Annotated in this window: 57 protein-coding genes (1 of these 57 running past the window's edge); 41 read left to right on the forward strand and 16 right to left on the reverse strand. The window is 70.1% G+C overall.

What is annotated here, in order from left to right:
* Positions 1–130: 130 nt before the first annotated feature.
* Positions 131–1,012: an ABC transporter ATP-binding protein gene (locus tag ACIHFB_RS31320; RefSeq protein ID WP_400128726.1), complete on the reverse strand. Its 882-nt coding sequence runs from the start codon at positions 1,010–1,012 to the stop codon at positions 131–133.
* Positions 1,009–1,437, reverse strand: a complete 429-nt coding sequence (locus tag ACIHFB_RS31325; protein ID WP_400128727.1) for a GntR family transcriptional regulator — start codon at positions 1,435–1,437, stop codon at positions 1,009–1,011. The genes ACIHFB_RS31320 and ACIHFB_RS31325 overlap by 4 nt, the downstream gene beginning before the upstream one ends.
* Positions 1,438–1,560: 123 nt before the next feature.
* Here ACIHFB_RS31325 and ACIHFB_RS31330 point away from each other — a divergent pair, with 123 nt between their 5' ends.
* Genes ACIHFB_RS31330 through ACIHFB_RS31350 form a run of 5 tightly spaced genes read left to right on the forward strand, consistent with a single transcriptional unit; the run spans position 1,561 to position 5,966 of the window.
* Entirely contained in the window at positions 1,561–2,103 is a 543-nt protein-coding gene (locus ACIHFB_RS31330) for an RNA polymerase sigma factor (RefSeq protein WP_365275179.1), read from the forward strand.
* Between the two features lie 23 nt (positions 2,104–2,126).
* On the forward strand, positions 2,127–2,954 hold the full coding sequence (locus ACIHFB_RS31335; protein WP_400128963.1) for a zf-HC2 domain-containing protein: 828 nt from the start codon (positions 2,127–2,129) through the stop codon (positions 2,952–2,954).
* A complete protein-coding gene (locus tag ACIHFB_RS31340; RefSeq protein WP_365275182.1) occupies positions 2,951–3,811 on the forward strand; it encodes an ABC transporter ATP-binding protein in 861 nt (286 codons plus the stop codon). Before ACIHFB_RS31335 ends, ACIHFB_RS31340 begins: the two co-directional genes overlap by 4 nt.
* The gene (locus tag ACIHFB_RS31345; protein WP_400128728.1) at positions 3,808–5,316 is read left to right on the forward strand and encodes an ABC transporter permease; all 1,509 of its coding nucleotides are present in this window, start codon (positions 3,808–3,810) and stop codon (positions 5,314–5,316) included. The genes ACIHFB_RS31340 and ACIHFB_RS31345 overlap by 4 nt, the downstream gene beginning before the upstream one ends.
* Positions 5,304–5,966: an ABC transporter gene (locus ACIHFB_RS31350; protein WP_365275188.1), complete on the forward strand. Its 663-nt coding sequence runs from the start codon at positions 5,304–5,306 to the stop codon at positions 5,964–5,966. Before ACIHFB_RS31345 ends, ACIHFB_RS31350 begins: the two co-directional genes overlap by 13 nt.
* Before the next feature lie 191 nt (positions 5,967–6,157).
* Here ACIHFB_RS31350 and mshD read toward each other — a convergent pair whose 3' ends face one another.
* The gene (gene mshD, locus ACIHFB_RS31355; RefSeq protein WP_400128729.1) at positions 6,158–7,084 is read right to left on the reverse strand and encodes a mycothiol synthase; all 927 of its coding nucleotides are present in this window, start codon (positions 7,082–7,084) and stop codon (positions 6,158–6,160) included.
* Positions 7,085–7,275: 191 nt separating this feature from the next.
* Between mshD and ACIHFB_RS31360 the strand changes: the two genes are divergently transcribed.
* From ACIHFB_RS31360 to ACIHFB_RS31395, 8 genes are all read left to right on the forward strand, one after another.
* Entirely contained in the window at positions 7,276–9,081 is a 1,806-nt protein-coding gene (locus ACIHFB_RS31360; protein ID WP_400128730.1) for a bifunctional metallophosphatase/5'-nucleotidase, read from the forward strand.
* Positions 9,082–9,139: 58 nt separating this feature from the next.
* The gene (locus ACIHFB_RS31365) at positions 9,140–10,402 is read left to right on the forward strand and encodes a DUF2993 domain-containing protein (protein WP_365275197.1); all 1,263 of its coding nucleotides are present in this window, start codon (positions 9,140–9,142) and stop codon (positions 10,400–10,402) included.
* A 382-nt stretch (positions 10,403–10,784) separates the two neighbouring features.
* Complete coding sequence (locus ACIHFB_RS31370; protein WP_400128731.1) at positions 10,785–12,566, forward strand: ABC transporter ATP-binding protein; 1,782 nt, start codon at positions 10,785–10,787, stop codon at positions 12,564–12,566.
* Between the two features lie 153 nt (positions 12,567–12,719).
* Complete coding sequence (locus ACIHFB_RS31375) at positions 12,720–13,217, forward strand: hypothetical protein (protein ID WP_365275203.1); 498 nt, start codon at positions 12,720–12,722, stop codon at positions 13,215–13,217.
* A 267-nt stretch (positions 13,218–13,484) separates the two neighbouring features.
* The gene (locus ACIHFB_RS31380) at positions 13,485–15,035 is read left to right on the forward strand and encodes a hypothetical protein (RefSeq protein WP_400128732.1); all 1,551 of its coding nucleotides are present in this window, start codon (positions 13,485–13,487) and stop codon (positions 15,033–15,035) included.
* An 11-nt stretch (positions 15,036–15,046) separates the two neighbouring features.
* Positions 15,047–15,775, forward strand: a complete 729-nt coding sequence (locus tag ACIHFB_RS31385) for an ABC transporter ATP-binding protein (protein WP_365276741.1) — start codon at positions 15,047–15,049, stop codon at positions 15,773–15,775.
* On the forward strand, positions 15,772–16,989 hold the full coding sequence (locus ACIHFB_RS31390; protein WP_400128733.1) for an ABC transporter permease: 1,218 nt from the start codon (positions 15,772–15,774) through the stop codon (positions 16,987–16,989). Before ACIHFB_RS31385 ends, ACIHFB_RS31390 begins: the two co-directional genes overlap by 4 nt.
* A 10-nt stretch (positions 16,990–16,999) precedes the next feature.
* On the forward strand, positions 17,000–18,034 hold the full coding sequence (locus ACIHFB_RS31395; RefSeq protein ID WP_400128734.1) for a hypothetical protein: 1,035 nt from the start codon (positions 17,000–17,002) through the stop codon (positions 18,032–18,034).
* Here the strand turns inward: ACIHFB_RS31395 and ACIHFB_RS31400 are convergent.
* Positions 17,967–18,725, reverse strand: a complete 759-nt coding sequence (locus tag ACIHFB_RS31400; RefSeq protein ID WP_365275215.1) for a response regulator transcription factor — start codon at positions 18,723–18,725, stop codon at positions 17,967–17,969. The two genes, ACIHFB_RS31395 and ACIHFB_RS31400, sit on opposite strands and share 68 nt — an antisense overlap.
* A 146-nt stretch (positions 18,726–18,871) precedes the next feature.
* Here ACIHFB_RS31400 and ACIHFB_RS31405 point away from each other — a divergent pair, with 146 nt between their 5' ends.
* Positions 18,872–22,228 carry a tetratricopeptide repeat protein gene (locus ACIHFB_RS31405; protein ID WP_365275218.1) on the forward strand — a complete coding sequence of 1,119 codons (3,357 nt, stop codon included), beginning with the start codon at positions 18,872–18,874 and terminating at the stop codon, positions 22,226–22,228.
* A gap of 18 nt (positions 22,229–22,246) precedes the next feature.
* On the opposite strand, the gene ACIHFB_RS31410 is transcribed toward ACIHFB_RS31405, so the two are convergent.
* The 8 genes from ACIHFB_RS31410 to ACIHFB_RS31445 form a co-directional block, all read right to left on the reverse strand.
* Positions 22,247–24,295 (reverse strand): pectinesterase family protein, encoded by a 2,049-nt coding sequence (locus ACIHFB_RS31410; RefSeq protein ID WP_365275221.1) that lies wholly within the window; start codon positions 24,293–24,295, stop codon positions 22,247–22,249.
* Between the two features lie 157 nt (positions 24,296–24,452).
* The gene (locus ACIHFB_RS31415) at positions 24,453–25,007 is read right to left on the reverse strand and encodes a hypothetical protein (protein ID WP_365275224.1); all 555 of its coding nucleotides are present in this window, start codon (positions 25,005–25,007) and stop codon (positions 24,453–24,455) included.
* Positions 25,008–25,102: 95 nt separating this feature from the next.
* The gene (locus tag ACIHFB_RS31420; RefSeq protein WP_365275226.1) at positions 25,103–26,515 is read right to left on the reverse strand and encodes a HAMP domain-containing sensor histidine kinase; all 1,413 of its coding nucleotides are present in this window, start codon (positions 26,513–26,515) and stop codon (positions 25,103–25,105) included.
* Positions 26,512–27,249 carry a response regulator transcription factor gene (locus ACIHFB_RS31425; RefSeq protein ID WP_400128735.1) on the reverse strand — a complete coding sequence of 246 codons (738 nt, stop codon included), beginning with the start codon at positions 27,247–27,249 and terminating at the stop codon, positions 26,512–26,514. The genes ACIHFB_RS31420 and ACIHFB_RS31425 overlap by 4 nt, the downstream gene beginning before the upstream one ends.
* A gap of 67 nt (positions 27,250–27,316) precedes the next feature.
* A complete protein-coding gene (locus tag ACIHFB_RS31430; RefSeq protein WP_400128736.1) occupies positions 27,317–27,505 on the reverse strand; it encodes a hypothetical protein in 189 nt (62 codons plus the stop codon).
* Between the two features lie 41 nt (positions 27,506–27,546).
* A complete protein-coding gene (locus ACIHFB_RS31435; RefSeq protein WP_365275232.1) occupies positions 27,547–28,743 on the reverse strand; it encodes a trypsin-like peptidase domain-containing protein in 1,197 nt (398 codons plus the stop codon).
* Between the two features lie 142 nt (positions 28,744–28,885).
* On the reverse strand, positions 28,886–29,908 hold the full coding sequence (locus ACIHFB_RS31440; RefSeq protein ID WP_365275235.1) for a LacI family DNA-binding transcriptional regulator: 1,023 nt from the start codon (positions 29,906–29,908) through the stop codon (positions 28,886–28,888).
* A gap of 95 nt (positions 29,909–30,003) precedes the next feature.
* Positions 30,004–30,792 (reverse strand): response regulator transcription factor, encoded by a 789-nt coding sequence (locus ACIHFB_RS31445; protein WP_400128737.1) that lies wholly within the window; start codon positions 30,790–30,792, stop codon positions 30,004–30,006.
* A gap of 182 nt (positions 30,793–30,974) precedes the next feature.
* On the opposite strand from ACIHFB_RS31445, the gene ACIHFB_RS31450 reads away from it, so the two are divergent.
* From ACIHFB_RS31450 to ACIHFB_RS31485, 8 genes are all read left to right on the forward strand, one after another.
* Complete coding sequence (locus ACIHFB_RS31450; RefSeq protein WP_400128738.1) at positions 30,975–31,859, forward strand: alpha/beta hydrolase family protein; 885 nt, start codon at positions 30,975–30,977, stop codon at positions 31,857–31,859.
* Positions 31,860–31,903: 44 nt separating this feature from the next.
* Positions 31,904–32,158 (forward strand): MoaD/ThiS family protein, encoded by a 255-nt coding sequence (locus tag ACIHFB_RS31455; protein WP_365275244.1) that lies wholly within the window; start codon positions 31,904–31,906, stop codon positions 32,156–32,158.
* A 1-nt stretch (position 32,159) separates the two neighbouring features.
* Entirely contained in the window at positions 32,160–33,263 is a 1,104-nt protein-coding gene (locus ACIHFB_RS31460) for a hypothetical protein (RefSeq protein ID WP_365275247.1), read from the forward strand.
* Positions 33,264–33,398: 135 nt separating this feature from the next.
* Entirely contained in the window at positions 33,399–34,139 is a 741-nt protein-coding gene (locus ACIHFB_RS31465) for a DUF2993 domain-containing protein (protein ID WP_365275249.1), read from the forward strand.
* Between the two features lie 198 nt (positions 34,140–34,337).
* Positions 34,338–34,418 (forward strand): putative leader peptide, encoded by an 81-nt coding sequence (locus ACIHFB_RS31470; protein ID WP_350310325.1) that lies wholly within the window; start codon positions 34,338–34,340, stop codon positions 34,416–34,418.
* Positions 34,419–34,544: 126 nt separating this feature from the next.
* The gene (locus ACIHFB_RS31475) at positions 34,545–35,384 is read left to right on the forward strand and encodes a sulfurtransferase (protein WP_365275252.1); all 840 of its coding nucleotides are present in this window, start codon (positions 34,545–34,547) and stop codon (positions 35,382–35,384) included.
* A 25-nt stretch (positions 35,385–35,409) separates the two neighbouring features.
* Positions 35,410–35,700 (forward strand): DUF1416 domain-containing protein, encoded by a 291-nt coding sequence (locus ACIHFB_RS31480; RefSeq protein ID WP_365275255.1) that lies wholly within the window; start codon positions 35,410–35,412, stop codon positions 35,698–35,700.
* A 93-nt stretch (positions 35,701–35,793) separates the two neighbouring features.
* Positions 35,794–36,054, forward strand: coding sequence for a DUF3099 domain-containing protein (locus ACIHFB_RS31485; RefSeq protein WP_365275258.1), 261 nt, complete (start codon positions 35,794–35,796; stop codon positions 36,052–36,054).
* Positions 36,055–36,069: 15 nt separating this feature from the next.
* Here the strand turns inward: ACIHFB_RS31485 and ACIHFB_RS31490 are convergent, their stop codons facing one another.
* Positions 36,070–36,432 carry a DsrE family protein gene (locus tag ACIHFB_RS31490; RefSeq protein ID WP_365275261.1) on the reverse strand — a complete coding sequence of 121 codons (363 nt, stop codon included), beginning with the start codon at positions 36,430–36,432 and terminating at the stop codon, positions 36,070–36,072.
* A gap of 224 nt (positions 36,433–36,656) precedes the next feature.
* Between ACIHFB_RS31490 and ACIHFB_RS31495 the strand changes: the two genes are divergently transcribed.
* The 7 genes from ACIHFB_RS31495 (at position 36,657) to ACIHFB_RS31525 (ending at position 42,603) form a co-directional block, all read left to right on the forward strand.
* Positions 36,657–37,331, forward strand: a complete 675-nt coding sequence (locus tag ACIHFB_RS31495) for a hypothetical protein (protein ID WP_400128739.1) — start codon at positions 36,657–36,659, stop codon at positions 37,329–37,331.
* Positions 37,328–38,077 (forward strand): hypothetical protein, encoded by a 750-nt coding sequence (locus ACIHFB_RS31500; protein WP_400128740.1) that lies wholly within the window; start codon positions 37,328–37,330, stop codon positions 38,075–38,077. The genes ACIHFB_RS31495 and ACIHFB_RS31500 overlap by 4 nt, the downstream gene beginning before the upstream one ends.
* A gap of 44 nt (positions 38,078–38,121) precedes the next feature.
* Positions 38,122–39,042 (forward strand): hypothetical protein, encoded by a 921-nt coding sequence (locus ACIHFB_RS31505; protein WP_400128741.1) that lies wholly within the window; start codon positions 38,122–38,124, stop codon positions 39,040–39,042.
* Positions 39,043–39,255: 213 nt separating this feature from the next.
* The gene (locus ACIHFB_RS31510) at positions 39,256–39,831 is read left to right on the forward strand and encodes an FABP family protein (RefSeq protein WP_365275271.1); all 576 of its coding nucleotides are present in this window, start codon (positions 39,256–39,258) and stop codon (positions 39,829–39,831) included.
* 81 nt (positions 39,832–39,912) lie between these two features.
* On the forward strand, positions 39,913–41,196 hold the full coding sequence (locus tag ACIHFB_RS31515; protein WP_400128742.1) for an RNA-guided endonuclease InsQ/TnpB family protein: 1,284 nt from the start codon (positions 39,913–39,915) through the stop codon (positions 41,194–41,196).
* On the forward strand, positions 41,190–41,627 hold the full coding sequence (locus ACIHFB_RS31520) for a transcriptional repressor (protein WP_365275274.1): 438 nt from the start codon (positions 41,190–41,192) through the stop codon (positions 41,625–41,627). The genes ACIHFB_RS31515 and ACIHFB_RS31520 overlap by 7 nt, the downstream gene beginning before the upstream one ends.
* A 10-nt stretch (positions 41,628–41,637) precedes the next feature.
* Positions 41,638–42,603, forward strand: coding sequence for a folate-binding protein (locus ACIHFB_RS31525; RefSeq protein WP_365275276.1), 966 nt, complete (start codon positions 41,638–41,640; stop codon positions 42,601–42,603).
* Here ACIHFB_RS31525 and dtd read toward each other — a convergent pair.
* Entirely contained in the window at positions 42,600–43,025 is a 426-nt protein-coding gene (gene dtd / locus ACIHFB_RS31530; protein WP_365275278.1) for a D-aminoacyl-tRNA deacylase, read from the reverse strand. The genes ACIHFB_RS31525 and dtd overlap by 4 nt on opposite strands.
* Before the next feature lie 167 nt (positions 43,026–43,192).
* Here dtd and ACIHFB_RS31535 point away from each other — a divergent pair, with 167 nt between their 5' ends.
* Positions 43,193–43,789 (forward strand): aerial mycelium formation protein, encoded by a 597-nt coding sequence (locus ACIHFB_RS31535; protein ID WP_365275281.1) that lies wholly within the window; start codon positions 43,193–43,195, stop codon positions 43,787–43,789.
* Positions 43,790–43,862: 73 nt separating this feature from the next.
* Positions 43,863–45,113, forward strand: a complete 1,251-nt coding sequence (locus tag ACIHFB_RS31540; RefSeq protein ID WP_365275284.1) for a GNAT family N-acetyltransferase — start codon at positions 43,863–43,865, stop codon at positions 45,111–45,113.
* A 226-nt stretch (positions 45,114–45,339) separates the two neighbouring features.
* Here the strand turns inward: ACIHFB_RS31540 and ACIHFB_RS31545 are convergent, their stop codons facing one another.
* The gene (locus ACIHFB_RS31545) at positions 45,340–45,522 is read right to left on the reverse strand and encodes a hypothetical protein (protein WP_365275287.1); all 183 of its coding nucleotides are present in this window, start codon (positions 45,520–45,522) and stop codon (positions 45,340–45,342) included.
* Positions 45,523–45,743: 221 nt separating this feature from the next.
* Here ACIHFB_RS31545 and ACIHFB_RS31550 point away from each other — a divergent pair, with 221 nt between their 5' ends.
* Positions 45,744–46,652, forward strand: coding sequence for a GntR family transcriptional regulator (locus ACIHFB_RS31550; protein WP_365275290.1), 909 nt, complete (start codon positions 45,744–45,746; stop codon positions 46,650–46,652).
* 35 nt (positions 46,653–46,687) lie between these two features.
* Here the strand turns inward: ACIHFB_RS31550 and ACIHFB_RS31555 are convergent, their stop codons facing one another.
* A complete protein-coding gene (locus tag ACIHFB_RS31555) occupies positions 46,688–46,876 on the reverse strand; it encodes a hypothetical protein (protein ID WP_365275292.1) in 189 nt (62 codons plus the stop codon).
* Positions 46,877–47,039: 163 nt separating this feature from the next.
* Here ACIHFB_RS31555 and ACIHFB_RS31560 point away from each other — a divergent pair, with 163 nt between their 5' ends.
* From ACIHFB_RS31560 to ACIHFB_RS31600, 9 genes are all read left to right on the forward strand, one after another.
* On the forward strand, positions 47,040–47,912 hold the full coding sequence (locus tag ACIHFB_RS31560; RefSeq protein ID WP_400128743.1) for a FadR/GntR family transcriptional regulator: 873 nt from the start codon (positions 47,040–47,042) through the stop codon (positions 47,910–47,912).
* A gap of 63 nt (positions 47,913–47,975) precedes the next feature.
* Positions 47,976–48,836: a FadR/GntR family transcriptional regulator gene (locus ACIHFB_RS31565; RefSeq protein ID WP_400128744.1), complete on the forward strand. Its 861-nt coding sequence runs from the start codon at positions 47,976–47,978 to the stop codon at positions 48,834–48,836.
* A complete protein-coding gene (locus tag ACIHFB_RS31570; RefSeq protein ID WP_400128745.1) occupies positions 48,836–49,588 on the forward strand; it encodes an HAD family hydrolase in 753 nt (250 codons plus the stop codon). The genes ACIHFB_RS31565 and ACIHFB_RS31570 overlap by 1 nt, the downstream gene beginning before the upstream one ends.
* Positions 49,589–49,972: 384 nt before the next feature.
* Positions 49,973–50,851: a GntR family transcriptional regulator gene (locus ACIHFB_RS31575; RefSeq protein ID WP_365275301.1), complete on the forward strand. Its 879-nt coding sequence runs from the start codon at positions 49,973–49,975 to the stop codon at positions 50,849–50,851.
* 77 nt (positions 50,852–50,928) lie between these two features.
* Positions 50,929–52,215 carry an aminoglycoside phosphotransferase family protein gene (locus tag ACIHFB_RS31580; RefSeq protein WP_365275304.1) on the forward strand — a complete coding sequence of 429 codons (1,287 nt, stop codon included), beginning with the start codon at positions 50,929–50,931 and terminating at the stop codon, positions 52,213–52,215.
* Complete coding sequence (locus ACIHFB_RS31585; protein ID WP_365275307.1) at positions 52,205–52,912, forward strand: HAD family hydrolase; 708 nt, start codon at positions 52,205–52,207, stop codon at positions 52,910–52,912. Before ACIHFB_RS31580 ends, ACIHFB_RS31585 begins: the two co-directional genes overlap by 11 nt.
* The gene (locus tag ACIHFB_RS31590) at positions 52,902–53,969 is read left to right on the forward strand and encodes a phosphotransferase (RefSeq protein ID WP_365275310.1); all 1,068 of its coding nucleotides are present in this window, start codon (positions 52,902–52,904) and stop codon (positions 53,967–53,969) included. Before ACIHFB_RS31585 ends, ACIHFB_RS31590 begins: the two co-directional genes overlap by 11 nt.
* A 2-nt stretch (positions 53,970–53,971) precedes the next feature.
* The gene (locus tag ACIHFB_RS31595) at positions 53,972–54,583 is read left to right on the forward strand and encodes a TetR family transcriptional regulator (RefSeq protein ID WP_400128746.1); all 612 of its coding nucleotides are present in this window, start codon (positions 53,972–53,974) and stop codon (positions 54,581–54,583) included.
* Between the two features lie 61 nt (positions 54,584–54,644).
* On the forward strand, positions 54,645–55,790 hold the 5' portion of the coding sequence (locus tag ACIHFB_RS31600) for a HelD family protein (RefSeq protein WP_400128747.1). 891 nt of this gene lie beyond the right edge of the window; the window shows 1,146 of its 2,037 coding nt (coding positions 1–1,146); the start codon lies at positions 54,645–54,647; the stop codon falls past the right edge of the window.

Consider the following 55,790-nt stretch of genomic DNA (forward strand, 5'->3'; position numbering starts at 1 on the left):
GTGTCCGTCCTCGGCACGGCGCGGAATCGGTCTCTTGGAGAGGTGCCCGTGTTGACGCGCCAACCGCTGCGGGCGGACACCCCCGCCACGTCCCCGTGCCGCCGTACGCGGCCGGCGGGCGTGGGGGCGGTCACGCGGCGGTCTCCTGAGTGTCGGCCTCGGTGTCGGCCTGCGGGTTGCGGAGGTAGGCGAGGAGCAGCTCCTCCAGGGTGGGGACGCTCTTCTGCCAGTCGGCGGTCAGCGGGCCGGCCGGGCGGAGCAGGGCGGTGAGCTGGCGGCCGGTCGTGCGGGACTCGACGACGGTGTGGTGCGGGGCGAGGGGGGTGTCCGCGGAGCCCGACACGCGCGCGTGGGACTCCAGCAGCTCGTCCAGTTCGCCCGCCAGCCGGACCCGGCCACCGCCGACCAGCAGCAGGTGGTCGCAGGAGTCCTCCAGTTCGGCGACGACGTGCGAGGACATCACGATCGTCGTGCCGTACTCCGCGGCCTGGGACATCAGGACGCCCATCAGCTCGTGCCGGGCCAGCGGGTCGAGGTCGGCCATCGGCTCGTCCAGGAGCAGCAGTTCGGGCCGCTTGGCCAGCGCGAGGGAGAGCGCGACACGGGTGCGCTGGCCGCCGGAGAGCGTACGCACCCGGGAGTTCGGGTCGAGGTCGCCTTCGGCCACGATCCGCTCGGCGGTCCGGGCGTCCCAGTGGCCGGGGTTGAGGTCGGCGCCCATGCGCAGCGTCTCGGCGACCGTGAGCTGCGGGTACAGCGGCTTGTTCTGGTCGACGAAACCGACACGCGCGCGTGCCGCCGCCGGGGATCCGCCGAGCACGCGCACCGTGCCCTCGGTCGGGGCGAGCAGTCCGGCGGCGAGGGCGAGCAGTGTGGACTTGCCGGCGCCGTTCGGGCCGACGACCGCGCAGACGCGTCCGGTGGGCAGCCGGAAGGAGCAGCCGCGCAGCGCCCAGCTGCGGCGGCCGAAGCGTTTGCCGAGGCCGGCTGTCTCTATGGCCGTGTCGGTCATGACGGGTCTCCCTGGAGATGCTGTTCGGGTTCGGCGATGTGCGGCGCGGGCACGGCGAAGTGTGTTTCGAGTACGGCGGTGAAGAGCGCGGCCACGTCCTCCCGCCCGAGACCCGCCTCTCGGGCCCGCTCCGCCCATGCGTCCAGCTCGGCGCGGAGGGGGGAGTCGGCGGGGGCGGTGCTCAGCCCGCGGCGTACGAAGGTGCCCAGGCCCCGGCGCGCCTCGACCAGGCCCTCCCGCTCCAGTTCGCGGTAGGCCTTGAGGACGGTGTTGGGGTTGATGGCGGTGGCCTCGACGACCTCGCGGGCCGTGGGGAGCTTGTCACCCGGCTCCAGCAGGCCCAGGCGGAGCGCCTGTTTGGTCTGCTGGACGATCTGGACGTAGGTGGCCACGCCGTTCTGCCGGTCGATACGGTACTCGACCACTCGGACACCACCCTTTCACTAATTGAGTAGTGAAAGGGTGGTGGAAGGTGGTCCCGAAAGTCAAGCCGCAAACTCGTGGGCGAGGGTGTGAACCGATCCGCGGCGCCCGTGCGATGAGGAGACGTGAGCGAAACGAGAAGCGACGGGGACCTGCTGCGAGCCATCGCGGCGGACGGGGACCGGCGCGCCTTCGAGGAGCTGTACCGGCGGTTCGCGCCGTGGCTCGGCGCCCGGCTGCGCGGCCGGTGCGCCGACGCCGGGATCGTCGACGACGTCGTACAGGAGACGTTCCTCGCGGTGTGGCGGGGCAAGGCCCGCTACCGGGAGGACGGCGATGTGGCCGGGTGGCTGTGGCGCATCGGGTCACGACGCCTGGTCGACGCGCTGCGGGGCGACGGCGCCCGGGGCCGGCTGCGGCAGACGCTGGCGCGGCTGCGGCACCGGGACGAGGCCTCCGCGGAGGAGCGCGTGCTCGCGGGGGTCGAGCACGGGGACCTCGCGGGCGCCCTGGTCGGGCTCTCCCCGGAGCTGCGCGCGGTGCTCCAGGCGACGGTCGTCGACGGGCTGACCACCCGCGAGGCCGCCGTCCTGCTGGGGATACCGCCCGGCACGGTCAAGACACGGGCGATGCGTGCCCGCAAGCAACTGCGGGAGGCGCTGGCATGACGCAAGCAAGGGGAGGCGCCGAGATGACCTGGCACGTACCTGAAGAAGATCTACGGTCGTACGCGCGCGGTGAGTTGGCCGCCCCCGCCCTCTGGTCCGCCGACACCCACCTCACCGCCTGTGACCGGTGCCGGTCCGTGCTCGCCGAGGTCAGCGACCCGGTCGCGCTCGACGCCGGCTGGGAGCGGCTGGACGCCGAGCTGGACGCGCCCCGGCCGGGCTGGTTCGAGGCGCTGCTGGTGCGGGTCGGGGTCGCCGACCACACCGCGCGGCTGCTCGCGGCCACGCCGGCGATGCGCGGCTCGTGGCTGGGCGCGGTCGTCGGAGTGCTCGTGCTGACCGTCGTCGTGACGAACGTGTCCCCGGTGACCCGGTCGCCCACGATGTTCCTCGCCCTCGCGCCGCTGCTGCCCCTCGCCGGGGTCGCCGTGTCGTACGGGCCCGCGCTGGATCCGACGTACGAGATGGCCGTCGTGTCCCCGGTGCACGGGTTCCGGCTGCTGATGATCCGTACGGTCGCCGTGCTCGCCGCGGGGCTCGGCCTCAACGGCCTGGCGACCCTCGCGCTTCCGGCGTACGGACTCCAGGCCCTCGCCTGGCTGCTGCCCGCACTCGCCCTGACCACGACCGGGCTTGCACTGGTCCCGCGGCTCGGGCCGGTGCTCGCGCCGTCCCTCGTCGGCGGGGCGTGGATCGCGCTGCTGCTGGTGGCGCACGCGTCGGCCGACGGCCCGCTCGCACCCTTCACCACCGCCGGACAGGGCGCGGCCGCCGCCGTCGCCGCGCTCGCCGCCGGTCTGCTCTTCCTCCTTCGTGACCGCTTCGACCTCTTCCACGGGAGCGCCGCATGATCCCCACCGTCTCCGCCTCCGGGCTCGGCCTCCGCTACGGCGGCACCCGCGCCCTGGACGATGTCTCACTGCGGCTCACGCCGGGTGTGACGGGCCTGCTCGGCCCCAACGGAGCGGGGAAGACCACCCTGTTGCGGGTGCTCGCCACCGCCGTTCCGCCCGACCAGGGCGCGTTCACGGTCCTCGGCCACGACCCGGCGACCGCCGCCGGCCGCCACCAGGTCCGGCGCAACCTCGGCTACCTCCCCCAAGCCCCCGGCTTCCACCCGGACTTCACGGCCTTCGAGTTCGTCGACTACGTGGCGATCCTCAAGGAGCTGACCGACCGCGCCGCACGGCACCGGGAGGCGCGGCGGGTGCTGGAGTGCGTCGATCTGTCCGACGTACGCGGCAAGCGGATCAAGAAGCTGTCCGGCGGTATGCGGCAGCGGGTCGCGCTGGCCGCCGCGCTGGTCGGCGACCCCGGGTTCCTGGTCCTCGACGAGCCGACCGTCGGCCTGGACCCCGAACAGCGCATGCGCTTCAGGGAGTTGATCGCACAGGCCGGCGAGGGCCGTTCGGTCCTGCTGTCCACCCACCAGACCGAGGACGTGGCGATGCTCTGCCACCGCGTCCTGGTCATGGCGTCCGGCACCATCCGCTTCGACGGCACGCCCGCCGAGCTGACCGCACGGGCGGCCGGCCGGGTGTGGAGCAGCACGGAACGCGCGCCGGGCGCGAAGGCGGGCTGGCGCACGGGGGTGGGGACGTTCCGCAACGTCGGCGATCCGCCGCCCGGGGCCGAACTCCTCGAACCCACCCTGGAAGACGGTTACCTCCTCACGCTCGACGGCGAGCCGGCGGAGGTGGCGGCATGAGCGCCGTGCTTCAGGCGGCCCCGCCCGCCGTGACCACCGAGCCGCGCCGCACCTGGGCGGCCGTCTTCGCCCTGGCCCGCTTCGAGGCGGGGAAACTGCTGCTGCGCGTCCCCGTCCTGCTGGCCTTCGCCGGATACATCGCCTGGATCGTCTACCGCGACGGCGGGGACGCCCCGGTCCTCCAGAACACCGACCGCGCCACCCAGACCGCGCCACTGCTGGTCGCCCTGGCGGTGCTGCTGTCGGCGAACCTGGCGGTGCTGAGATCCCGACGGCGGGACACCGAACGCCACTTCGCGGTGCTGGTGCTCCAGCCCTGGCAGCGCACGGCGGCCCACGCACTGTCCGTGGTCCCGGCCGCCGCCCTCACCGCGCTCTGCGTCGGGGCCCAGTTCACCTGGGAGGCGCTCAAGCCGGATGCCGTCGGGCACGGTTCTCCCGCGGAGCTGCTCGTCGGGCCGCTGACGGTGCTGCTGTTCGGGGTGATCGGGGTGCTGATGGCCAGACTGGTCGCCTCGGTCGTGGCGGCCCCGCTGATGGGGGTCTTCGTCCTCTTCTTCTTCGTCCTGGTCGCGGTCCCCGGGGACGACGCGGGGACGAGGTGGCTGACGCCGGTGGTCGGCGAGGCCAGCAACACCGCGCTTCCGTCCGACCTGATCGGCCGCCCGGCGGCCTGGCACGCGCTGTATCTCGCGGGGCTCGTCCTGTGCGCCGTGCTGCTGGCGATGCTGGTGAGCGGCGGTCGCACACGAACGGTCGCGGGTGCCCTGGCCGCGTCGGTGGCCCTCACCCTGACGGGCGCCATCGGGCAGACCGAAGGCGTCTCACCGGAACTGACGGCGGCCCGGGAGCGGGTCTCGGTCACGCCCGAGAAGGACCAGACCTGCGTACGGCACGACGGCTCGGACTACTGCGCCTTCCCCGAGTGGGTGCCGCAGTCGGCCACCTGGGCGGACGTCGTGGACCACGTCCGGTCACTGGCGGGCGGCAGCGCGCAGCAACAGCAACTTCTCGTACGCCAGCGGGTCGACGCCCGCTACGGCCTGTCCGGTGACGCGGCACTCGCCCCGTCCGCGACCCCGCACCAGGTGACGGTGGGCACGGCATGGGGCGGCAACCGCGTCCCGGAGTTCTCGGCTGCGGTCGCCTCCGTGCTGGTGACCGGCAGCGAGAAGGCGGCGGGCGGTATGTGCGACGGCCGCATGGTGACCGTGATGTGGCTGGCGCTGGGCTGGGCGGACGACCCGATGCAGTCCCTGCGCGACGTCCGCCTCGACGACAGCGTGACCGGCTCCGCGATCGTCCTGTCGCCCACCGATCCGCTGTCCATGACCTCGGGTCAGACCGAAGTCGTACGGAAGCTGCTCGAACAGCCGCGTGACACCGTCACGGCGAAGGTGAAGGCCGACTGGGCCGAGCTGACGTCACCGAAGGTCAGGACCAGCCGGGTGGCCGAGCTGCTGGGCGTCGAGGTGCCGAAGGACGCGGACGCATGCGAGGAGTGAGGGAGCTGGCCCTGCCCCTCTGGCGTACGTTGCCATGGCGGGCGCTGGGCGCGGCCGGAGCGGCGGGGCTGCTGCTGGCCGGGCTGCCGAGGCTGATGGGCTCGAACGAATGGTGGACCCTGTTCCTCCTCCGGGGTGCCGTGCTGGCCTTCGCGCTCGGGCTGGCGTTCGTCCTGGACGACCCCGCCCGGCACATCACGGCACCCGTACCGACCCGCCGCTGGGTCCGTCACGCCCTGCGGGCGGTGCTCGTCGCGCCGCCGGCGGCGGTGTGGTGGACGGCCGCGGTGCTGCTGGTCCCCGGTGACGTACGGCCGCCGGTGGCCGACGTCACGCTGGAGGCCGGGGCGATGTTCGCCCTCGCCCTGGCGGTCGCGGCGATCGCGGTGCACCGCTCGGAAGATGCCACACCGGGCACGCTGGTGGCAGCGGTGCTGCTTGCCGCGGCCGCCTTGACGCCCCTGCTCCTGCCGGACGACTGGGCCCTGTTCGTGCCGACGGCCGACGAGCGGTGGGGGGCCGCGCACGACCGCTGGGGGATGGTGCTGGCCGGTGCGGCGGTGGTGTGGGCGGTGTGTGGGCCGGAGCCGCTGCGGAGCTTGAAGCTGAGGCCGAGGGCCACGCTCGGGCTGACCGGGTCGGGGCGGTGAGGGTGCCTCTCGGGCCGGCCGCGTGGGTTCGGCGGTCACTTCCTGGCCGACCGAGAGGTCAGGCGAGGGCCACTTCTTGGCCGACCGAGTCGGGTGGTGGGGTGGGCACAGGCCCGGGGGTCTGGGGGCGGAGCCCCCAGGGGCGCCCGCACTGACGCCGGTCACGCCACCGCCACCAGCACAGCGCAGCGTCACGTCTCCGTGCGGTACATCAGGTCCGTCTCGTGCGTGACGAATCCCAGCCGTTCGTAGACCGACACGGCCGCCTTGTTGTCGGCGTCGACGTACAGCATCGCGGTGGGCAGGGCCTGCGCCGCGAGGTGCCGTAGCCCGATCGTCGTCAGGGCCTTGCCCAGGCCCCCGCCCTGGGCACCGGGGCGGACGCCGAGGACGTACACCTCGCCGAGGCCCTCCGTGGCGTGGACCTTCGTCCAGTGGAAGCCGATCAGCTCGCCCTCGCGCTCCGCCAGGAAGAACCCGGCGGGATCGAACCAGGGCTCGGCCATACGGTCGTCGAGGTCCCGCTGCGTGAGGGAGCCCTGCTCGGGGTGGTGGGCGAAGGCTGCGGCGTTCACCGCGAGCCAGGCGGAGTCGTCCTGGCCGGGCACGAAGGCACGGACGCCCACGCCGGGCGGCAGCACCGGGTCGGGCAGGTCGAGCCCGGTCAACGGCCGCCGCATCTGGCGCAGTTCCCGGAAGAGCGTGAGCCCCAGCACCTGCGCCAGATGCCGCGCCGCCGAATGCCCGCCGTGCGCCCACACCCGCAGCCGCTTCCCGGAGGCGGCCAGCAGCGCCGACCCCAGCGCCCGCCCGTGGCCGTGCCCCCGGTGTGCCGGATGGACGACCAGCTCCGCGGCCGGCGCCTCCACCGGATCGGTGTCCTCCAGCTGGGCGTAACCGGCGAGTTCGTCGCCGACCGTCAGCAGCAGATGGGCGATGCCCTCCCGGGCGGCTCCGCGCAGATACAGCCGCCCCTGCTCGGACACGGCCTGCTGACCGTCGTTGAGCGTGGCCTCCGTGAGCAGCGCGAGCACGGACTCGGTCTGTGCCGGGGAGAGCGCGGAGTAGGTCTCGATGGCGCGGGAGCGGGCCGGGTACGCCGTGTCGTCGCTGGTCATGAGTACGAGGGTACGGGGAGCCTCGGACAAAGTGGCGGCGGCCGACGGCAATGAAGCAACCAGGATGTAACCACGAACCCCCTGTCGCGCTACGCGCGTTGACTCTAGGCTGCCGCCGGGCGAGATCACCTCGGAAAACCCACCGGCACCACAGCCGACAGACATCAGCAGACCCACAGCAGGGGGGGCGCATGCCAGCCATATCCCAGCCGCATCACCGCAGACGCCGTACGTACGCAGTCCTCGCAGCAGCTGCGGGGCTGGCCACCGCCGGCGCGCTGCTCGCGGCGCTGCCGGCCGGGGCGGCGCAGGACAGCAAGGGGGCGGGCCACGGTCTGCCCGGCCGTTACCAGGACGTCCAGCTGCTGTCCTTCAACGACCTGCACGGCAACCTGGAGCCGCCGGCCGGTTCCTCCGGCCGCGTCACCGAGGTGCACGAGGACGGCACGACCCAGAACATCGACGCGGGCGGCGTCGAGTACCTCGCGACCCATCTGCGCGACGCGCGTGCGGGCAACAAGTACTCGATCACCGCGGCCGGCGGCGACATGGTCGGCGCCTCCCCGCTGATCTCGGGCCTGTTCCACGACGAGCCCACCATCGAGGCGCTGAACAAGCTCGACCTCGATGTGACGAGCGTCGGCAACCACGAGTTCGACGAGGGCGCCAGGGAACTGGCCCGTCTCCAGAACGGCGGCTGCCACCCCACCGACGGCTGCTACACGGACAAGAAGTTCAAGGGCGCCGACTTCCCGTACCTCGCGGCGAACGTCCTGGACGAGAAGACCGGCAAGCCGATCCTCAAGCCGTACTGGGTGTGGAAGAAGAACGGCGTCAAGGTCGGCTTCGTCGGCGTCACGCTGGAGGACACTCCGGGCGTCGTCTCCGCCGAGGGCGTGAAGGGCCTCAAGTTCAAGGACGAGGTCGAGACGATCAACAAGTACGCCAAGGTGCTCCAGAAGCAGGGCGTGAAGTCGATCGTCGCGCTGATCCACGAGGGCGGGGCCCCGGCCTCGACGGCGTACAACTACGACTGCGACAGCCCCGGCGCCGGTGACGGCATCTCCGGCCCGATCGTGGACATCGCCAAGAACATCACGCCGTCGGTGGACGCGCTGGTCACCGGTCACACCCACGCGGCGTACGCGTGCACGATCAACGACCCGTCGGGCAAGCCGCGCATGGTCACCTCGGCCGCGTCCTTCGGCCGGCTCTACACGGACACGACGCTGACGTACGACCGGTGGACGGGTGACATCGCCCGTACGGCCGTAAAGTCCGCGAACCACGTGGTCACCCGGGACGTCCCCAAGGCGACCGACATGACCGAGCTGATCAGCAAGTGGAACACCCTCGCGGCGCCCATCGGCAACCGCGCGATCGGCCATATCTCCGCCGACATCGGCAACAGCGGCACCGAGTCCCCGCTCGGCGACCTCATCGCCGACGCGCAGCTCGCCTACGGCAAGGAGCTGGACCCGGAGACCGACCTCGCGCTGATGAACCCGGGCGGCATCCGGGCCGGGCTGACCTACGCGGCCAAGGGCAGCGAGGGCGACGGTGTGGTGACGTACGCCGAGGGCTTCACGGTGCAGCCGTTCGCCAACACGGTGAACCTCCAGGACTTCACCGGCACCCAGCTGATCCAGGTGCTCAAGGAGCAGGTGAGCGGGACCAACGCGGCCTCCCCGAAGGTCCTCCAGATCTCGTCGGGTCTGACCTACACCCTGGACATGACCAAGACCGGCGCCGACCGGGTCGTCACCGACTCGATTCTGCTGGGGGGCACGGCCATCGACCCGGCGGCCACCTACCGCGTCGCGACGAACAGCTTCCTCGCGGGCGGCGGCGACGGCTTCCCGACGCTGGGCCAGGGCACGAACGACCTGGTCGGCGCGGACGACCTGACCGCTCTCGATCAGTACCTCACGGCCAATTCCTCGGCCGCGAACCCGATCGCCCCGCCGAAGGCGGACCGGATCACGATCGTGAGCTAGATCGCATACCCGGGATACAGGTTGCGGGTGGGGCGGGTGCGCGTGTTCGGATGGATCGATGCGTACCCCCCACCACATAGCGACGCATTATCGTTCAAACCCGTACGAAAGGCTTGGTGCTCCCAACCCGTACGACGAGCTCGGCGCTCTCGACGACGGCCCTTTGGAGGAGTTCCTCCAAAGGGACCCCGTCGGCGGGGAGAGCGACGAGAGCGAGGAGTTCGCGGACGACGAGGAGTGGGCCCCGCCCAACCACCGCCGTAACGGCCGTCGCCGCCGGCGGGGCCGCCTCGCGGGTCTGTCGCTCGGGATGAAGGCGGTGGTGGGGCTCGTCGTCCTCGCCGCCTGTCTGGCCCTCGCCGACCGCTGGGCGCTGCTGTACGCCGAGAGCAGGGCGGCGGACGGCCTCAAGGACCGGCTCGATCTGGCGGCGGCGCCCGAAGTGGAGATCGGCGGCTTCCCCTTCGTCACCCAACTCGCCGACGAGCGGCTGGACTCGGTGAAGGTGACCGTGCCCGACGTGGCCGCCGACCGGGTCTCGCTGGCGCAGGTCTCGGCGACCGCGAAGGACGTACGACTGGACGCCGACGGCCCGACGTCCGTGCGCGGCGCCGAGGTCCCCGAACTGGACGGCGACGTGCTGCTGTCGTTCGCCGACCTGAACCGCGAACTGGGCGCGTCCCAGGTGACGTTCACCGGCGAGGGGCACGACCGGATCCGGGCGCGCGGCACCCTGCCGGTCGCCGGACACGACCTGCGGCTGCGCGCCGAGGCCCGCATCCTGCGCGACGGCGACCGCGGTATCACCACGCACATCGGCGGAATGCGCCTGGACATCGGGGATCTGGCGACGTACCGCCCGGGGGCCCGCACATCGGAGGGCCTGCATCTGACCTCCGACGCGGCAGCCCGCATCGCCCGCGAGACGCGCAAGGCGAAGGCGCTGCTGTCGGTGCCGTCCCTCGTGCGCCGTCTCGGCGTCCCGGACTCCGCCGTACGCGAGGCCCTGCGCGACGACACCAAGCTCGCCGACCTGACCGGCTCCGCGCGCTTCGCCCGGCAGGCGATGAACCTCAACCTCATCGATCTGGCCCTGGCCCACCCCCAGTTGCTGAAGACCCTGGGCTTCGACCCCACGCTCCTGGACGCTCTGCCCCGGCTGACCCGCCCGGTCCTCGCCGACCGGCTGTCGCTGGGGTTCCGGCTGCCCGAGCCGCCGAGCGGAAAGGTGCGGCTCCGGGATGTCCGGGTGGAGGAGGACGGGATCAGGGTGCGGCTGGAGGGGGCCGGGCTGTCAATTGGCCAGGTAAATTCCAGGTGAGGCCCGTAATAAAGTCTAGGTGAATAGCGGTCCGGTTCCCGGGGTTGCCTGAAAATCAGTCTCAGGCCCAATTAATCGAGGTCTAAGCGGAATTGGCGATTTTCGCCTCCGGACTCCCGTAGTGTTTTCCATGTCGAAAGCGAACAGCGCAGACGGCAAAGGGAATCCACCCAAAGGGAAGAAGGAGAAAGCCATGAGCTTCCACAAGGTCGCCCCGGTGAAGAAGAACCACAAGCCCGCGCCGGCTCCGAAGAAGAAGGCTCCGAAGAAGCCCGCGAAGCGCCGCCCGGTCGGCAACAAGTAAGCACCGTCACGAGGCGGGGTCCGGAATTCCCGGACCCCGCCTCGGGCATGTCCGGCCGTATATTCCGGGAGGTTGACCATGCGTGACGTCCGATCGGCGTTCGCGCGTTTCTGGCCGCTGACGCGCGGCGATCGCAGATGGCTCGTGGTGGTGGTCGTCTGCGTGATCGTCGCCGCGCTCGCCGAGACCGCGTCGATCCTGCTCTTCGCGGAACTCACCGACCACGCCCTGAAGGCGGGTTCGCTCTCCGCTTTCTGGAGCCCGGCCGGCTGGTGGCTGACCGCCTCCGTGCTCGGCGCGATCGTCGGCTACCTCGGCAACTCCCTCGCCGTGTGGACCGCCGAGAGATTCGTACTGCGCCTGCGGGCGAACGCCTTCCGGCACGTCCAGGACATGCCCCCGCACTTCTTCCAGCGGCACCGCCAGGGCGACCTGGTCGAACGGCTCACCGGTGACGTCGAGGCGATCGAGCAGATGGTGGTGTCGGGCGTCGTCGGCACCGTCTCCGCCGCGTTCTCCGCCGTCTTCTACGCGGCCGCCGCGCTCTGGCTGCGCTGGGACCTGGCCCTGGTCACCTTCGTCCTCGCCCCGCTCTTCCTCCTCGCCGCCCGCCGCTTCGCCGGCCGTATCAAGGAGTCCTCGCAGGAGGAACGCGCCGCCGACGGAGCGATCACCTCGGTCGTGGAGGAGTCGCTCGGCAACGTGGTGCTCACACAGGCGTACAACCGCCGGGCGGCGGAGGAGAAGCGGCTCGATCGTGAGGCGCGCGCGTGGATGCGGGCGTCCGTGCGCGGGGCGCGGGCGAGCGAGATGTACGAGCAGTTCGTCGAGGTCGTCGAGACGCTGTGCGTGCTCGCGGTGATCGGCCTCGGCGTCTGGGAGATCGCGCAGCGCCGGATGTCACTGGGCCAACTGCTGGCGTTCGCCGCCTTCCTCGGCTACCTCTACCCACCGATCCGCAACCTGGGCCAGCTCGGCCTCACCCTCACCGCCGCCACGGCGGGCGCCGAACGCCTGGGCGAGATCCTCGACTCCGAACCGGCGGTCACGGACCCCGCCGAACCGGTCCGGGAGTGGCCGGTTCGCGGCTGGGTGAGCGTCCACGGCGCGTCCTTCCGCTACCCCGGCGCGGAGAAGGACAGCCTCCACGACGTCACCCTCACCGCCGCCCCCGGCGAACTGATCCTCGTCACCGGCCCGAGCGGCGCCGGAAAGTCCACGCTCTCCAAGCTCCTGGTCCGCTTCTACGACCCGTCGGCGGGGGTGATCTGCCTGGACGGCGTGCCCCTGGCCGACGTACCCCTTCGGTTCCTGCGCGAGAACGTCGCCCTGCTCCCGCAGGAGACCCTGATCCTGCACGGCACGATCGAGGAGAACATCGCCTGCGGCCGGCCGGGCGCCACACGCGAGGAGATCGAGGAGGCCGCACGGTCGGCGGCCGCGCACGACTTCGTCGTGAAGCTGCCCCACGGCTACGACACCGTCATCGCCCCCGGCACCGCCACCCTCTCCGGCGGCCAGCTCCAGCGGATCGCCATCGCCCGCGCGATGCTGCGCGCCGCGCCCGTCCTGGTCCTGGACGAACCGACGGCCGGACTCGACTCGGTGGCGGCCCGCCGTATCGTCCGGCCGCTGCGCCGGCTGATGAGCGGCCGTACGACGATCATGATCACGCACGATCTGAGCCTGGCGGCGGACGCGGACCGCATCCTCGTCGTCGACGACGGGCGGTTGGTGGAGGTCGGTACGCATAGGGAGCTGATGGCGCGGAACGGGGTGTACGCGCGGCTGGCTTCTCCGGGGGGTGTGCCTCCGATGGAAGTTTCCGGGCTCGGGTTCCATTCTCCCGCTGTGATGTAGTGCATCTCGGCCACAGGTTGGCTGAATTGTGCTGCACGTTCGGTCTCGGGTATCAATTGGGGGCACCGAACCTGATCTTGAGATTCAGGTCCGGAGCGGCTGCGGTTTCCTGACCAGGAACCGCTTTCCGGTAACTCACGGGGAGACAACCGAATGAGCAAGTCCATACGCATGCGCCTGATGTCCGGGGCTGCCACCGCGGTCGCGGCCGGCGCCCTGGTGCTGACGGCCGCACCGGCCCACGCCACCTCCGCCTCCACCTCGGTGGGCATCCCGGGCGGCAACAAGGTCACGATCAACGCCTGGCACTGCGGCTTCTACGTCACCGCCTGTGACTGGAAGGCGTCGACCAAGATGTCCGGGACCAACCCGCGCAAGGCCAAGTGGATCCAGAACCGCACGGAGTTGGCGGCTCACGGCATCAGCGTGTCCATCACCATCTCCAAGAACCCCGAGGCCACGCTCACGATGAAGAGCCGGTCCCTGGGTGAGGTGCGCTGGAAGAACACCAACGCCAACATCTCCGACACCTACGGCCAGATGAAGCCGGGCGGCACGACGACGTACGTCTCGACGAAGAGCTGCGGCTCGGCCCAGGTGACCAGCTCGATCAAGATCAGCGAGAAGTGCGCCTACGCGGGCGCTGCCTGATCTTCCAGTAGGTGAGGGTGTCACACCGTCAGGGCCCGGCGGTGTGGCACTTTTCGCTGCGGCCGGTACGGCCGCTCGATCGACATGCGGGACGACGCACGGGGGCGTTCGGTGAAATTCGGTTCGGTGGCGCGCGGCGGAAAGCGGGCGTCGCGGTTGGCCGGGGCGGTCATATGCGCCGCTCTCGTCACTTCATGTACCACCACCTCTGGTACTTCAGATGATTCCGGGCGGCGTGAATCCGCCGCTGCCCGGCAATTCGACCTTTTGGTCAGCAAACAGAACGGCTACTACTACCACCCGTTCCTGCGGAACCAGCCGGCCGGCCCCCAGGCGCAGTCCTATGCGCTGCGGACACTGTCCGAACTGGGCCGCGATCCTAAGACGAGCGTGGCGTCGGCGCAGGTCGACTCGCTGCGCCGGCAAGCGCTGGCGACCTCCCCGCTCTGGGGCCGTGACTGGCTGATCCCGCTGCGGCGGGCCGGTGCCGCCGGCGCGCTGGACGCGAGCGACGCGGCGGCCGTGCACCGGCTTCGGGCCGAGGGCGGCTGGTACGTCGACTCCGCCCTCGGCGACGACAGCGACGCGGCCCACCTCGGTGCCACCTGGGCGGCCCTCGAAGTGCTCGACGCGCTCGGGCGCCTGGACGACCTCCCGGCGGCCGACCGGTCCGCCACCGCATCCTGGCTGCGCTCGCTGACGAACCCCGCCAAGAAGCCGCGGGGACTCGACGAGAGCAGCGCCCTGGCCCGCTCGCTGTACCTGCTGAAGGAGCCCGTCCCCGAAGCCCTCACCCGGATCGCCGCGCCGCGCACGGACGACTTCGCCGACCTCACGCCGGACGCCCGGGCGACCCGGCTCGACGACACCTACGGCTACACGCTGATCCGACAGGCCGCGGGGAAGCGGCCCGTGGTGGACCGCCGGGTCTGGGAGCCGGTGCTCAGGGACGGTGCCACGACGCTCCCGTACGAGCAGCTCTACCAACTGGTTCATGTGCTCAAGGCGGCCGGTTCGGCCGGGACCGTCTTCGCGCCGGTGCTGAAGCGGCTCGACGGCGAACGGCTCGACGACGGGACCGTACGCGACCCCGACGCCTACATCGGCAACCCGGACGCCTCCCTCTACGTGCAGCGCCTGCGGGCACTGGCCGGCTGGTCGAGGAGGGACTCCCGGCTGACGGCCGCCCTCGACCGCGAGGAGCAGTCCGACGACGCCGGCCAGGAAGGCGCCGAGCGGCTGACCCGGGCCGCCCTGCGCAAGGTCACCACGGGCGACGGCGCGGACGAGCAGGCACGGCACCTCTGTGCCGATCCGCGGACGCTGCCCGCCACGGTGACCGAACAGAACGCCACCCAGTGGCAGCGCACCACCCTCAACTGCACCGACGCCGGGGCTCCGACGGCCCTGCCGAGGATCGGCACCTGGAGCACGGACACCCCGGAGCGGGTGGTCGCGGCGGCCACGGTCGCCGTCGGGCTCGCCGACAGCGGACGGGGCGACAGCATCCCGTCCTGGATCACCGCCGACGCCCTGGAACTCTGGGCGCGCAATCCGGGCCGGTTCACCTCCGTCTACCACTACGCCCTGGTCGTACGGGCCTACTCCCTGGCGGGTGGCGCACTGGACGCACCGCTGCGCGCTGCCCTGGGGCGCGGCGTCACGCCGTACCGGGGCTGTCCCGGGCTGCCCGACCTGTACCAGGTCGGCGGCGGGGACTCCGCCTGCGATCTCAAGACGACCTGGGCCGTGTGGACCCTGGACCGACGGCTGCACGGCGCCATGGACCGGCTGCCGGCCACGAAGGACGGAAAGTGAGCGAGAGTTCGGTGAACGCACTGCTGCGGGCCGAGGGTGTGGGCAAGTCCTACACCCTGCGGGGAAGGCGGGTCGACGTCCTGCACGGAGTCGACCTCGCCGTGAGAGGCGGCGAGGTCACGGCCCTGGTCGGCCACTCGGGCTCCGGGAAGACGACGCTTCTGCACATCCTCGGGCTGCTGACCCCGCCGGACAGCGGCCGGGTGTTCGTGCAGGACACGGACGTCTCGGGGCTCGGCGACAGCGCGCTGGCGGATCTGCGCCGCAGCCGGCTCGGGTTCGTGTTCCAGGCGTACAACCTGCTGCCGCAGCACTCGGCACTGCGCAATGTCGTCCTGCCGTACGTCGGCCGCCGCGCCGAGGGTGAGGCACGCGCGCGTACGTTGCTGGAGCGGGTCGGGCTCGCGGAGCGCGCCGACCATCTGCCCGGCGAACTCTCCGGAGGCGAGCAGCAACGGGTGGCGCTGGCGCGGGCGTTGATCAACGATCCGCCGGCCGTGCTGGCCGACGAGCCCACCGGAAACCTCGACGCGAAGAGCGAGGACGTGCTGCTCGGACTGTTCCGCGAACTGGCCGACGAGGGCCGGGCGGTGCTCCTGGTCACCCACAACCCGGCGGTGTCGGACTTCGCGGATGTGGTGCACCGCCTGGAGAGCGGTGCGTTCACGCAGCCAGCGGCCGAGAAGCCGGTGCCGCGCGAGCGGGCCAGGGCCAACACACGGACGGAGAGCCCCGAATGAACGTCCTCAGCCTGGCGCTGGCCAACGTCCGTGCCCTGCGCCGCCGTCTGATCGGCCTCGTGGCCCTGGTCTCGGTCGCCGCCGCCGTCTGCCTGGGCGCGCTGGGCATCGCCGACAGCGCCCAGGGCGTCACCGACTCGGGTGTCAAGGAGAGCAGCGCCAACCGCAGCGTCACCGTCGATCGCCCCGACTCCCGCCCCGACACCCCGCAGTTGACGGATCGTACGGCCGCGCGGCTCGCGAAGCTGCCGCACGTCGAGTCGGTGCAGCACCGCGCACAGGTGTCGTTCGGGGTGCTGACCGAGGCGGGCGACACGGTCCTGCTGTACGCGACGACCTACCGTCCGGCCCTCATCCCACCGGTCACCAAGTCCGTCCGCAAGGACCTCTTCCCGCTGAAGCCGGGCGAGATCGTGGCCCCGGCCGCCTCCCAGGGCGTCGACCTGAGCGAGCTCCTGGGCCAGGAGATCGACATCGAGACCACCCGCTTCGTACGGCAGGGCGAGGGGACCGGCGTCAGCGGCCACGCCCGCCTCGTCGGCGTGTACGACCCGACCTGGCAGCTGGACAACCCGGATGCCGCGTACGCCGCCGACTCCACCGTGGTCGAGTGGGCGGCCCAGCGGTCCGGTGAGCCGGTGAAGAGCTACCTCGCCACCATCGGCTACGACCAGCTGACCGTGGTCGCCAGGACGGCCGCGGACGTGCCGGCCGTGACGAAGTCCGTGCAGCGCCTGGGTTATCCGGCGGTCACCCTTCAGCAGCAGCTCAACGCCCTGCCCGGTGTCCTGGAGATGATCAAGACGGTCGGCCGGGTGCTGCTCGGCGTGCTCGGTGTACTGGCCTTCGTCGGCGCGGTCACCGTGACCGGCGCGCTGTCGCGGCAGCGGGCGCAGGAGATCGGCATCCTCAAGGCGGTCGGATTCCGTACGAGGTCGGTGCTGACGATGCTGGTCACCGAGATGGCGCTGGTCGGAGCCGTGGCCGCACTGCTCGGCGCGGTGTTCGGCGCCGCGCTCGGTTCAGGTGCCGCGGCCCTGCTGCGCGGCAGCGCGGACCTGGCGCCGTACGTCAAGGGCTGGGTGCTGCTGCCGTCGCCGGGCACCCTGCTGCTGCTTCTCGGCCTGACGGTGTTGGTGGTGGCGATCGGTTCGCTGGCCCCGGCGCGCAGGGCCGCGAGGATGTCCCCCACAGATGCAATGAAGGACTGGTGAGCCACCCCCCATGGCACGTTTCACGACACGGCGCCCTGCGTTTCTGCCCTCGTTCCTGTCCGCACTCGCCGCCACGGCCGTACTGACCACGGCCTGCTCCGGCCCCGGCGGAGTCGACCTGGGCAATGACTGGAAGGGCTCCACGACCTTCGTGCTCGCCAAGGTCGACGGCCTGGTCACGGTGGTCGGGATCAACCCGGACAAGGCGCGGGCCCAGAGCCTCGCGGTCGTCCCCCAGCAGTCCGATGACGACGACTCCGTCAGTCCGCAGATCGTCCAACTCGCCGACGGCCGCTGGCTGCTCACCGTGCCCCGCAAGGGGGGCAAGCCGGACCGGCGCTACGAGGTCGACCGCAAGGAGAAGACGCTCGCCGGCATGACCGGGGACGAGCGCCTGCGCAAGGTGCTCCCCGGCAAGACGTACATCGCCGAGGTGGCGGGCCTGCCGGACACCGGAAGCGGGAAGCAGTCCAGCGTCCTCGTCAAGGACCCGGCGCACTGGACCGCGAAGCGCGAGCTGAAGATCCCCGGCACCATCGGGCTGGCCGCCTCCGACCCGGCGTCGGACACGGTCTGCCTGGCGGGCGGCACCAAGGCGTACGCCGCCGGCATGACGAACGGCGAGGTGACGGACGTGTCCGTGCCGAGCGGACTGGACGTGTCGGCGCTCGCGTGTCCGTCGGGCCGCCCGGTGCTGGTGGGCTCCGCCTCCGGTGGCTCGGGAGCGGTGAAGGCGTCCCTGAAGCGGGAGGCGAACGCGACGACGGTCTCGGTGACCGGCGGCCGGGTCGACGCGGTGACGGCCACCGCCGGCTCCACACTGCTGGTCGCGGTGGCGACGGGCGACGACACGGAGATCCTGGAACTGGACGCCACGACCGGCGAGGAACTCCACCGGGTGAAGGTGAAGGACGTGGCGGCCTCCCTGGACATCCGCCCCACCCGGGCGGGCTGGCTGCTCTACACGGAGAACGACGTCACCCGCGTGACCTCGAAGGGCGCCGCGAAGACGTTCGGCCTGCCGGGAACGCTGCTGGACTCCTGAGGACGTAGCCCAGCCCGCGCACGGTGTGCAGGATCCGCGGTTCGCCACGGCTCTCCAGCTTGCGGCGCAGATACATCACATACACGTCCAGCGTGTTGGACGCGGGCTCGAAGTCGAAGCCCCACACGTCCTTGAGGATCTGCGCCCGGCTGAGCACCTTGGCGGGCTGCCGCAGCAGGTACTCCAGCAGGGAGTACTCGGTGGGGGTGAGGTCGAGCGGGCGGCCGCCGCGGGTGACGGTGTGGGTGACGGGGTCGAGGACGACATCGTCGAAGCAGAGCCGGTCGGGCCGCTCGCGCCGCTCGGGAGCGTGCCGACGGCCGCTCCGGCGCAGCAGGGCCCGCACCCGGGCGAGGAGTTCCTCGGCGGCGAACGGCTTCGTCAGATAGCCGTCGGCGCCGTTGTCGAGGGCGACGATCCGGTCGCCGACCGCGTCCCGGCCGGTGATCATCAGGATCGGCACGGTGGACCCGGAGGCCCGGATCCGCCGGGTGGCGGCCAGCCCGTCGAGGCCGGGCATGGAGACGTCCATGACGATGAGATCGGGTTCGCCGGCCGGTTCCCCGATCACGTCGAGGGCCGCGCGCCCGTCTCCCGCGAGCACCGTCTCGTACCCCTCGAACCTGAGCAGCCTGCCGATGCCTTCCCGTACATCCTCGTCGTCGTCGGCCAGCAGAATCTTCTGTGCCATCCGTCCAACGTGGAGTGGACGGCTGTGGCAGGGCTGGCAGAGGGATGTGGGGGAGCTGAGGGAACGGGGACCGGTTCCCGTTTCCGCCCGTCCCGAAGGAGGAATCGGTCGGGCAGCCGAGGACAGCACAACGGGGGTACAGGGCCATGGACACCATCGACGCGGAACCCGACTACGAACGCTTCGTCGCGCTGGGCCGCGCCGCGCTGGCCGCCCGGCGGTTCGAGGAGGCCGGGCGGCTGCTGGGGCAGGCCGTGGCGCTGCGGCCGGACCGGGCCGTGGCGCACGTCGAGCTCGCCGACGCCCTGCGCGGACTCGGACGTACCGAGATGGCGCGCCGCGCCTACGCCCAGGCCCTGTCCATCGACCCGGACTGTGCGGCTGCCGAGGCCGGCCTGCACGGCATGAGCCCCGACCGGCACGCGCGGGAGAACTTCCGGGTCGGCCAGCGCCTGGCCGGTCACCGGCACATCGGCCACTGGACCGTGCTGGACGTGCGCCGCGGCGGATTCGGCGTCGTGTACGTGGTCCGCCGCAGTGACACCGGCGAGCGCAAGGTGCTCAAGACCTATGACACCCGCCTGCTGTGGAGCGACGCGGACCGGGCCCGGTTCGAGCGCGAGGCGCTGACCTGGGTACGGCTGCCCCCGCACCGGCACGTCGCCCCCGCCGGCCACGTGGAGTGGATCGAGAACCTGCCCTGTGTGGTCACCGAGTACGCCGAGGGCGGCGACCTGGCCGGCCTGATGGCGGACGGCGCGCTGCCGCCCGCGAAGGCGCTGCGGTTCGCCCGGCACCTGTGCGACGGGCTGCGCCACGCCCACGACCAGCTGGGCCTGGTGCACCGGGACGTGAAACCGGCGAACTGCCTGCTCACCGGGGACGAGACGCTGTGGGTGACCGACTTCGGACTGGCCCGTGCCTTCGAGTCGGGCGAGGCCGATCCTCCCGGCCTGGGTGAGCTGCCGGCGGACGCGCAGGCGCTGTACACGACGGTCGCCGGCACGCCGCGCTACATGGCTCCCGAACAGTTCGTCCCCGGAGCCGTGCTGGACACCCGCGCCGACATCTACGCGTTCGGCGTGGTGCTCTTCCAGATGGTCACCGGCGCGCTGCCGCCCGGGAACGGGCGGGCCAGGGCGTACATCGACCGCACCGTCGACCGGCCCACCCGCCGTACTCGGCTCCACCGGCTGATCCGCGCGTGCACCGAGCCGGACCGGGATCACCGGCCGTCGGATTTCGCCGCGGTGCGCGAGCTGCTGGACGGGGTGTACCGGGAGGTGCTGGACCGCCCGGCACCGGCGCCCCCGAAGCCGCCGCGCCTCACCGCCGAGGACTGGGTGTCCAAGGCGGTCGGGCTGCACCAACTGCACTGCCACGACGAGGCGTTGGAGGCGGTGGAGCGCGGTCTGGAGACTGCCGGGCAGGACGGGGGCGGTGACGTCACCCGCAGCAAGCTGTGGCAGGTGCGAGCCATGTCCCTGGGCGGCCTGGGCAGGACCGACGAAGCGCTGGCCGCCTACGACCGCACCGTCGAGCTGAACCCGGACGAGCCGAGCGCGTGGCTGAACCGGGGCAACCTCCTGCGCGGCATGGAGCGGAGCGAGGAAGCTCTGGCGTGCTACGACCGTGCTCTGGAACTCCGGTCCGACATCGCTCATGCCTGGGCAGGCAGGGCGGGCGCCCTGCGTGAGCTGGACCGCTTCGAGGAGGCGGAGGAGGCGTTCGGCCGGGCCCTGGAACTGCAGCCGCGCGACCAGAACTTCCTGCTGGACCGGGCCCTGCTGCGAAGTGGGCAGAAGCGGTATGCCGAGTCGCTGGTGGACCTCGACCGGGCGCTGAGCATCGCCCCGCGCTTTTTCAAAGCGCACTACAACAAGGCGGTCGTGCTGCTGGATCTGTCACGTCCGGCCGAGGCCGTCGAGGTCCTGGAACGGGCGGCCGAGATGGAGCCGGACGACGCGGGCGTCTGGTCGAGCCTGATGAACGCCGCCTACCGGCTCGAGCGCTACGAGCAGGCCCTGGAGTACGGGGAGCAGATACGGCGGCTGCGCGGGGACACCGCCGACCTGCTGGTGTACGAAGGGGCCATCCACGCCGTTCTCCACGGGCACGACGAGAAGGAGCTGGCCTGCTACGAGCGTGCTCTCGAACTCGATCCGGACTCGGCCTGGGCGTGGTTCCGCAAGGCCGGGGCGCTGTACGCGCTCGGCCGCGCGCCGGAGACCCTGCCTTGCTACGACCGTGCCGTCGAGCTCCTTCCGGACTACACCGCGGCCTGGAAGTGGAAGTCCGTCGTCCTGCGGGAGCTGGACCGGCCCGCGGAGGCGCTCGCCTGGATCGACCGTGCCATGCAAGCCCTGCCGGACGAGCCCGGGCTGTGGAAACAGAAGGGCGGAATCCTGAACGGGCTCGACCGCCTGGCGGAGGCCCTGACCTGCTTCGAGCGATGGCGGGAGCTCGATCCCACGGACGTCGACGCGTGGGTGAGTACCGGCTGGGTCCTGGGTGAGCTGGGCCGTTCCGAGGAGCAACTCGGCTGTTACGCCCAGGGGTTGGCCATATGGCCGGACGACGGAAAGTTGTGGAACGGCAAGGCGGTGGCGCTGCGCGACCTGGACCGTCTCGACGAGGCGGAGCAGGCGTACGCCCGCACTCTGGAGCTGCGGCCGCACGCCGAGAACTGTCTCGTCGGCCGGGCCCTGCTGCGGCGGCGCCAGAACCGGCAGGCCGAAGCGCTGGAGGACCTGGACCGAGCCCTCTCCGTAGCGCCCCGCTACGTCCCGGCCCTCCTGGAGAAGGGATGCGTCCTGCTGGCGCTGGGACGTCCGGCCGAGGCCGTCGAGGTTCTGGAGCAGGCGGCCGCGATCGACCCGGACGACCGGGACGTGCGCTGGAACATCCTGCGGGCCGCCGTAGATCTCGGGCAGTACGAGCGGGCCGAGGAGTGCTGCGAGGAACTTCAGCGGACGGGTGAGGACTGGGCCGAACTGCTGGTCTACAAGGGCTCGATCCACTTTGCGCTGCATGGGCGCGACGAGGAGGAGCTGGCCTGCTACGAGCACGCGATCGAGCTGGACCCCGAACTGCCGGAGGCGTGGCAGAACCAGGCCGACGTCCTTTGTGCGCTCGGCCGTCAGGACGAGGCCCTGTCCTGCTACGACCGCGCCATCGCGCTCGGAGCGGGGGCGGCGGCGAGCTGGTACAAGAAGTGCCTCGCGCTGAGTGCCCTGGACCGGCACGAGGAATCGCTCACCTGCGCCGACCGCGCCCTCGCTGCGTCACCCGATGACGCCCTGGCGGCCAGGGCCGGGGGGATGAAGGGGGTCGCCCTGGCGGCACTCGGGCGCATGGAGGAGTCATTGGCCTGCTACGACGAGAGCCTCAGGACCTTGCCGGACGCCTCCTGGCTTCAGGAAGGCCGACGGTGGGTGCTCGAACGCCTCGGGCGTACCGGCCAGGCGGCCGCGCCGATGCGGCACGACCGCCGTCCCGGATGACCCACCGAGAAACAGCCGTCAGGAAACTGCCGGCGTCCAGTCGCCCAGCCAGTCCGCGACCTCCTGGCCGCCGGCCTGCGCGTCGGTCAGCTGCGGCCGCTCGCTGCTCGCGGCGCCCGCGCCCGCGCCGGTGTTCCGGTACTCGGCGAACCGGTCGTCCTTCCAGGAGAACCCGCCCATGTCGGACCACGGAGTGGACTTGATGGCGGCGCTCAGCGTGGAGTTCCGGACCGTGGCCTGCGGGTCGACGGTGGTGTCGCCGCTCGGGTGCCAGTTGCGGCCGAGGAAGAAGGAGGCCGCGGACACGTCGCCGTTGACCGTCGAGCGGTTGATGAGGATGCCCTTGCGCTCGGCGGGGGTGCTCGGGGCGGTGATGTACCCGGCGGAGGTGCCGTTCCAGCGCTTCTTCAGCGTGATGACGGACCTGTCGACGACGACCGTCGCCCGGCCGAAGATGAAGTCGACGTTGCCGGTGATGTAGGAGTTGCTCACGTAGACCCGCCCGAGCCTGTCCTTGGCGGCGGTCTCCAGCTCCAGGGTGTCCTGGTCGCCGTTGACGATGAGACTGTCGAGGACGACCTTGTCGGCCTGCGTCAGCAGGGCCACCGCCTGGTTGGCGATGTCCTGATGACCGGCCTCGTCGAAGTCGTTGGTGACGGTCAGATTGCGGACCTGCGAGTCGTCCGACTGGACGGACATCGTGGCGCTGCCCGGGGTGCCGTACGTCCCCGACCCGTCCGGCTTCTGCATGCCCGCCGCGTTGCCGTAGACGATGACGGTGTCCTTACGGCTGCTGCCGCTGCCCTGGATGGTGACGTGCGGCTTGCCGACCGGAACCTTGACGACCTCGCGGTACGTGCCCGGCTTCACGGAGATCACGACCCGGGCGGGGTTGCCGGCGGGGACGGCGTCGACGGCGGCCTGAACGGTCGAGTACTGGCCGCTGCCGTCCTTGGCGACGGTGAGGGTGGTGGCGGCAGCCGCGGTGGTCGACATGGTCCCGATGGAACTACGGGGCCCGGCACCGGACTTGAGGAGATTCGGGACGTCGGCGGCCTGGTCGAGCGTGTAGCCGTAGAAGGCCTTCGGATCAAAAGCAGCCCCTCCGCTCTCGTTCCGTCCACTGGTCCCGGAGAAGACGTTGCCGCGCTGGACGACCGTGGCGGTGCCGTCCTTGATGACGGGGTTGTTGACGCCCTGGAAGTAGGAGTTCTCCAGGACCATGGCCGTCCTGCCGCGCGAGTAGTTGCCGTACGAGGACTTGATGTCGGTCCCCGCGACGTCCTCCAGGAAGTTGTTGTAGAGGTGCGCGTGCGCGGCGTTGTCCGTGGACGGGTTGCGCTGCTCGGTCTCGCTGATCCAGTTGTGGTGGATGGTGATGTCGGTGACGACGTTCTCGGTCCACCCGATACCGAAGGCCTTGTTGTCCTGACTGAGCTTGTTCCAGGACACCGTGACGTCGGTGGTGTCCTTACGGACGTCGATGAGCCCGTCGGCCATGTGCCGCAGATCGTTGTGATCGATCCAGACGTGATGGGCCCCGTCCATCTGGATGGCGTCGAAGTCGTGTTCCTTGTCGTTCCAGACGCCCTGGTAGGCGTCCCGAATGGTCAGGTTCCGGATGATGACGTTATGCACCCCTGACCCGAGGAAGAACCCACCGCCGACGATGTGCCCGGCCGTCCCGGCGCCCACGATGGTCTTGTCGGACTGGACCTTGATCTCCTTCCCGACGGGATCCATGTCGATCGTGGCCGCGACGACGATGACGTACGGCTCGGCGGCGGTCGCGTACTTCTCCAGATCCGCGAGCGTCCTGACGGTCACGGTCTGCCCGTCCCGCCCCCCATAAGTCCCGTCCTGCCCTTGCGAGTTGACGGAGGCGAAGCCGTCAGCGGTGGCGGTGGCCCAGACGGGGTCACCCGTCGCGGCAGCGGAGGCCTTCTGCCCGACGCCGAACACCGTGCCGTAGGCGATGGTTCCGGCGGCGGCGAGGGCGAGGGGAACGCCGACCGCCAGAGCCTTGCGGCTTCTGCGGTGACGGGGTTTGCCATGCTGTTCACTCATGCGGCGATCCGTTCCGTGCGGGGGATGGTCCGAGGGTCGGTCGCCGCCGTGCACGGAAAAGGTTGCCGGGTCCGCTTCGAGAGGTCGTGGACCACGCGGCCCGAGCCGAACAGCTCCGCCACCTCGTCATGGGTGGCCATACGTCCTCTACGGCGGCTCAGCCGGCGAGCGCGGCCCGCCGCAGCAGCTTCAGCCAGTCCTCGTACTCCGCCGTCTCGTCGTCGACCTGGACGAGCCGCGCATACTCGGCAGGAGTGGCCAGCCGCTCCAGGAAGAACTCCTCCAGCCCCTGCGCCAGCCGCTCGAAGCGCTCCGCGTCGACCCAGTCCGCGCCTTGTTCCGGGGCGCCGAGGACACCGCCGCCGGCGCGGTCGAGGAAGACCGGCGCCTCGTGGAGCATCCCGACGCAGTAGAGCTTGTCCGGGGAGAACCGCAGCGGGGAGTCGACCACCGGCCCGCAGTAGAACTGGTGCTCCTCGGCCTCCTCCAGGCCGAAGAGCTGCACGGACGGCCCGCAGCTCGCGCCGTCCAGCACCCGGCAGAAGTCCAGGAACTCCCGCGGCACCCCGTCGGCCTCCGCATCGGCCGCGGTCTCCTCGTCGATCGTCCCGCCGAGCGTGAACCGAAGCAGGTCCGTGCTCTCCGCCAGCGCCGACCGCAGGGCGTCCACCGTTGCGATCAGCCGCGACGATCCAGGGCTTGCGCTGGTCATCTAGTGGGTACCGAGCGGGTTCCTGTGGCGAACTGCGGCGCGTCCTGTCCTGCGGCCGGGTTCACAGCAACGCGGGAGACGGGAGTCGGAGAGCACTACGGCACCTCCGGCGGAGGGGTGCTCGCCCCCGGCAGCCGCATCGTGGCCACCGTGCCGCCGCCCTCCGCGCGGGCCAGTGTGACCTCGCCGCCTGCCTGTTGGATCGTGCGGGCCACGATGGACAGGCCGAGGCCTGAGCCGGGGAGGGCTCGGGCGGACGGTGAGCGCCAGAAGCGGTCGAAGACGTGGGGGAGTTCCTCGGCGGGGATGCCGGGGCCGTGGTCGCGGACGGTCAGGGTGCCCCCGCTCAGCTGGACCTCGATGGTGCCGCCCTCGGGGCTGAACTTCACCGCGTTGTCGAGGACGTTGACGACGGCGCGTTCCAGGGCCGCCGGTTCCGCCCTGACGTACCAGGGCTGGAGGTCCGCGGTGATCGTCAGCTCCGGGCCGCGCAGGCGGGCACGGCGCAGGGCCGACTCCACCGTGTCCTCCAGCGAGATCACCTGGACGCGTTCGCCGCGCTGGCCCTCGGAGCGGGACAGCTCCTGCAAGTCGCCTATCAGGGCCGCCAGTTCCGTCATCTGCGCCTTCACCGAGGCGAGCAGCGCCTTGCGGTCCGCCTCCGGGATGGGGCGGCCGGTCTCCTCGCTGCGGGTGAGGAGCTCGATGTTCGTGCGGAGGGAGGTGAGGGGGGTGCGCAGTTCGTGACCGGCGTCCGCGATGAGCTGTTGCTGGAGTTCGCGTGAGCTGGCCAGGGACGACGTCATCGAGTTGAAGGAGCGGGAGAGACGGGCGACTTCGTCCTCGGCGTCTTCTTCCACGGGGATGCGGACGGTCAGGTCCTCCGTGCGGGCCACGTGTTCGACGGCCTCGGTCAGCTTGTCGACCGGGCGCAGACCGGCGCGGGCGACTGCGAGGCCGGCGGCCCCTGCGCCGATGACTCCGACGCCGGAGACGAGGAGGAGGATCAGGGCGAGTTCGTTGAGCGTGGATTCTGTGCTCTTGAGGGAGGTTGCGAGGACAAGGGCCGCAGGGCCCTCATTGGTGGACAGGGGGAGCGTCAGCACGCGTACGTCATCGCCGTTCTCGGCGGTGCCGTTGTGGAAGACGGCGTCCTTGCTGCCGTTCTCGATCACCTTCTTGTCGGTGTCGGAGACCTTGACCTTGCCGGAGGAGAACGCGTTGACGCAGACGGTCCCGTCCTCCTTGACCACCTGGAAGTAGCTGTTCCCGATACCGCGCGCGTCCTCGGAGCAGATGGCGAGGACGTTGTTGATCTGGTCGTCGAGCCGCGGCTGCCGCAAGGTCTGCGTCAGGTCACTGTCCACCTGCTCGTACAGCTTCCCCTGCACAATGAACCAACACGTCACCGAAACCGCCGCCACCCCGAACGCCACAGCGGCAGCGACCAGCATCGCCAGCCGTGCCCGGATCGGCAGTGAGCGGAACCGGCGCAGCACCTTGCTCACTCCGCGCCGCCCTGCCGCAGGACATACCCCACCCCGCGCACCGTGTGGACGAGGCGCGGCTCGCCGCCCGCCTCGGTCTTGCGGCGCAGGTACATCACGTACACGTCGAGGGAGTTCGACGACGGCTCGAAGTCGAAGCCCCAGACGGCCTTGAGGATCTGCTCACGGGTGAGGACCTGACGCGGGTGCGCGAGGAACATCTCCAGGAGCGTGAACTCGGTGCGGGTCAGTTCGACCGGCCGCCCGCCGCGCGTGACTTCACGCGTCGCCAGGTCCATCCGCAGGTCGGCGAAGGTCAGTGCCTCGTCGTCCTGGTCCGACCCCGCCCCGGCCGCGGCGGCGTACGAGCTGCGGCGCAGCAGCGCGCGGACGCGGGCGAAGAGTTCGTCGAGTTCGAAGGGCTTGACGAGGTAGTCGTCGGCCCCGGCGTCCAGGCCCGTCACGCGGTCGCCCACGGTGTCGCGGGCCGTGAGCATGAGGATCGGCGTCGTGTCGCCGGCGCCGCGGATGCGGCGGGCGGCGGTGAGGCCGTCCATGCGGGGCATCTGGATGTCGAGGACGACCAGGTCGGGCTTGTAGAGCGTCGCCTTCTCCAAGGCGTCGGCGCCGTCGACCGCGACCTCCGTGTCGTACCCCTCGAAGGCGAGGCTGCGCTGGAGTGCTTCGCGTACCGCAGGCTCGTCGTCGACGATCAGGATGCGCTGGGGGTCACGGTCGCCATCGGCGGGGCTCATGGGCTCGGTTCCTCGGATGCGGCTGGACGTGGGACGTGGGACTGACAAATCTCAGCGTCGCACGCTTTCAGCCTCGTACGGTACGGCGGCGGGTGCGGGCGGAGGCGGAACGGCGGGCCCGGCTGCTGCTCGCCACCACCTCCGGGGCCCGGGGTGCCGGAGCGTGCAGCTCGTGGGCGATCTCCAGGGCCAGGGCGAAGCCGGCCGGGTCGGCGGCGGTGACGGAGGGGGAGTGGGAGACCTGCTTGATCATCATGACCTCCTGGGTCGGCTGGTCGACTACTGGTTACTGGTCGACTAGCTGTCGGAGCCGCCGGCCCGCAGCGTGCTCAGGTCGGACTTGACGGTGTTGATCGGGATGGCGAAGCCGAGGCCGACGCTGCCGGCGCTGGACGAGGAGGTGGCGTCGGCGGCGGAGTACATCGCGGAGTTGATGCCGATGATGTTGCCGTTCATGTCGATGAGCGCACCGCCGGAGTTGCCGGGGTTCAGGGACGCGTCGGTCTGGAGCGCCTTGTACGTCGTCGTCGACGAACCGGTGTCGCCGTTGAACTGCTGGCCGCCGAACTCGAACGGCCACTGCCCGTTGCCGCCCTGTCCCTGCTGTTGCTGGCCCTCGTCGGTGGAGACGGTGACGTCACGGTCGAGCGCGGAGACGATGCCGCTGGTGACGGTGCCGGTCAGGCCCTCGGGGGAGCCGATCGCCACGACCGTGTCGCCGACCTGCACTCCGTCGGAGTTGCCGAGGGTGGCCGCCTTGAGGCCGGAGGCGTTCTCCAGCTTGATGAGCGCCAGGTCCTTCTTGCTGTCGGTGCCGACGACCTTCGCGGTGTACGTCTTGCCGTCGCTGGTGCTCACCTTGATCGACGAGGCGCCGGAGATGACGTGGTTGTTGGTGATGATCTCGCCGTCGCCGGTGATGATCACGCCGGAGCCGGTGGACTCACCGGCGTTCGAGGTGGCGTTGATCTCGACGATGCTCGGGCTGACCGCCGTGGCGACCCCGGAGACCGTGCCCTTCTGGCTGGACGGCACGACGTTGGTGCTGGCGCTGGACGCGGTCACCGTGTCGTTGCCGGTCAGCTCCTGGATGCCGTACGCCGTACCGCCGCCGATGGCCGCGGCGACGATCGCCACGGCGGCGAGGAGGGCGAGCGGGCCGCGGGGGCGCCGCTTCCTCGGCGAGGAGGGGGCGGGATCGGGCGTGAGGACCGCGGTTCCGCCGTCGCCGCCCTGGCCGCCGTGACCGGCGCCGTCCGCCGCGAACCCGGCCGGAGCCGAGGCGTGCGAGGCGTGCGACGGCCACACCGTCGTACCGGGCTCGACGGTGACCGGCTGCTGGGCGGCAGCCTGCGGCGCCGGCGGCTGGTACGCCGGCGGGGGCGGCCACTCGGGGTCGACGGGGGAGGAGGCGTGCTGCTGGGCGTACGTCGACTGCTGGTCGCCCTCGCTGGGGTACTCGTACTCGCCGCTGCGGCGGATGCTCTCGGTCATGTCTCAGAGCTTGTCGCTCCTCGATGAGAGCTCCCTGAGTGCTTGCTGAGAACGCCGCCAGAACCTCGTTTGCCCTATATAAAGGCCGCTCTCGCGGGTTGTCGGGGGCTCTCAGACAACCCTCACAAACGCCGGTCAGCTGTCACTGACAGCCACAGGACCGCCGTATCACCAACTGCGAGGGGAACACCTTCAGCCGCTCACGGCGCGAGCCCGCCACCCGCAGACCGTCGTCCAGGACCAGGTCCACGGCCGCGCGTGCCATGGCCGAGCGGTCCGAGGCGATCGTGGTCATGGGCGGGTCGGCGAGGGCCGCTTCCTTGATGTCGTCGAAGCCGATGACGCCCAGCTCGCCCGGCACGTCGATGCGCAGCTCGCGCGCCGCCCGCAGCAGTCCAATGGCCTGGTCGTCGGTGGAGCAGAAGATCGCGGGCGGGCGGCTGGGCCCGGCGAGGATCTCCAGCGCGACGCGGTAGGCGTCGTAGCGGTTGTACGGCGCCTCGAACAGCCGTCCCTCGGTGGGGATCCCGGCCTCGTCCATCGCGCGCCGCCAGCCCTCGACGTGGTCGGAGACGGGGTCGCCGACCGAGGGGGTCTCTGCGGTGCCGCCCATACAGGCGACGTAGTCGTAGCCGTGCTCCAGGAGATGGCGGGTGGCGAGCTGGGCGCCGCCCAGGTCGTCCGTGACCACCGCGACGTCGTCGATCGCCTCGGGCCGCTCGTGCAGCAGCACCACCCGGGCGTCCCAGGCGTCGATCTCGGCGGCGGCGTTGTCGTTCAGTGCGTGACTGACCAGGATCAGCCCGGAGACCCGCATACCGAGGAAGGCCCGCAGATAGTGGACCTCGCGCTCGGCGATGTAGTCGGAGTTCCCGACCAGCACCATTTTCCCGCGTTCGGAGGCGGCCTGTTCCACCGCGTGCGCCATCTCCCCGAAGAAGGGCTGGCGCGCGTCCGGCACGATCAGGCCTATGAGATCCGTGCGCCGGGACGCCATCGCCTGGGCGACCCGGTCCGGTCGGTACCCCAGTTCCTTGATCGCGGCGAGGACACGCTCGCGCGTGGCCGGGGCGACCGGCCGGGGTCCGTTGTTGATGACGTAACTGACGACAGCAGTCGACGTCCCTGCCAGTCGCGCCACATCATCCCGAGTCACCTTGGCCACGCGCGGAGTCTACGCGGATGGACCCGCTCTGGGCAGGGCGTAAAGATGCTCGGCTGTGCAACTCCTGTGGGCGGGCGGAACCCGCCCACAGGTCGTCAGGCCTCGGCAGTGACCTCGGTGGCGTCCAGGGAGGCCGTCTCGTCCGCATCCTCCGGCTTTGGCTGGGCCGCCTTGGCCTTCGCCTCGTCCGCGGAACGGTCCGAGCGCTCCGCCTTCTCCGGCGTAACGAATCGATAACCGACGTTCCGGACGGTCCCGATCAGTGACTCGTGCTCGACTCCGAGCTTGGCGCGCAGCCGTCGTACGTGGACGTCGACGGTCCGGGTGCCGCCGAAGTAGTCGTAGCCCCAGACCTCCTGGAGCAGCTGAGCGCGCGTGAAGACGCGGCCCGGGTGCTGTGCGAGGTACTTCAGGAGCTCGAACTCCTTGAAGGTGAGGTCGAGGACCCGGCCCTTGAGCTTGGCGGAGTACGTCGCCTCGTCGACCGACAGGTCGCCGTTGCGGATCTCCATGGGGGAGTCGTCGTTGACGATCTGCTGGCGGCCCATGGCCAGCCGCAGCCGCGCCTCGACCTCCGCCGGGCCGGCGGTGTCCAGCAGGACGTCGTCGATGCCCCAGTCGGCGGTGACGGCGGCGAGGCCGCCCTCGGTGACGACGAGGATGAGCGGGCAGCCGGGGCCCGTGGAGCGCAGCAGCTGGCACAGGCTGCGTACCTGGGGGAGGTCGCGGCGGCCGTCGATCAGGATGACGTCGGCACCCGGGGTGTCGACGAGAGCGGGGCCCTCCGCGGGGGCCACCCGCACGTTGTGCAGCAGCAGGCCGAGAGCGGGGAGCACCTCCGTCGACGGCTGGAGGGCATTGGTCAGGAGCAGCAGAGAACTCATACGTCTGGTTCCTCCTCGGTCCCTGCGAGGACGTGTGCGGTGTATCACCTGCTCTGCGATCCCGGCGGCCCCGTACACCTGCGGTCACCTGGAGTTTCCCGCTTCGTATACAACGCTTCCGAAAGCACAAAAGGACCCGGGGGCTTCACTGCCCGAGTCCTCTGTCCAGCAGAATAGCCCACATGAGCGCTGGCGCGGCAGGTCATGTGGCACGATCCACCGTTCGTCCGACATCCGAGACGGGCGTAGCGGGGTCTTTGCGTACGTTTCTGCGTACGTTCGACGGCGTGACGATCGACGCCGTATACGAGCCGGGTGCGGCCGTATACGACGCCGGGGCGCCACCTTCCGGTGATGTGGTGTTCGTCGTCGCGCACGGTTTCACCGGCGATGTGGACAAGCCGCACGTGCGACGGGTCGCACAGGCGTTCGCGCAGTACGGCGCGGTCGTCACCTTCTCCTTCAGGGGCCACGGACGGTCCGGCGGCACCTCGACGGTCGGCGACCGCGAGGTGCACGATCTCGCCGCCGCGGTCACCTGGGCCCGCGAGCTGGGGCACAAGCGCGTGGCGACGGTCGGCTTCTCGATGGGCGGCTCGGTCGTGCTGCGGCATGCGGCGCTCTACGGCACCTCGGCCGAGGCGGCCGGTCTGGAGCACGAGGGGCGCACCGAAGCGCAGACCGACGCGGTGATCTCGGTGAGCGCCCCCGCCCGCTGGTACTACCGGGGCACGCCCCGGATGCGGCGCGTCCACTGGCTGGTCACCCGTCGAGAGGGGCGCCTGGCGGCCCGCTACGGACTGAGGACCAGGATCACCCACCGCGGCTGGGACCCGGTCCCCCTCTCCCCGGTCGAGGCCGTCCCGCACATCGCGCCCACACCGCTGCTCATCGTGCACGGCCATCTCGACGGCTACTTCCCCGTCGACCACCCGCACATGCTGGCCGCGGCCGCCGGTGACCACGGCGAACTCTGGCTGGAGCCCGGCATGGGCCACGCCGAGCACGCGGCGGCCGACGAGCTGCTGGCCCGGATCGGGGACTGGGCCGCGGCCAAGGCGGGCTAGCCTGGCCCTGTCGACTGTCGACCGGTCACTGATTGAGGAAGCGAATGCCAAAGGTCACGGTGCGCTACTGGGCCGCCGCGAAGGCCGCGGCTGGGGTCGCCGAGGAGCCGTACGACGCGGCCGACCTCGCCGAGGCGCTGGACGCCGTGCGCGAGCGACACCCCGGTGAACTCACCCGCGTACTGCGGCGATGCTCGTTCCTCATCGACGGTGACCCCGTGGGGACCCGCGGACATGAGACGGTACGGCTGGCCGACGGCGGCACGGTCGAGGTGCTGCCGCCGTTCGCAGGAGGGTGAGATGACCAACCAGCCGTACGAGGGGTCCTACGAGGGGCAGTACCCGCAGGGGTACGACCCGTACTGGCAGCAGGCGTACGAGGACCCGCACGCCGGCCGGCAGCAGACGCAGCAGTGGCAGGGGCAGACCTGGGACACGCAGGTGCCCTCGGCTCCTTCGGGCGCCTCGGCCGCCGATGCGGCGTATCTGCCGCCGCAGGGGTACGGGGAGTTCAGCCCCGCCTACCCGGCACCGGGCACCGCGGACGCCGGGGCGGGTACGACCGCCCAGGGCGGCGACCGGAGCGATGAGCCCGAGCCCGCCTACGGTCCCGCCACCCTTGCCGGGAACTCCCGTATGACCGATGCCCAGCGGGCCCGGCTGGAAGGGCGTTCGCCGATCATCGAGCCCGGGATGCAGCCGGCGGGGCTGACGGCGCTGCTGGGGCTGCTGCTCTCCGGCACCGCGGCCATCGGGTCGTACGCGCTGCTCCTGCCGCTCGTCGTCCTCCAGGCCGTCACCGCGGCGGGCTGGTTCCGGCTGAACGGGATGTGGCCGGCCCGGCAGGGCATCGCGCTGGCGTTCGCCGGGGCGCTGACCGCGGATGTCGCGCTGCTGGCCGCCGACCGCGCACCGGCGGCGATCCTCGGCACGCTGGGGGTCTGGGTGCTGCTGACCCTGGTCCTGCAACTGCGTTCGCACGCCGACCCGGACGAGCGGATGTACGGCCTGATGGCCACCGTCGCCTCGGCGGCTCTGGCGATCATCGCGGCCGGCTACTTCGCGGCCGACACTGACGCGGTCACGGTGGGCGCGGCGGCGGTGGCCGTGGCGATCCTGGCCCGGGCGCTGCCTCTTCCCACTCCGGCGTCCGTGCTCGTCTCGCTGCTCGCCGCGGCGGGCGCGGGTATCGCGGTGGGCGGAATGACCGGGCTGGACGCCGGGGGTGCCCCCTCCGGGGGAGGCGCGTTCCTCGGCGCGGGCGCGGCCGCCTGCGCTCTGATCGGGCACCGGGTCGCGAGCTACGACTACCCCTCCCGCTTCGTCCACTTCACGGCGGGGGTCGCGTTGCCGTTGGCGGCAGCGGCGCCGGCGGTGTACCTGCTGGGCCGGGCGCTGGGCTGAGCCCGTCCCTCCTGTCACAGCTGATCGACAATTCCCCGGCCAACCCCTTGCCTCAGGGTTACTCTCGCGCAGGACGGTCACCCGACCGTCAGTGACCGTCGTCGTCGATGACGCCTAGGTGGGGGAACACCGAACATGCGCGCACTGCGAATACTGCTGATCGTCCTTGTGATTCTCGGCGGCCTCTTCGTAGCCGCCGACCGCCTCGCCGTGAACTTCGCCGAGGACGAGGTCGCCGGCAAGCTCCGGACCACGGAGAACCTCGCCTCCGACCCCGATGTCTCCATCAAGGGCTTCCCCTTCCTGACCCAGGTCGTCGGCGGCGAACTGGACGACGTCGAGATCGGTATCAAGGACTACGAGGCCCCCACGGGCGAGGGCACCGAGAAGATCCGTATCGACGATCTCCAGGCGAACATGAAGGGCGTCGAGTTCTCCGGCGACTACAGCTCCGCCACCGCGGCCACCGCCACCGGCACCGCGAGCATCTCCTACGCCGAGCTGCTGAAGACCGCCCAGTCGGAGCCCGCCCAGGTCGCCCCCGGCGTCACCGCGAACGTCATCGGCCTCTCCGACGGCGGCAACGGCAAGATCAAGGTCTCGGTCGAGGCGACCGTGCTCGGCACGAAGCTGCCCCAGCCGCTCTCCGTCCTCAGCACCGTCACGGTCGAGGGCGACAACACGGTGAAGGTGCACGCCGACGACCTCCCGTCCTTCGGCGGCGTCCGGATCGCCGACAACCAGGTCCGGACGATCACCGACTTCGAGCAGCAGATCGACGACCTGCCGGGCGGCATCCAGCTGGACAAGGTCGAGGCGGCGCAGAACGGTGTGGAGATCGGGGTGAAGGGTTCGAACGTCCGGCTGGCCGGGTAGGACGTCAGCGGCCTCCGCCGGGCTGTCCGAAAGGCGAGACGGCGACGTCCGTACCGTAGATGTGACGAGGGATACGTCCGCCCGGACTCCGCGCCGAGGTGCCCTCGTCGGCCACCGCATCCCGTATCCCGGACGATCGCGTCTCAAAATACGACACACCGGTGACACGCCCGCCTGTCCGTCCCTAAGCTCAAGCCCATGAAGCGCCAGGCGGACCTCACGAAGCGGCGGGCAGTAGACCTGTGCCGCGTCGCCGCCATGCTCTGTCGCACCTTCTGAGCGGAAGCATCGACTTCCGCATCCCCCGCTGCCCTGTCCAGGGCATTCGTGCGCCGTCCCGCTCTGGAGACCGCGCGCCCCCCTCACTCGCACGCCCCGCCGCAACTGCCCCGGAGGAGAAAGAGCATGAGCCGCAGCGACGTCCTGGTCGACGCCGACTGGGTCGAGGCCAACCTCGACAACGCCGACATCGCCATCGTCGAGGTGGACGAAGACACGTCCGCCTACGAGAAGAACCACATCCGAGGCGCCATCCGGATCGACTGGACCAAGGACCTCCAGGACCCGGTACGCCGTGACTTCATCGACCAGGACGGCTTCGAGAAGCTCCTGTCGGCGAAGGGCATCGCCAACGACACCCTGGTGATCCTCTACGGCGGCAACAACAACTGGTTCGCCTCGTACGCCTACTGGTACTTCAAGCTCTACGGCCACGACAACGTCAAGCTTCTCGACGGTGGCCGCAAGAAGTGGGAGCTGGACGCCCGCGAGCTGGTCGAGGAGGTGCCGGAGCGCGCCACGACCGACTACAAGGCCAAGGCGCAGGACACGTCGATCCGTGCCTTCCGCGACGACGTGGTGGCGGCCATCGGCTCGCAGAACCTGGTCGACGTCCGGTCGCCCGACGAGTTCAGCGGCAAGCTGCTCGCCCCCGCCCACCTGCCGCAGGAGCAGTCTCAGCGTCCGGGCCACGTCCCGTCCGCGCGCAACATCCCGTGGTCGAAGAACGCCAACGACGACGGCACCTTCAAGTCGGACGACGAGCTCAAGGAGCTCTACGCCGACGAGCAGGTCGACCTCGCCAAGGACACCATCGCCTACTGCCGCATTGGTGAGCGCTCCGCGCTGACCTGGTTCGTCCTGCACGAGCTGCTCGGCGTCCAGAACGTCAAGAACTACGACGGCTCCTGGACCGAGTACGGCTCCCTCGTCGGCGTGCCGATCGAGCTCGGCGCCAACAAGTAACCGCTGCGACCGAAGGACGAGAACTATGTGTGGAGCGAAGGCCGGCGGCCCCGACGCCTCGACGATCAAGCCCGGTGAGACCACGATCCAGGGCCAGGTGACCCGCGACGGCGAGCCGGTGACGGGCTACGTCCGTCTGCTGGACTCGACCGGCGAGTTCACGGCGGAGGTCCCCACCTCCGCGACGGGCCAGTTCCGCTTCTACGCGGCGGAGGGCACCTGGACCGTCCGCGCCCTGGTCCCGGGCGGCGCCACCGCCGACCGCACCATCGTCGCCCAGCAGGGCGGCCTGGCGGAGGTCGCGATCGCGGTCTGAGCACGACAAAAGGGCCGTACCCACGGGTTGGACACCTGGGTACGGCCCTTTTTGCTGTGTACGGGTTGTTGTGTACGGCTCTACCCTGGACGTATGTACGCACGGCGACGGCGCTGGTACTTCGCCATGATGGGCACCTGCATCGCTCTGTTCGTCCTGGCCTGGGGAGTCGTACGCCTCTGGTCGATCCCCGTGGCCGTGGGCATGTGCGTGGTCGCCATGGTCATCCCGCCGATCGCCGCGATGGTCGCCAACCGCCGGGGCCCCGACGACCGCTGGTGGGACGACCCGTCCGGCGACCCGAAGTCCGACGAGTGGTGGGACGAGCTGGACGGGAAGAAGCGCCGGCTGTAGCTCTGCGGCCGTAGCTCAGTAGACGAGCGCCTGTGTCTCGTCCGCCAGCGCTTCCTGCACGAACACCTGCGCCCCCGCGATCCGTACGCCCTCGATGACGTCCTTCTCCGTGATGTCCCGGCGGGCGGCGCACTGGGTGCACAGGGTGAGGGTGCCGCCGGCGAGGACGGAGGCGAGCAGGTCGGGGAGCGGGGCCGCGTGCGGCAGCTCGAACTCGGCGGCCCGGCCCGGCAGCGCGAACCACGCGGACTCCCCGGTCAGCCACAGCGACACCTCGACGCCGCTCGCCACGGCCACCGCCGCCACCGTGAACGCCTGCGAGCAGCGCTCGGGGGCATCGGCCCCCGCTGTCACCTTGATCACGAGCTTCTTCGCCATGCCTGAATCGTAATCAACTCCCTTACAACTGCTCGTGTTGTCCGCGGGTCACCTGTGACACAGGTGTTGAGGGGAATGCAGTGGATGCCGTGGAGGCAGTGGAAGCAGTGGACGCAGTCGGGGCTGGGGATGCAGGGGATGCAGGGAATCCTGAGGAGGAACCCGAAAGAGTCGAGGGGGCGGGGGAGCCGTCGCGACCGCGTCGTCGGGGCCGTACGACTCTGATGGTCGTGGCGGCGGCGGTGCTGGGCGTCGTCGCCGGCACGTGCACCGGGTACGTCGTCCAGGCCGGGCGCGAGCCCACCGCTCTGCCGCCGCTCTCCCAGCCCGTGCTGCGGCAGGCCGCGGGTGAGGCCGAGCCGCTGTCGGCGGCGCAGGACCGGCGGGTGAAGACGGACGGCGATCTGCGCAAGCTGCTGCTGTCCCGGCCGAAGGGGGCGAAGGACAGCCTGTACCTGGGCGACGACGGCTGGCAGTCCCTGTCCACGTACGCGGACAGGTACGAGAGGCCGGCCAACACCTTCAGCAACCTCGTCGACGACGAGTTCCGCCGGGCGGCGGTGACCGCGTGGCAGGTGGGGGAGACGTACGTGGCCGAGATCACTCTCGTGCAGTTCCTCCAGGAGAGCGAGCCGGCGGCGGCCGAGTGGGCGGAGAACGGTCACCACTGGGCCGAGGAGGAGGACGACACCCGTAGCTGGCCCGTGCCCGGCACCGGGGACGGACAGGTGTACGTGCATGACTCGCCCGAGCAGAAGCCGGGCTATCTCCCGGTGTACGAGGCCGAGGCGCATGCCTGGCGCGGGGACGTCTACATGGAGATCTGGATCAGCGACACCAAGCCGATCCCCAAGGCGAAGATCATGGACCTGGCCGTGCGACAGATGGAGAAGCTGTGAGAGCGCGCAGCGGCCGGATCGCGGCCGCCGCCGGAGCGGTGCTGCTGGCGGGTGCGGTGATCGGTGGCGTCGGCTACACCGTGGTGAGCGTGCGGGACGCGGACCGTAAGCCGGGGGCGCCCACGTGGGAGTTCCCGGCGGCGGACCGGGGCGACGAGAAGAAGAGCGAGCAGTCGGCGTCGGGGCTGAGCGCCCTGTTCCTGCCGTTCGGGACCGACGGCTACAAGCGCGGGCCCGACCTCGCGGAATTCGGCACGGACGAGGAGTTCAGCGGGGCGCAGGCCACGGCGCTGAGCAAGGAGTCGGTGAGGGATCTGCCCCGCTCCACCCGCCGGAACGTGGAGAAGCTGATCGACAAGCAGCGCATCCAGGGCATGGCGCTGCGGAGTTACGTCGTCGGCCGGGCCGACTACAACACGACCGACGCGATCACGTTCGACGTCACGCTGACACGGCTTGCGGACCGTGCGGCCGTACGTCGGATGGCGACGTCCTACAACCAGTTCCTGAACGCCACGGACGTCTTCCGCAAGGGCCCGACGATCGAGGGCCACAAGTCCGCCCGCTGCTTCCTCACGCCCAAGGGCGAGGACCAGGAACTCGGCAGCGCCTTCTGCACCACCTCCGTCGGCGACATCCTGGTCAACGTCACCGTCGACGGCCCCGGCCCGCTCGACGCCACCTTCGTCTCCAAGCTCTTCGCCGCACAACTCAACCGCATCGACGACCCGGGACAGGCCGTATGACCCCCGACCAGACACACGAGCCGGTTCCTTTGGAAGGGACGGGGGTGGCACAGCGGAGCGTTGACGCTGCCGAGGTGGGCCGGGATGCGGTGGAGGTCGTCGCCTCCGAGCCGGGCCCGGGTCTGGGGCACGTCGAGGCTCCGGAGTCGGCCGGCGCGCAGGACCCTCCCGGGATGGTCGGCGTCGGGGCTGCCGTTGCTCGTAAGGAGCGGCGGGTGTTGCGGGGCGTGTTGCGGTGGGTCGTTGTCGTCGCCGTGTTCGCGGGGGTGGGGGCCGGGACGGCGTACGGAGTGCTGGGGGTGGAGCGGACGGAGTTGCCGGGGCTGGCCACCGAGTCGGACGGGCGGTGGCCGTATCCGGAGATCAGCCGGGCGCCGGTGCCGCCGGGGAGCCTGGGGCCGCTGGAGACCCGGAACTGGGCCGAGGCCCACTACGCCGACCTGCGTGCGCTGGTGCTGCCCGCACCCGAGGGGGCCAAGGAGGACAAGGCGCTGCGCGGCGAGGACGGCTGGCTGCCGACGAAGGACTTCTTGGCCGTGTTCGGGGAGAAGGAGGACCGGGACGAGGCGGGACAGCTGCTCACCGACAACGGGCTGCGCCACATCGCGGCCCGCGGCTGGACCACCGAGGACGGCACCCGCACCGGCATCTACCTGCTCCAGTTCGACACAGGCACGGTCGCCGACCAGGTCTACCGGGACTTCACCCACTACGACGAGCCCGGCTTCACCGCCCGCGGCACCACCGACACGGACTTCGACGACGCCTACCCGACCGCGGCCGACATCGAGGGCATCTCGCGCTACGTCTACGACGAGGTGAAGCCGTACGGCACCGAGCACGTCCGGCAGGCGTACCTCCGGGCGGGTGACGTCATCGCGGTGGTCGTGCAGGCCCGCAAGGGCACGGCGGCAGCCGTCCCCTTCCAGCAGACGGTGACCCTCCAGGGACAGCTGCTCGGCTGAGCCCCCTCACCGGGAGGGCCGGGCCCCGGCCGCGTAAGCTGGGGCCCGGCTCTTGTACCGCCCACCCACGCTCATCCGAGGAGCAATCCGTGGAGATCTTCTTCGAAGTACTGCTGGCCCTTGTCTGCGTCGGCGTTCTCGCCTTCGCCGGGCTGACCGTGAAGAAGCTGTACCAGGGCCAGCGCTGACCCCCACCAAGGAATTGCCCCTCTCATGATCGAGATCCCGTCCGACCTCCACAAGGACCTGGTCCCCCTCGCCTTCCTGCTCGGCAACTGGGCCGGTGCGGGCGTGCACGACTTCCCCGGTGCCGAGAAGTGCAACTTCGGCCAGGAGGTCACCTTCAGCCATGACGGCCGGGACTTCCTGGAGTACCGGTCCCACACCTGGGTGCTGGACAACGACGGGAACAAGGTCCGCCCGCTGGAGTCCGAGTCAGGCTTCTGGCGCATCGACGCCGACCGCAAGGTCGAGGTCACGATGGTCCGCGACGACGGCGTCATCGAGATCTGGTACGGCGACCTGGCCGACAAGAAGCCCCAGATCGACCTGGTGACGGACGCGGTGGCGCGTACGGCGGCCTCCCGCCCCTACACCGGCGGCAAGCGGCTCTACGGCTATGTCAAGAGCGACCTGATGTGGGTCGGCGAGAAGCAGACCCCCGAGGTCGAGCTGCGCCCCTACATGTCCGCCCACCTGAAGAAGGTCGTCACCCCGGAGGACGTCGAGCGCTGGGCCAAGGCCCTTCCGGACGACATGCCGGACGACGGGATCGCTTTCTTCAAGTGATCCACATCTCGGGCCACCTGTTCGGGTGAACGATACGGCTCGGCGGGATACGGCACGCGCTGCCGCCCAGCGTTATGGATCGTGAAGCTGGTGGTGCGCGTCATGTTCCGGCCGACGCCCGAGCAGGCGTCGGCCCTTGAGGCAACTTTGCGCACCTGCAACGAGACAGCGAATTGGCTGTCTGCCGAGGCGTTCACACATCGGGTGACCTCCCGCGCGGGGCTGCAGGCCCTCGCCTACGTCGATCTGCGGGGGCGGGGGCCGTCGGCCCAGCCTGCGCTCCATGTGCTGCGCAAGGTCGCCGATGCCTACGCCGCGTTGCAGGCGCGTCTGCGAGCAGGAAGTCTGGGCAAGCAGGGCTCCAAACGGTATGTGGCGGCCACCACGAAGCCCATCACGTTCCGTGCGGGAGCGGCCCAGCCGTTCGATGACCGCTGTCTGTCTTGGCAGATGGGCGTCGCTACGGTGTCGATCTGGACCACCCGCGGACGGCTGAAGAACCTCGCCTTCACCGGGCACCCGGGCCAGTTGCAGCTGCTGGCCCGCTATCGACGCGGTGAGTCGGATCTGCTGTGCCGAAACGGGCAGTGGTACCTGCTCGCTACCTGTGAGGTGCCCGAGGCCGATGAGAACAGTGGAGCGCAGGGGTTCATCGGAGTCGACCTGGGGATCGTGAACGTCGCCACGACCTCCACCGGGCGTCGGCACAGCGGACTGCGCTTGAACCGCTGCCGTGAGCAGGACCGAAAACTGCGCGGCCAGCTGCAGCGGAAGGGAACCAAGTCCGCCAAGCGGCGGGCGAAGAAGCATGCGGGCAGGGAAGCGCGCCGGGCCCGTGACATCAACCACAAGATCAGTAAGTGCATTGTGGCGGAGGCTCAACGCACCGGTCGCGGGATCGCTCTGGAAGACCTGGGCGGCATCCGCGAGCGGGTACGGCTCAGGAAGCCCCAACGTGTCACGCTGCACTCCTGGACCTTCCACCAGCTCGGCCAGTTCATCGCCTACAAGGCGAAGCGCGCCGGGGTGCCGGTCGTCTGTGTCGATCCGGCCCACACCAGTCGGGAATGCTCCCAGTGTCACCACATCGACAGGCGCAACCGGCCCTCGCAAGCCGTGTTCGTCTGCAGGTCCTGCGGCTTCGTTGAGCATGCGGATCTGAATGCGTCCCACAACATCGCCGCACGCGGCTGGTGGGTGTGGGTCTGCGGGGCCAGGTCAGTGGCCCCTGCCCTCGTGCCTGTGGTGTCGAGGGCTGGATGCGGCCGGGCCTCATCAAAGCCATCGATGACCCGAGCTGCAAACCCGGGACAGCGGTTCGATCCCTGGGTAGCTGACGTAGCTCTAGACTTTCGGGTGTGGTGAGCACCGATTGGAAGAGCGACCTGAGGCAGCGCGGCTACCGGCTGACCCCGCAGCGGCAACTCGTGCTCGAAGCTGTGGACACCCTTGAGCACGCGACCCCCGACGACATCCTCGTGGAAGTGAGGAAGACGGCGTCGGGGGTCAACATTTCCACCGTCTACCGCACCCTTGAGCTCCTGGAGGAGCTCGGGCTGGTCAGCCACGCGCACCTGGGGCACGGAGCGCCGACGTACCACCTCGCGGACCGGCACCACCACATCCACCTGGTCTGCCGGGACTGCACGAACGTCATCGAGGCGGATGTGTCGGTGGCGTCCGAGTTCACGGCCAAGCTGCGGGACACCTTCGGTTTCGAGACCGATATGAAGCACTTCGCGATCTTCGGCCGGTGCAAGGACTGCACGCTCAAGAATTCAACTACCGAGTCGTAGGCTTAGGCATATGAAGAGCCCTCTGCTGTCCCTGCCCGGTGCCGTCCCCGCCGAGGGCGTGGACGAAGGCGTCGCCGCCCACTACGGCGATCTGTTCCGCGAACAGCGCGCCCTCGCCGACGGCACCGGCTTCGTCGACCTCTCGCACCGCGGTGTCGTCACCGTCACCGGCGAGGACCGACTGAGCTGGCTGCACCTGCTGATCACCCAGCACGTCACCGGCCTGACGGCCGGCGAGGCCACCGAGGCGCTGATCCTGTCGGCGCACGGCCATATCGAGCACGCGCTGTATCTGGTCGACGACGGGTCGACGACCTGGGCCCATGTCGAGCCCGGGACCGAGACCGCGCTGATCGAGTACCTGGAGTCGATGAAGTTCTTCTACCGGGTCGAAGTCGCCGACCGGACGGGCGAGTTCGCCGTCGTCCACCTGCCCGCGGGTTCGATCGCGGAGGTACCGGAGGGGGTCGTCGTACGCGAGACGGCGTACGGCCGTGATCTGTTCCTCCCCCGCGCGGACCTGGAGTCATACGCCGAGAAGGCGGGCCCGGCGGCCGGCATCCTGGCCTATGAGGCCCTCCGGGTCGAGCACCACCGCCCCCGGCTCGGCTTCGAGACCGACCACCGCACCATCCCGCACGAGCTGGGCTGGATCGGTACGGCGGTGCACCTCCAGAAGGGCTGCTACCGCGGGCAGGAGACGGTCGCCCGCGTGCAGAACCTGGGCAAGCCCCCGCGCCGCCTGGTCTTCCTCCACCTCGACGGCAGCGAGGTCCATCTGCCGCCCGCCGGCACGGAGATCCGGCTCGCGGACGACGGCCCCGACGGCCGCAAGATCGGTGTCGTCACGACGTCCGTACGCCATCACGAACTGGGACCGGTCGCGCTGGCGCTGGTGAAGCGGAACGTGCCGCTGGACGCGCGACTGATGGCGGACACGACGGCCGCGGCGCAGGAAGTAGTCGTAGAGCCCTAGATTTCGAGCAGGACCGTGAACGGGCCGTCGTTCGCCAGCGAGACGCGCATCCGCGCGCCGAAGCGGCCTGTCTCCACCGTCGCGCCCAGGGCGCGGAGCTGGGCGACGACCTCATCGACGAGGGGCTCGGCCACATCGCCGGGGGCGGCGGCGTTCCAGGTGGGCCGACGCCCTTTGCGCGCATCCCCGTAGAGCGTGAACTGGCTGATGACGAGCAGCGGGGCGTCGATGTCGCTGCATGACTTCTCGTCCTGGAGCATGCGGATCGACCAGAGCTTACGGGCGAGTTGGGCGGCCTTCTCCTTGGTGTCCTCGTGGGTGACGCCGACCAGGACGCACAGCCCCTCGCCGACGATCTCGCCGACCGTCTCGTCGTCCACGACGACGCTCGCGCCGTCCACCCTCTGCACCACTGCACGCATGCACCCATGATGCCCTGCGGTCGGGAGTGGTCCGGGACGGGCTGTGTGCAGCAGTTTATTGCTCCTTAACCCCCCATCTGGGGCTGATCGGGGGCACTCGTTCACATAGCGGCCACTTGGGGTGGCACGATGCTTCCACACGCCGGTCGAGGGGACGGTTGAGGCACATGAGCACACCGAGTACCGGGCAGCCGCCGACGGTCCGCGCGGCCGACGGCACGAATCTCCGGCCGCCCGCGCAGCGCACCGACAGCCCGTGGCCATGGCCGGCCACCGCGTCGCCCGAGCACGACCTGACCGCGCTGAGCCTGCCCGAGCTGCGCACACTGCGCCGGGACGCCCAGCGGGACGAGGCGGACCTGAGCTATGTACGGCGGCTGTTGCAGGGCCGGATCGACATCCTGCGGGCCGAACTGGCACGACGCGGCCCCGCCGGACAGGCGTCCGTCGTCGACCGCCTCCCGGAGATCCTCACCGACGCCCCGGCCCGCCATCGCTCCTCCGCCCGCCATGTGACGCTGGGCACGCCACACAGCGAGGAGTACCGGCAGCTGGCCGCCGACATGCTCGCCGAGGTCGAACTCTCCGACCTCGGCGCACGGACGGACCTGGAACTGAACACCGCGATGGGCCGCCTCGTCCGCTACGAACAACAGGTCTCCCGCCGCCGCCAACGCCTCCAGCGCACGGCGGACGACTGCAGCGGGGAGATCGCCCGGCGGTATCGGGAGGGGGAGGCGCAGGTGGATGACTTGCTGATGTGACACGGGGGATGCACACAAGGGATGCGCGCAAAACCCCGCGACACCGTCGCCGTGGTGTGCTTACCGTGATCGTATGACCCGCCGCGCCGACATCGACGTCCGTCCGATCAGTGAAGCCGAGTTTCCCGACTGGCTGCGTGCAGTGAACACCGGGTTCCTGCGGCAGCCGACGCCGCCGGAGGCGGAGGTCGAGGGCCGGCGCCGGCAGTTCGAACCGGGGCGCTTCATCGGCGCCTTCGACGGCGGTCGGTGTGTCGCCACGTTCCGTTCCTTCGCGCAGGAGCTCACGGCTGTCGGCGGTGCGCCGGTCCCCGCCGACGCGATCACGGGCGTCACCGTCACCGCCACCCACCGCCGCCGCGGTCTGCTGACCCGCATGATGGGCCAGGACCTCGCCGCGGCGAAGGAGCGGGGGGATGTGGTCGCGACCCTCATCGCCGCCGAGTACCCGATCTACGGACGGTACGGCTTCGGGCCCGCCACCTGGATGAGTGAGTGGTCGGTCGACGTACCGCGGGCGGGTCTCGACCCTCGGTGGGCGGGTCCGGAGGACGGCGGGCGTATCGACCTGGTGGACGGTGAGGACGTCCGCAAGCTCGGCCCCGAACTGCATGAGCGGCTGCGTCGCACCCAGCCCGGTGCCGTCAGCCGCGAAGACCTGTGGTGGCAGCTCAACACCGGCGCCGTACGCTTCGAAGAGTCGTGGACCGAACCCCACTACGCCGTGTACCGCTCGGCGGCCGGGGAGGTCGAGGGGCTGGTGTCGTACAAGTCGGACGACAACTGGCACGACAAGCAGCCGCACAACACGGCCCAGGTGAACTGGCTGATCGCCGTCAGCCCGCGGGCCGAACGCGCCCTGTGGCGCTACCTCTGCTCCATCGACTGGATCACGACGGTGAGGAGCGGGTGGCGGGCGCCCGACGATCTGCTTCCGTTCGTGCTTCCCGATCCGCGTGCCGCCCGGGTCGTCACGCTGGCGGACTGGCTGTGGGTGCGGGTCCTCGATGTCGTACGGGCCCTGGAGGCGCGGACCTACGAGGGGGAGGGGACGCTCGTCGTCGACGTACGCGACGGGGACGGGTTCACGGGCGGGCGGTATCGGCTCGACGCCTCGCCCGCGGGGGCTTCCTGTGCGCCCACCACCGCCTCCGCCGAACTCTCCCTCGACGTGGGTGAGTTGGGCTGCCTCTGGCTCGGTGACGAGTCGGCCGTGCGGCTCGCGGCGCTGGGGCGGGTCCAGGAAGAACGAGCGGGCGCCGCCAAGATGGCCGACGCCCTGCTGCGTACGTCCAGGCGGCCTTGGTGCCCGGACATCTTCTGAGGTCTCCTTCCTGTTGACGGTGACTGACCTTGCATCCGTAGCTGTGCTGTTCAGTTGTGGCTGTGCTCTTCAGTTGTGACTGTGCCGGTGTGTGCAGCTGTCGCTGCTGTTCAGTTGTCGGTGTGCAGTTGTGGCTGTGCGTTTGGTGCAGACTGACCGAGCTCCCGGCTCCCCTCCGGAAGGGAGCCCGGCCAGCCGATCCTGGGCGGTGCGGCCGGTGCGGTGCTCAGCCCGACTGGGCGAGCAGCATCACGAGGATGACCGCTCCGATGCCGCCGAAGAGGGTGTTCCTGGCCTTGATTCCGACGGCCAGTGCGATGAAGCCGATGATGCCCATGGGACCGTACTTCCACTCGATGAGCTGCTCGAAGGCGACGGCGAGGGCGGCGAGGACGATGGCGAGCGGCATGACGGTCCCTCCTTCGGGACGGGTCCGCCTGGGACGGTGAGGCGGAACCCTGCTGAGGACCTGTCACCTGGTCGAAGGATCCGACCCTGGTGGCCAACCCCCGGGAAGTTTGACCATGTTGCTCAAGTTGGCGACCAACTTCACTGTACTTATCTCCGCTTGGAAGCGTCTCATAACCACCTTTCTTTGAACTGACGGAAGATGGCGAGAAGTTGTACTGTTTGGTCGTGGACCCGAAACACGCCGCCGTCAATGGACGGGCGAGGTCACAGCGGCCACAGACGTCACATCGGGACGTGGCCGACCAACTGCGCGCCCGCATCAGGTCGGGCGAACTGCAGCCGGGCCAGCGCATGCCCACGCAGGCCAGGCTGGCCGACGAGTTCGGCGTGGAGCGGGGGGCCGTACGGCAGGCGCTGCGCATCCTCCAGTCGGAGCACCTGCTGACCAACGTCTCCAAGGGCAGCCCGGCGACTGTCGCACCCGACCTGAGCAGGGCGCTGACCGGCCCGGAAGCCCCGCCCCTGCCCACGATGGTGGCCCTGGCGCCCCGTACGGCGGCCGCCTTCGCCGCCCCCCACGTCGAGATCGACGCCCTGTGCCTGACCTCGATCAACCTGACCCTCGCCATCGGCGAGCCACTGCGCCAGATACACGCCGGGCAGTTGAAACCGGCCAAGGTCGATGTCCGTGTCCTACTGCCCAGCCGTGACATCGACCTCGCCTTTCCCGCGCCCGTGGATCCCACCGACGACGACTCGGTGCACCGCCGCTGGCTGTCCCAGCGCAACGCCCAGGGCCAGGTGCTCCAGCACAACCTGCTGGCCCTGCGCGCCACCCACGGCATCGAGGTCGACGTCACGTTCCGCGCCCTGCCCTTCACCCCGCCGGTGAAGCTGTACCTGCTCAACAACACGGAGGCGCTCTTCGCGTACTACACGCTCACGCGACGCGAGCAGGAGGTCGAACACGAGCACCTGGAGATGTACGACGCCGAGGGCTCCCAGTCGATGCTGTTCGCCTTCGAGCAGGGCGCCGGCCTGCGCGACACGACGTTCGTGGAGCAGTCCCAGCTGTGGTTCAACGCACTGTGGGAGACGATCAGTTCGGAGCTGACGCTCACGAGCTGATGTCTCCCACAGGGTGGTCTGCTGTGCGTTCGACCTCATAGGGCGGGGCCTGCGACCAGCACGGCGAGCATGAACGCGCCGATGGAGCTGACCGTGGGGCTCTTGGCCTTGATACCGATGGTGAGCAGCAGCAGACCGAGGATGCCGATGGCTCCGAACTTCCACCGGACCATCTGTTCGATGCCGACGACGAACACTGCTGAGATGAGGGCGAGGGCAGGCACGGTGATTCCCCCTTCGGGCTTCCTGGGCGGACCGGACGAGGAGGTGAACTTTCTGCCAACTTAACCAACTTGGCAACCAACTCTGATTATGTTGTGCCCACTTGGCAGCTATCTCAAAACAACTTCCGGACAACTCCCCATGGCTGGATCGGAGTTGTAGCGTTTGGTCGTGACCCAGGAGAACGTGGCTGTGAACGGCAACAGAAGTTCGCCTCAGGAGATCGCCGAAATCCTGCGGGAGCGGATCCGCGGCGGTGAGCTCAAGGCGGGTGACCGCCTGCCCACCCAGATCGAGCTCGCGGAGGAGTTCGGCGTGGAGCGGGGCACCGTGCGCCAGGCCCTGCGCGCCCTCCAGGAGGACGGTCTCCTCAGCAACGTGAGCAAGGGCAGCCCGCCCCGGATCGCAGACCCGGCCCCGGCCGCCCCCGACGAGCCCCAGCCGACGATGGTGGCCCTGGCGCCACGGCTGGCGGAGGCCTTCTTGGAGCCGCATGTGCGGATCGACGCGGCCTGTCTGACCGCTGAGACCCTGATGCTGGCCCTGGGTTCGCCGCTCCGCCAGATCCACGAGGGGAAGGTGCGCCCCGACTCGCTCGACGTACGCATCATGCTGCCCTCCCGGGACATCCCGCTGGCCTTCCCGGTCCCGGTCGAGGGCGACGACGAATCGGTGCACCAGCGGTGGCTGTCCCAGCGCAATGCCCAGGGCCACGTCCTCTCGCACAACCTGAAGTCCCTGCGCTCCTCGCACGGCATCGACGTGAGTGTCACCTTCCGCGCGCTGCCCTTCACCCCGCCGGTCAAGCTGTATCTGCTCAACGGGACGGAGGCGCTCATCGCGTACTACATGATCACGCGCCGGGAGGAGTCGACGGACACCGGCACCCTCGAGATGTACGACACCCTCGGCACCGATTCCCTTCTGTTCTCCTTCATCCAGCGGGCCGGCCAGCGCGACGCCGCTTTCGTCGACGAATCCCAGAGGTGGTTCGACGCACTCTGGGGAACCATTACTACGGACCTGACTCTCCCCTGACCGATTCCCCCGCCGGCCCCCGGCGTCGCTCGAAGCGCGGCCGTGACCCAGGAGAACGTGGCAGTGAACGGCAACAGAAGCTCGTCCGAGGAGATCGCGGACGTCCTGCGCGAACGGATACATGCCGGTGCCCTGAAAGCGGGGGACCGCCTGCCCACCCAGGCCGAGTTGGTCGAGGAGTTCGGCGTGGAGCGCGGCACGGTCCGGCAGGCGTTGCGCATCCTTCAGTCGCAGCACCTGCTCACCAACGTGACCAAGGGAAGCCCGCCGAGGGTGGCCGAGGTCCGGACGGAGCCGCAGCCGCAGCAGTCCCGGGCGGCCCGGGTGGTCCTGATCTCCTATCTGAAGGAGGCGTTCCGGTCGCCCGAGGTGCGCATCGACGCCATCTCCTTCACGGCGGAGACCCTGATGTGGGCACTCGGCGAGATGTGCACGGCCGTGGCCCGGGGCGAGGTGCACCCCAAGTCCGTCGAGGTGCGATGCCTGCTGCCGGGGTCCGATGTGGTCCTGCCCTATCCCGATCCGGTGGACCGGCCGGACCTCAGGGCGGATGTGCACAGGAAGCTGAAGGCGCAGATCGACGAGCAGCAGAAGGTCATCGACTTCTATCTCTCCTCCGTCCTGCGTGACCGCGGCATCGAAACGAAGCTGGCCTTCCGGTCGCTGGCGTTCGTGCCCTCGGTGAAGCAGTACGTGCTGAACGGCACGCTGGCCCTTCAGGGCAACTACCAAGTCGCCAGGCGCTCCTACGAGGATCTGCCCGGCGAGGGTGAGTTCGAGGTCTTCGACGTCAGCGGGTTCAAGTCGATGCTGTTCGAGTTCCGACGCGACAGAGGGGGACAGGACGCGGAGATCGTGCAGGACACGAAAGAGTGCTTCGATGCCCTCTGGGAATCGAACGCTCCGCGACACACACTCAGCTAGTGACTCCTGAGACTGGACGGACCGACCTGGTGACGAGAGCTGCCGAGGAACTTCGGGAACTGGTCGTGCGCACACGGTATGTCCTCTTCGATTTCGACGGACCGATCTGTCGGCTGTTCCACGGTTATCCGGCCACGGAGATAGCCCGGGCTCAGGTGAAGTGGCTGAAGGATCAGGGGCGGGACGGCCTGCTCACCGAGGAGGAACGTTTCAGTCCGGATCCTCACGGTGTGCTGAGCGCATTCGCCGCGCGGCACCCGGGCAGTGACCTGCTCATCGACCTCGAAGAGATCCTCACCCAGCACGAGTTGCGAGCGGCGGGCGTCGCATGGCCGACCATGTACGCGGATCCGCTGATCCAGACCTGGGTGGCGACCGGGGCCCGGCTGGCCATCGTGACCAACAACTCGGCCCGGACGGTGGCGGAGTATCTGCGCGACAGGAAGCTCCTCTCCTGCTTCGCCCCCCATATCTACGGCCGTAGGGCGCAGGAGATGCACTTCCTCAAGCCGCATCCCGAGACCCTGAACCGCGCCCTGCGGGCGATGGGCGCGGCGCCGGAGGCCTCGCTGATGATCGGGGACACCGACTCGGACGCCGACGCCGCCCGCGCTGCCGGCGTCCGGTTCTTGGGCTACGCGAGTAGCGCGCGGGCGGTGCGCCGCATGCGGGGCGCCGGGGTGCCCGAGCGGGACATCATGGACTCGCTGGAGCCACTGCTGGATGCCGTGCGTGCCGTGAAGCATTCCTGAGCCTCCGTCCCCTCGACCCTCAGGCCTGGAGCGTCAACAGCAGGCAGGTCACGGCGAGGAGGAAGGCGGGCGACACTTTGATGACCGTACGCAGTCCAATTGGACGCACCCGGGCGGCCAGTGGAGTCCGTCGGCCGTACCGCTTCCGTGTCACCTGCTGAACTTCGGTGGCCGGGCAACTCACCGGCACCTGTGGCCACTTCGTGCGCTCTGTTGTATTCACGGGTCCCCCACCAAGTTCTCGACAACCAGCCGACCAATTGGACTGGTTGTGTCTGACTGGACTGTTCCCGGCCTGAAAGATCCGCTAACCAGCCGTCCAATAGTTGGGGTGTATTGACGGTAAGTGGTGCCACGGTGGCCCGAAGGCGGTAGCTTCTGGGTGTGAGTGCTTCGGAGAGTGACGAGGGCGGCGGCCGTCAGTTCCGTTTTGTGCGCAACCACTTGATGGAGCGCATGCGGAACGGCACGTTGGTCGTTGGCTCCCATCTGGAGGCACAGCGAGTCCTGGCGGTGGACCTGGGGGTCTCGCGGGACGTCGTCCAGAAGGTGATCACTCAGCTGACCGAAGAGCGCTACATCGCCACCAGGCAGGGCAGGGGCAGCTGGGTCGTTCGGTTGCCCGAGGGAAGCGACGCGCAAGGAGAGCCCACCCTCTACGACTCCATCGACAGGGCGTTCGCGGAGCCCGAGGTGTCCCTGGATGTCGTGTCGCTCACCAGCGAGTCGCTCGTCGGGCACTTCAGGGCCCAGGTGGAACGCGTCGAGGCCAAGAAGCTGGCGCCCCGCAGGGTGACGGTCCGGATGATGCTGCCCTCGGAGAGCGCGGACCTGCCGTATCCCCGGGCGTCGGACCCGAAGGACGACGAGCGGGTACGGGAGCGCTGGCGGAACAGAGCGCGCGTGCACGTGGCGGAGATGGGCGACTACTGCAGGAGGCTGAAGGCCGCGGGAGTCGACGCGGGCCTGGAGGTCCGCAGGGTTGGATGGGCGCCGCAGTTCAAGCTCTATCTGTTCAACGACGCCTATGCGCTCATGGGGCTCTACTCCCCGGTCCGCGGGAAGATCCGGCTCGACGACAGCACGGAGGTCAGGGCGATCGACGTGAAAGGCGTCGGTGTGACCCTCCGTCACTATGCGAAGAGCAGTGGATCCGAAGCTGATTCCGACTATGACGACTACCGAGCGTGGTTTGAGTCCTGCTGGAATCTGCTCGCGAAGAAGCCGGAACACGACGAAAAGTCAGCAGGTCAGGGACAGTAACCGCCACTTCCGGCAAGAGGTGTCCGCATGGTGGTCAAACGTGAGAACCATCACTACAGCCAGTATGCTCGCCGCCCATGCGGCCACTTCTGCCCCACCGACCCCAGGAAGCGCTGGTGCGCTTCTTCGCCGGGCGGCGCCGCCTGGCCGTCGGTGAAGTGGTCGTCGGCCACCACAACAGCAACCACATCCTCCCGCTGGGCCAGCCCCTGGCTTATCTGCTGGGGATGGGCTCAGGGCGCGTGCGAGCCAAATTCCGGGTGCCCTTCGAGACAGTTGAGGTCGTGCCCCGAATCTGGCGGGAGTCCGACGTGCTGAGCGCGGTGAGCGAGTGGATGGACGACGTCCCGTGCTGTCTCCGGGACTTCGGTGACTGGTCGCTGCATGCCTATGTCCCGGGCCGTGCCCTGTCCGAGAAGACGGGCCGGGAGCCGGTCGGCGAGAAGCGGATCGCGGAGCTGGCCGGGTTCTTCGCCCGATTGGCCGACGTACCGGCCGACGCTCTTCCGGACCGTCCGGCGGACTGGCCCGACAGCGGCGACAGCCAGGGCTTCCTGCACCGGCTGGCCGACTACACCGAGCATCAGGTCCACCGGCACAACCGGCCCCGGTTCGGCGGACTCTTCGACGCCCTGGAGATCCCGCCCGGCATGGTGCACGGATTCGTGCGCTCCAGGCCGCGGCTCACCCGGCGCGACTTCACCCTGCTGCACACGGACGTACACCGGGCCAACGTGATCGTGACGCCGACCGAGAACGGCGATCGGCTCCTGGTGCTCGACTGGGAACTCAGCCTGTACGGCGACCCGTTGCACGACCTGGCGACGCACGTGGTCCGTATGGCCTACTCCGAGTCGGAGCGGAAGCTGGCGGTCGAGTGCTGGGCCGAGGCGATGAAGCGGGCAGGACACGCGCCGCTGACCGTCGGCCTGGACCCGGATCTCGACACCTACGAGGGCTTCGAGCGCGTCCAGTCGGTCTTTCCGGACGTGATGCGGGCCGCCCTCGCACTGCCGGACGAGCCGGACGCGAAGGCCTTCGACGTGGCCGCCGTCCAGGTGCGCCGGGCTCTGAGCCGGGGTTGGGAGTGGCTGGACCCGGAGAGAGAGCCCGTCGACGAGACCACGGCCGTGGACGCGTTGCGCGCGTGGCATGCCGCGGACACCGCGCGACCCGTCGCCGAGAAGGACTCCGTGCGGTCCGGCGACCGGAGCGGCAGAGACGGGAACGGGTGGTGTCCGGACGCGGACCGGCCCAGAGGCATCCGGCTCAGCACAGGACGGGAACCGGATCCGCTTCCTGACCGGCCGCTGAGCACCGAGGCGATGGAGTCCCTGGAGAGCCTGGAGCGGAATGTCTGCTGAGGTCGACGAGGCGAGCGAAGTCCGCTCGCTGCTCGACGGTGTCCGCGGGGTCCTCTTCGACTTCGACGGACCTGTCTGTCTGCTCTTCCCCGACGGCTCCTCGCGGAGCGTCGCCGATGAGGTCCGGACACTCGTGTCCGAGGCCGGCGCGGACGGTCTGCTGACGCCCGCGGAGAAGCAGGACAAGGATCCGCACGCCGTCCTGCGCGCCGTTCACCGGGAGGGGGCGGACGACAAGGACCTCGTCGGGACCCTGGAGGAGAAGGTCACCGAGGGCGAGCTGGAGGCCGCTCGGCGGAAGCCGGATCTCACCCAGGACGTGGACCGGCTCATCCGGCAGTTGGACGGGCGCGGGGTGGGACTCGCCGTGGTCACCAACAACTCGGCCGAGGCGGCCTCGTACTACCTCAAGTCGCAGGACCTGCGGGACTGTTTCACCGCCGTTCACGGGCGCACCCGCGACATCGACCGGATGAAACCCGACCCCGACGTCGTGAACCGCGCCCTGGACAGCCTCGGTCTGTGCAGCCATGAGGCGCTGATGATCGGTGACTCCAGGGCGGACGTGGAGGCGGCGGAGAAGGCGGGGGTGCTCTTCGTCGGGTACGGCCGCAACCACCGCAAGGAGGCGGACTTGCGACGCGCGGGAGCCAAGTGGGTCCTGAGCTCGTATGCTCGACTCCTTGATGAGGAGTGACGACGCGGCACTCGAATCCGTGGGGCGCACCCGCCGGCGGGCGAGGGAGTTCGCCGGGGACCAGCCGCTGCACGGACCGCTCGCCGGCTATCACCATGAGACGTACGCCTTCCCGCACCACGGTGTGCCCGGCGCACGCCGGATGAAGCTGCGGGAACCACGGCCGAACGTGATCTGGTTCGACCGCAGGGCCTTCGACGAGGTGGAACTGCTGACCGCCCTGGCCGACCGGGTCCGCGGCATTCCGGACGTGATCCGCGTGGGGTCGGCGACCCTGCATCAGTTCATAGAGGGACAGACACTCGCCTCCCGCTTTGCCGTGGGGACGGAGCTGCCGAACGCCGTCGTCGCACAGCTCATGGGCCTGGTAAGGGACCTCGCCGCGATACGGCCCGACTCCCTCCCCGTGGAATGGCGCGTCCCCGCCGAGGACCGCGAGGCCGACGGTGACAGCCGTGGATTCCTGGCGCGGCTGGTGCACTTCGCCGAGGAGCAGGTGTACGCGCGCAACGAGCACAGGTTCGGCACGCTCTTCCGGGACCTCGGGGTCGACTCGGACGCCTTCAAACGATTACGGCGGCATCTGGACGGGGTCGCGGAGCGCCCGTTCCATCTTCTCCACGGCGATCTGCGCCGGGAGAACCTGATCCTCGATCCGGCCGGCCGGCTGTGGACGATCGACTGGGAGCTGGCGGTCTTCGGGGACCCGCTCTACGACCTGGCGACGCACCTGTATCTGACGCGCTATCCCGAGGGCCAGCACCGCCGGGTGGCCGAACTCTGGACGGCCACCGTCGAGGACGCCGCCGCGGGTGCCTCCCGGCGCTGGCAGGAGGATCTGCCGCGCATCCTCGGCTTCAAGCGAGCCCAGTCCGTCTTCACCGACGTCATCAGAGCCGCCCTCGACCTGGCGGACGGCGCTTCCCTGCGGGCGACGGTGCCGCTGCTGTGCGAGGTGCTGCGGGACGGCGCCGCACCTCTGGGCCTGTCCGCGGTGCCGACGCAGTGCGAGACCGCGGTGGCCCTGACGCGCTGGCGCCGCAGCTACGCTTCGTAGCCATGAGCACCGGCAACGCGGGCCTGCGCGAGCGCAAGAAGCAGCGGATGTACCAGTCCGTGTCGGACATCGCCATCCGGCTGTTCCTGGAGCGGGGCTTCGACGCCGTCTCCGTCGCCGAGATCGCCGCCGCGGCCGAGATCTCCAAGCCGACCCTGTTCCGGTACTTCCCGGCGAAGGAGGACCTCGTCCTGCACCGGATCGCCGATCACGAGGACGAGGCCGCGCGGGTCGTCGCCGGGGAGCCGAAGCCGCTTGTCGCTCTGCGGCGGCACTTCCTCGACGGGCTGGAGCGGGGCGATCCCGTGACCGGGCTGAACGATCATCCCGAGGTGCTGGCGTTTCACGGGCTGCTGTACGGGACTCCCTCCCTGGTCGCCCGGGCGTACGCCCACATCGAGCGGTCGGAGGCGGCGCTGGCCGAGGCGCTCGGAGGGGATCTGGACGCCCGGCTCGCCGCGGGGCAGATCATGTCGGTGCGGCGGATCCTCGCGCTGGAGAACTGGCGGCGGATCGCGGGCGGGGAGTCGGTGGAGGACGTACGGCGGGATGCCGTGGTGGCTGCCGAGCGGGCGTTCGCGCAGTTGGAGCGTGCGCTGCCGTATCTCGCATGATCTGTTGCGAGACCTGGTAATAAATTTAACTCGGTTACGTTATTCCGGTACGCTCGCTGGAATGACGTCACCCGACCCCGCCCTCCAGGACTCCCTCCGCCTCGAACGCGCCCACCACGACCGCTGCCGTACCGCCCTCGCCGCCATGGTCGACGGCGCCCAGGAACAGGTCGTCACCGGCGAGGACGTCTCCGCCTCCGGTGCCGACGCCGAAGTGCTCGGGTACCGGTTGCGCAGCCAGGCCAAGGAGATGCGCGAACTGCCCGAAGGGCCCTTGTTCTTCGGCCGGTTGGACTTCCGGACCGACAGCGAGCACGGCGGGCAGCACTATCACGTCGGGCGGCTGCGGATCACCGAGCATCCCGCCGCCCCGCCCCTGGTCGTCGACTGGCGCGCGCCCGTCTCCCGGGCCTTCTACCAGGCCAGTGCCCGCGACCCGCAGGCCGTCGTGGTGCGTCGGCGGTTCGGGTGGGCGCCCGGCAGCCGCGGTGACTCCGCCGATCTGACCGGGCTGGAGGACGAGCACCTCGGGAAGGGGGAGGCCCGGAAATCCAGCGGCATCGTCACCCGGGAGATCGAGCGTCCCCGGGTCGGGCCCATGCGGGACATCGCGGCGACCATCCAGCCCGAGCAGGACGATCTCGTACGAGGTGATCTCGCCGAGTCGGTGTGCGTGCAGGGCGCCCCGGGGACCGGGAAGACCGCCGTCGGCCTGCACCGCGCGGCCTATCTGCTCTACACCCACCCGCAGCGCATCCGGCGCGGCGGACTGCTCATCCTCGGGCCCAACCGCACGTTCCTCTCGTACATCTCCGAGGTGCTGCCCGCCCTCGGTGAGACCGGCGTACGGCAGTCGACGCTCATCGACGAGATCGCCCGGCATCCGGTCGGCGGTGTCGACGAGCCGCCCGCCGCCGCCCTCAAGCACGACGCGCGGATGGCCGACGTCCTGCGGCGTGCGCTGTACGCGCGCGTGGCCACCGAGAGCGCCGACTCCCTTGCCGTTCCGGACGGTTCGTACCGGTGGCGCGTCCCCGCCGACGAGCTATGGCGGATCGTCGCCGGCGTGCGCGCCGAGCAGCCGCCGTACGTCATCGGGCGGGAGCGGGTGCGGACGAGGATCGTGGAACGGATTCGGGCGCAGGCCGAGCGGCGGGCCGGGGCGGTGCCGGGCGCCTGGGTGCGGAAGATCGAGCGGGCGCGGGCG

The organism is Streptomyces sp. NPDC051963 (genome assembly GCF_044593495.1).
Lineage (GTDB): Bacteria > Actinomycetota > Actinomycetes > Streptomycetales > Streptomycetaceae > Streptomyces.

Coding starts and splice junctions, on each gene's coding strand:
- ACIHFB_RS31320 (WP_400128726.1), bottom strand. CDS start 1,012: ATGACCGACACGGCCATAGAGACAGCCGGCCTCGGCAAACGCTTCGGC.
- ACIHFB_RS31335 (WP_400128963.1), top strand. CDS start 2,127: ATGACCTGGCACGTACCTGAAGAAGATCTACGGTCGTACGCGCGCGGT.
- ACIHFB_RS31340 (WP_365275182.1), top strand. CDS start 2,951: ATGATCCCCACCGTCTCCGCCTCCGGGCTCGGCCTCCGCTACGGCGGC.
- ACIHFB_RS31345 (WP_400128728.1), top strand. CDS start 3,808: ATGAGCGCCGTGCTTCAGGCGGCCCCGCCCGCCGTGACCACCGAGCCG.
- ACIHFB_RS31350 (WP_365275188.1), top strand. CDS start 5,304: ATGCGAGGAGTGAGGGAGCTGGCCCTGCCCCTCTGGCGTACGTTGCCA.
- mshD (WP_400128729.1), bottom strand. CDS start 7,084: ATGACCAGCGACGACACGGCGTACCCGGCCCGCTCCCGCGCCATCGAG.
- ACIHFB_RS31360 (WP_400128730.1), top strand. CDS start 7,276: ATGCCAGCCATATCCCAGCCGCATCACCGCAGACGCCGTACGTACGCA.
- ACIHFB_RS31365 (WP_365275197.1), top strand. CDS start 9,140: ATGCGTACCCCCCACCACATAGCGACGCATTATCGTTCAAACCCGTAC.
- ACIHFB_RS31370 (WP_400128731.1), top strand. CDS start 10,785: ATGCGTGACGTCCGATCGGCGTTCGCGCGTTTCTGGCCGCTGACGCGC.
- ACIHFB_RS31375 (WP_365275203.1), top strand. CDS start 12,720: ATGAGCAAGTCCATACGCATGCGCCTGATGTCCGGGGCTGCCACCGCG.
- ACIHFB_RS31390 (WP_400128733.1), top strand. CDS start 15,772: ATGAACGTCCTCAGCCTGGCGCTGGCCAACGTCCGTGCCCTGCGCCGC.
- ACIHFB_RS31395 (WP_400128734.1), top strand. CDS start 17,000: ATGGCACGTTTCACGACACGGCGCCCTGCGTTTCTGCCCTCGTTCCTG.
- ACIHFB_RS31400 (WP_365275215.1), bottom strand. CDS start 18,725: ATGGCACAGAAGATTCTGCTGGCCGACGACGACGAGGATGTACGGGAA.
- ACIHFB_RS31405 (WP_365275218.1), top strand. CDS start 18,872: ATGGACACCATCGACGCGGAACCCGACTACGAACGCTTCGTCGCGCTG.
- ACIHFB_RS31410 (WP_365275221.1), bottom strand. CDS start 24,295: ATGAGTGAACAGCATGGCAAACCCCGTCACCGCAGAAGCCGCAAGGCT.
- ACIHFB_RS31415 (WP_365275224.1), bottom strand. CDS start 25,007: ATGACCAGCGCAAGCCCTGGATCGTCGCGGCTGATCGCAACGGTGGAC.
- ACIHFB_RS31425 (WP_400128735.1), bottom strand. CDS start 27,249: ATGAGCCCCGCCGATGGCGACCGTGACCCCCAGCGCATCCTGATCGTC.
- ACIHFB_RS31430 (WP_400128736.1), bottom strand. CDS start 27,505: ATGATGATCAAGCAGGTCTCCCACTCCCCCTCCGTCACCGCCGCCGAC.
- ACIHFB_RS31435 (WP_365275232.1), bottom strand. CDS start 28,743: ATGACCGAGAGCATCCGCCGCAGCGGCGAGTACGAGTACCCCAGCGAG.
- ACIHFB_RS31445 (WP_400128737.1), bottom strand. CDS start 30,792: ATGAGTTCTCTGCTGCTCCTGACCAATGCCCTCCAGCCGTCGACGGAG.
- ACIHFB_RS31450 (WP_400128738.1), top strand. CDS start 30,975: ATGAGCGCTGGCGCGGCAGGTCATGTGGCACGATCCACCGTTCGTCCG.
- ACIHFB_RS31455 (WP_365275244.1), top strand. CDS start 31,904: ATGCCAAAGGTCACGGTGCGCTACTGGGCCGCCGCGAAGGCCGCGGCT.
- ACIHFB_RS31460 (WP_365275247.1), top strand. CDS start 32,160: ATGACCAACCAGCCGTACGAGGGGTCCTACGAGGGGCAGTACCCGCAG.
- ACIHFB_RS31465 (WP_365275249.1), top strand. CDS start 33,399: ATGCGCGCACTGCGAATACTGCTGATCGTCCTTGTGATTCTCGGCGGC.
- ACIHFB_RS31470 (WP_350310325.1), top strand. CDS start 34,338: ATGAAGCGCCAGGCGGACCTCACGAAGCGGCGGGCAGTAGACCTGTGC.
- ACIHFB_RS31475 (WP_365275252.1), top strand. CDS start 34,545: ATGAGCCGCAGCGACGTCCTGGTCGACGCCGACTGGGTCGAGGCCAAC.
- ACIHFB_RS31480 (WP_365275255.1), top strand. CDS start 35,410: ATGTGTGGAGCGAAGGCCGGCGGCCCCGACGCCTCGACGATCAAGCCC.
- ACIHFB_RS31485 (WP_365275258.1), top strand. CDS start 35,794: ATGTACGCACGGCGACGGCGCTGGTACTTCGCCATGATGGGCACCTGC.
- ACIHFB_RS31490 (WP_365275261.1), bottom strand. CDS start 36,432: ATGGCGAAGAAGCTCGTGATCAAGGTGACAGCGGGGGCCGATGCCCCC.
- ACIHFB_RS31495 (WP_400128739.1), top strand. CDS start 36,657: ATGGTCGTGGCGGCGGCGGTGCTGGGCGTCGTCGCCGGCACGTGCACC.
- ACIHFB_RS31510 (WP_365275271.1), top strand. CDS start 39,256: ATGATCGAGATCCCGTCCGACCTCCACAAGGACCTGGTCCCCCTCGCC.
- ACIHFB_RS31525 (WP_365275276.1), top strand. CDS start 41,638: ATGAAGAGCCCTCTGCTGTCCCTGCCCGGTGCCGTCCCCGCCGAGGGC.
- dtd (WP_365275278.1), bottom strand. CDS start 43,025: ATGCGTGCAGTGGTGCAGAGGGTGGACGGCGCGAGCGTCGTCGTGGAC.
- ACIHFB_RS31535 (WP_365275281.1), top strand. CDS start 43,193: ATGAGCACACCGAGTACCGGGCAGCCGCCGACGGTCCGCGCGGCCGAC.
- ACIHFB_RS31540 (WP_365275284.1), top strand. CDS start 43,863: ATGACCCGCCGCGCCGACATCGACGTCCGTCCGATCAGTGAAGCCGAG.
- ACIHFB_RS31545 (WP_365275287.1), bottom strand. CDS start 45,522: ATGCCGCTCGCCATCGTCCTCGCCGCCCTCGCCGTCGCCTTCGAGCAG.
- ACIHFB_RS31580 (WP_365275304.1), top strand. CDS start 50,929: ATGCGGCCACTTCTGCCCCACCGACCCCAGGAAGCGCTGGTGCGCTTC.
- ACIHFB_RS31585 (WP_365275307.1), top strand. CDS start 52,205: ATGTCTGCTGAGGTCGACGAGGCGAGCGAAGTCCGCTCGCTGCTCGAC.
- ACIHFB_RS31590 (WP_365275310.1), top strand. CDS start 52,902: ATGAGGAGTGACGACGCGGCACTCGAATCCGTGGGGCGCACCCGCCGG.
- ACIHFB_RS31595 (WP_400128746.1), top strand. CDS start 53,972: ATGAGCACCGGCAACGCGGGCCTGCGCGAGCGCAAGAAGCAGCGGATG.